Source organism: Microbacterium sp. zg-YB36, assembly GCF_024623575.2.
In the GTDB taxonomy this organism is placed as follows: Bacteria; Actinomycetota; Actinomycetes; order Actinomycetales; family Microbacteriaceae; genus Microbacterium.
The window spans coordinates 113,338-160,856 of record NZ_JANJFD020000012.1 but is presented as its reverse complement, the minus strand read 5'-3'; the positions used below and the strand labels follow the sequence as shown (position 1 = coordinate 160,856).

The 47,519-nt window shown below is 69.8% G+C and carries 42 protein-coding genes and 1 pseudogene (1 of these 43 running past the window's edge); 27 read left to right on the top strand and 16 right to left on the bottom strand.

Annotated elements, in window-relative coordinates; all coding sequences use genetic code 11:
* Positions 1-190 (top strand): annotated as a pseudogene (locus NQ151_RS15750) (HNH endonuclease signature motif containing protein); the annotation flags it as partial.
* 34 nt (positions 191-224) lie between these two features.
* On the opposite strand, the gene epsC reads toward NQ151_RS15750, so the two are convergent.
* The 3 genes from epsC to cysK (NQ151_RS15735) form a co-directional block, all read right to left on the bottom strand.
* Positions 225-818, bottom strand: coding sequence for a serine O-acetyltransferase EpsC (epsC, locus tag NQ151_RS15745; RefSeq protein ID WP_257528667.1), 594 nt, complete (start codon positions 816-818; stop codon positions 225-227).
* Entirely contained in the window at positions 815-1,768 is a 954-nt protein-coding gene (gene cysK / locus NQ151_RS15740; RefSeq protein ID WP_257528666.1) for a cysteine synthase A, read from the bottom strand. The genes epsC and cysK (NQ151_RS15740) overlap by 4 nt, the downstream gene beginning before the upstream one ends.
* Positions 1,769-1,830: 62 nt before the next feature.
* Positions 1,831-2,769, bottom strand: a complete 939-nt coding sequence (gene cysK / locus NQ151_RS15735; protein ID WP_257509480.1) for a cysteine synthase A — start codon at positions 2,767-2,769, stop codon at positions 1,831-1,833.
* A 148-nt stretch (positions 2,770-2,917) separates the two neighbouring features.
* On the opposite strand from cysK (NQ151_RS15735), the gene prmC reads away from it, so the two are divergent.
* The 13 genes from prmC (at position 2,918) to NQ151_RS15670 (ending at position 13,960) form a co-directional block, all read left to right on the top strand.
* On the top strand, positions 2,918-3,805 hold the full coding sequence (prmC, locus tag NQ151_RS15730) for a peptide chain release factor N(5)-glutamine methyltransferase (RefSeq protein ID WP_257528665.1): 888 nt from the start codon (positions 2,918-2,920) through the stop codon (positions 3,803-3,805).
* 38 nt (positions 3,806-3,843) lie between these two features.
* Positions 3,844-4,554, top strand: coding sequence for an L-threonylcarbamoyladenylate synthase (locus tag NQ151_RS15725; RefSeq protein WP_257509482.1), 711 nt, complete (start codon positions 3,844-3,846; stop codon positions 4,552-4,554).
* Entirely contained in the window at positions 4,551-5,705 is a 1,155-nt protein-coding gene (locus NQ151_RS15720) for an MraY family glycosyltransferase (protein ID WP_257509483.1), read from the top strand. Before NQ151_RS15725 ends, NQ151_RS15720 begins: the two co-directional genes overlap by 4 nt.
* Positions 5,702-6,190 (top strand): Cg1360 family ATP-synthase-associated protein, encoded by a 489-nt coding sequence (locus tag NQ151_RS15715; protein WP_257509484.1) that lies wholly within the window; start codon positions 5,702-5,704, stop codon positions 6,188-6,190. Before NQ151_RS15720 ends, NQ151_RS15715 begins: the two co-directional genes overlap by 4 nt.
* Positions 6,191-6,315: 125 nt before the next feature.
* Positions 6,316-7,122 carry a F0F1 ATP synthase subunit A gene (atpB, locus tag NQ151_RS15710; RefSeq protein ID WP_257509539.1) on the top strand — a complete coding sequence of 269 codons (807 nt, stop codon included), beginning with the start codon at positions 6,316-6,318 and terminating at the stop codon, positions 7,120-7,122.
* 43 nt (positions 7,123-7,165) lie between these two features.
* A complete protein-coding gene (gene atpE, locus NQ151_RS15705; protein ID WP_019181238.1) occupies positions 7,166-7,402 on the top strand; it encodes an ATP synthase F0 subunit C in 237 nt (78 codons plus the stop codon).
* Positions 7,403-7,430: 28 nt separating this feature from the next.
* Complete coding sequence (locus tag NQ151_RS15700) at positions 7,431-7,982, top strand: F0F1 ATP synthase subunit B (RefSeq protein ID WP_257509485.1); 552 nt, start codon at positions 7,431-7,433, stop codon at positions 7,980-7,982.
* Positions 7,982-8,773 carry a F0F1 ATP synthase subunit delta gene (locus NQ151_RS15695; protein WP_257528664.1) on the top strand — a complete coding sequence of 264 codons (792 nt, stop codon included), beginning with the start codon at positions 7,982-7,984 and terminating at the stop codon, positions 8,771-8,773. Before NQ151_RS15700 ends, NQ151_RS15695 begins: the two co-directional genes overlap by 1 nt.
* 63 nt (positions 8,774-8,836) lie before the next feature.
* The gene (atpA, locus tag NQ151_RS15690; protein ID WP_257509487.1) at positions 8,837-10,477 is read left to right on the top strand and encodes a F0F1 ATP synthase subunit alpha; all 1,641 of its coding nucleotides are present in this window, start codon (positions 8,837-8,839) and stop codon (positions 10,475-10,477) included.
* A 20-nt stretch (positions 10,478-10,497) separates the two neighbouring features.
* Positions 10,498-11,400, top strand: a complete 903-nt coding sequence (locus tag NQ151_RS15685; RefSeq protein ID WP_257509488.1) for a F0F1 ATP synthase subunit gamma — start codon at positions 10,498-10,500, stop codon at positions 11,398-11,400.
* 20 nt (positions 11,401-11,420) lie between these two features.
* Complete coding sequence (atpD, locus tag NQ151_RS15680; protein WP_257509489.1) at positions 11,421-12,866, top strand: F0F1 ATP synthase subunit beta; 1,446 nt, start codon at positions 11,421-11,423, stop codon at positions 12,864-12,866.
* Between the two features lies 1 nt (position 12,867).
* Positions 12,868-13,128 carry a F0F1 ATP synthase subunit epsilon gene (locus NQ151_RS15675; RefSeq protein ID WP_257509490.1) on the top strand — a complete coding sequence of 87 codons (261 nt, stop codon included), beginning with the start codon at positions 12,868-12,870 and terminating at the stop codon, positions 13,126-13,128.
* A gap of 79 nt (positions 13,129-13,207) precedes the next feature.
* The gene (locus NQ151_RS15670; RefSeq protein WP_257528663.1) at positions 13,208-13,960 is read left to right on the top strand and encodes a YaaA family protein; all 753 of its coding nucleotides are present in this window, start codon (positions 13,208-13,210) and stop codon (positions 13,958-13,960) included.
* Here the strand turns inward: NQ151_RS15670 and NQ151_RS15665 are convergent.
* On the bottom strand, positions 13,957-14,454 hold the full coding sequence (locus NQ151_RS15665) for a DUF4282 domain-containing protein (RefSeq protein WP_257528662.1): 498 nt from the start codon (positions 14,452-14,454) through the stop codon (positions 13,957-13,959). The genes NQ151_RS15670 and NQ151_RS15665 overlap by 4 nt on opposite strands.
* A gap of 138 nt (positions 14,455-14,592) precedes the next feature.
* Between NQ151_RS15665 and NQ151_RS15660 the strand changes: the two genes are divergently transcribed.
* From NQ151_RS15660 to NQ151_RS15625, 8 genes are all read left to right on the top strand, one after another.
* Positions 14,593-15,414, top strand: a complete 822-nt coding sequence (locus NQ151_RS15660; protein ID WP_257528661.1) for a large exoprotein — start codon at positions 14,593-14,595, stop codon at positions 15,412-15,414.
* A gap of 64 nt (positions 15,415-15,478) precedes the next feature.
* Positions 15,479-16,468 (top strand): aldo/keto reductase, encoded by a 990-nt coding sequence (locus NQ151_RS15655; RefSeq protein WP_257528660.1) that lies wholly within the window; start codon positions 15,479-15,481, stop codon positions 16,466-16,468.
* A gap of 110 nt (positions 16,469-16,578) precedes the next feature.
* Positions 16,579-18,309: an ABC transporter ATP-binding protein gene (locus NQ151_RS15650; protein WP_257528659.1), complete on the top strand. Its 1,731-nt coding sequence runs from the start codon at positions 16,579-16,581 to the stop codon at positions 18,307-18,309.
* Positions 18,306-20,294 carry an ABC transporter ATP-binding protein gene (locus tag NQ151_RS15645; RefSeq protein WP_257528658.1) on the top strand — a complete coding sequence of 663 codons (1,989 nt, stop codon included), beginning with the start codon at positions 18,306-18,308 and terminating at the stop codon, positions 20,292-20,294. The genes NQ151_RS15650 and NQ151_RS15645 overlap by 4 nt, the downstream gene beginning before the upstream one ends.
* Positions 20,295-20,351: 57 nt before the next feature.
* A complete protein-coding gene (locus tag NQ151_RS15640; protein ID WP_257509497.1) occupies positions 20,352-21,236 on the top strand; it encodes a PP2C family protein-serine/threonine phosphatase in 885 nt (294 codons plus the stop codon).
* A gap of 66 nt (positions 21,237-21,302) precedes the next feature.
* Positions 21,303-24,074 (top strand): FtsK/SpoIIIE domain-containing protein, encoded by a 2,772-nt coding sequence (locus NQ151_RS15635; protein ID WP_257528657.1) that lies wholly within the window; start codon positions 21,303-21,305, stop codon positions 24,072-24,074.
* 48 nt (positions 24,075-24,122) lie between these two features.
* Positions 24,123-25,682, top strand: coding sequence for an APC family permease (locus NQ151_RS15630; protein ID WP_257528656.1), 1,560 nt, complete (start codon positions 24,123-24,125; stop codon positions 25,680-25,682).
* A gap of 7 nt (positions 25,683-25,689) precedes the next feature.
* A complete protein-coding gene (locus tag NQ151_RS15625) occupies positions 25,690-26,910 on the top strand; it encodes a saccharopine dehydrogenase family protein (protein ID WP_257528671.1) in 1,221 nt (406 codons plus the stop codon).
* 70 nt (positions 26,911-26,980) lie between these two features.
* Here NQ151_RS15625 and ald read toward each other — a convergent pair whose 3' ends face one another.
* Together ald and NQ151_RS15615 are read right to left on the bottom strand one after the other, a co-directional pair.
* A complete protein-coding gene (gene ald / locus NQ151_RS15620) occupies positions 26,981-28,096 on the bottom strand; it encodes an alanine dehydrogenase (RefSeq protein ID WP_257509500.1) in 1,116 nt (371 codons plus the stop codon).
* Between the two features lie 37 nt (positions 28,097-28,133).
* Positions 28,134-29,123, bottom strand: a complete 990-nt coding sequence (locus tag NQ151_RS15615; RefSeq protein WP_257509501.1) for an asparaginase — start codon at positions 29,121-29,123, stop codon at positions 28,134-28,136.
* A gap of 52 nt (positions 29,124-29,175) precedes the next feature.
* Here NQ151_RS15615 and NQ151_RS15610 point away from each other — a divergent pair, with 52 nt between their 5' ends.
* Positions 29,176-29,649 (top strand): OsmC family protein, encoded by a 474-nt coding sequence (locus NQ151_RS15610; protein ID WP_257509502.1) that lies wholly within the window; start codon positions 29,176-29,178, stop codon positions 29,647-29,649.
* A 14-nt stretch (positions 29,650-29,663) separates the two neighbouring features.
* On the opposite strand, the gene NQ151_RS15605 is transcribed toward NQ151_RS15610, so the two are convergent.
* Positions 29,664-30,335, bottom strand: a complete 672-nt coding sequence (locus tag NQ151_RS15605; protein ID WP_257509541.1) for a lysophospholipid acyltransferase family protein — start codon at positions 30,333-30,335, stop codon at positions 29,664-29,666.
* A 228-nt stretch (positions 30,336-30,563) separates the two neighbouring features.
* Between NQ151_RS15605 and NQ151_RS15600 the strand changes: the two genes are divergently transcribed.
* Positions 30,564-31,523: an FKBP-type peptidyl-prolyl cis-trans isomerase gene (locus NQ151_RS15600; protein WP_257528655.1), complete on the top strand. Its 960-nt coding sequence runs from the start codon at positions 30,564-30,566 to the stop codon at positions 31,521-31,523.
* 16 nt (positions 31,524-31,539) lie between these two features.
* Positions 31,540-32,625 (top strand): 1-deoxy-D-xylulose-5-phosphate reductoisomerase, encoded by a 1,086-nt coding sequence (gene dxr / locus NQ151_RS15595; RefSeq protein WP_257528654.1) that lies wholly within the window; start codon positions 31,540-31,542, stop codon positions 32,623-32,625.
* On the opposite strand, the gene pflA is transcribed toward dxr, so the two are convergent.
* The 7 genes from pflA to NQ151_RS15560 form a co-directional block, all read right to left on the bottom strand.
* Positions 32,615-33,418 (bottom strand): pyruvate formate-lyase-activating protein, encoded by an 804-nt coding sequence (pflA, locus tag NQ151_RS15590; RefSeq protein WP_257509542.1) that lies wholly within the window; start codon positions 33,416-33,418, stop codon positions 32,615-32,617. The two genes, dxr and pflA, sit on opposite strands and share 11 nt — an antisense overlap.
* A 14-nt stretch (positions 33,419-33,432) precedes the next feature.
* Positions 33,433-35,703: a formate C-acetyltransferase gene (gene pflB, locus NQ151_RS15585; protein WP_257528653.1), complete on the bottom strand. Its 2,271-nt coding sequence runs from the start codon at positions 35,701-35,703 to the stop codon at positions 33,433-33,435.
* A gap of 390 nt (positions 35,704-36,093) precedes the next feature.
* Positions 36,094-37,713, bottom strand: coding sequence for a Mur ligase family protein (locus tag NQ151_RS15580; RefSeq protein WP_257528652.1), 1,620 nt, complete (start codon positions 37,711-37,713; stop codon positions 36,094-36,096).
* 189 nt (positions 37,714-37,902) lie between these two features.
* The gene (gene gadC / locus NQ151_RS15575) at positions 37,903-39,474 is read right to left on the bottom strand and encodes a glutamate/gamma-aminobutyrate antiporter GadC (RefSeq protein ID WP_257509507.1); all 1,572 of its coding nucleotides are present in this window, start codon (positions 39,472-39,474) and stop codon (positions 37,903-37,905) included.
* 8 nt (positions 39,475-39,482) lie between these two features.
* Entirely contained in the window at positions 39,483-40,859 is a 1,377-nt protein-coding gene (gene gad / locus NQ151_RS15570; protein ID WP_257528651.1) for a glutamate decarboxylase, read from the bottom strand.
* Positions 40,860-41,075: 216 nt separating this feature from the next.
* Positions 41,076-41,762 carry a YcnI family copper-binding membrane protein gene (locus tag NQ151_RS15565; protein ID WP_257509509.1) on the bottom strand — a complete coding sequence of 229 codons (687 nt, stop codon included), beginning with the start codon at positions 41,760-41,762 and terminating at the stop codon, positions 41,076-41,078.
* 75 nt (positions 41,763-41,837) lie between these two features.
* On the bottom strand, positions 41,838-42,410 hold the full coding sequence (locus NQ151_RS15560; RefSeq protein WP_257528650.1) for a hypothetical protein: 573 nt from the start codon (positions 42,408-42,410) through the stop codon (positions 41,838-41,840).
* Between the two features lie 76 nt (positions 42,411-42,486).
* Between NQ151_RS15560 and NQ151_RS15555 the strand changes: the two genes are divergently transcribed.
* Entirely contained in the window at positions 42,487-43,791 is a 1,305-nt protein-coding gene (locus tag NQ151_RS15555) for a M50 family metallopeptidase (protein WP_257528649.1), read from the top strand.
* 31 nt (positions 43,792-43,822) lie between these two features.
* Here the strand turns inward: NQ151_RS15555 and NQ151_RS15550 are convergent, their stop codons facing one another.
* A complete protein-coding gene (locus NQ151_RS15550) occupies positions 43,823-45,784 on the bottom strand; it encodes an anthranilate synthase family protein (RefSeq protein WP_257528648.1) in 1,962 nt (653 codons plus the stop codon).
* Between the two features lie 200 nt (positions 45,785-45,984).
* Here NQ151_RS15550 and ispG point away from each other — a divergent pair, with 200 nt between their 5' ends.
* A complete protein-coding gene (gene ispG, locus NQ151_RS15545; protein ID WP_257528647.1) occupies positions 45,985-47,136 on the top strand; it encodes a flavodoxin-dependent (E)-4-hydroxy-3-methylbut-2-enyl-diphosphate synthase in 1,152 nt (383 codons plus the stop codon).
* A 94-nt stretch (positions 47,137-47,230) separates the two neighbouring features.
* Here ispG and NQ151_RS15540 read toward each other — a convergent pair whose 3' ends face one another.
* Positions 47,231-47,519, bottom strand: partial view of an acyltransferase family protein gene (locus tag NQ151_RS15540; protein WP_257528646.1) — the final stretch only. The gene runs 764 nt beyond the window's last position; the window shows 289 of its 1,053 coding nt (coding positions 765-1,053); the start codon falls outside the window, past its right edge — the gene reads right to left on this strand; the stop codon is at positions 47,231-47,233.

Sequence of the window (47,519 nt, the reverse complement as noted above, 5' to 3'; positions counted from 1 at the left end):
CACCAATCTGGCAAACCTGTGCCCGGGTCGACATCACCCGGTCAAGCACGGCACCGCGTGGAGCGTGGTGCAGAAAGCCGACGGCATCCTGGAGTGGACCAGCCCCACCGGCCGGGTCTACACCGACGTCCCCCGACGGGTGCTGGAATTCATGGCCCTCGCCGCCATCGAAGAACCCGCACCGTTCTGACAGGTGTCAGCCGGCGGCCCGCGCCGGGACGAAGCTAGATGATGTACTCCGGCGCGGTCAGCGACGCGCGGGTCTCCTCGCCGGTGGCACGCTGACGCGCCTTCGCGGGTACCCCCACCAGCACGCTGTCGCCCGGGGCGTCCTTCGTGACGACGGCATTCGCACCGATCGTCGTGCCGGCGCCGATGCGGATGGGGCCGAGCACCTGGGCGCCCGCGCCGACGACCACGCGGTCCTCGAGGGTAGGATGCCGCTTGCCGCCGCTGCGGGTTCGCCCGCCGAGGGTGACCCCGTGGTACAGCATGACGTCGTCGCCGACCTCGGCGGTCTCACCGATGACCACGCCCATGCCGTGGTCGATGAAGAAGCGGCGCCCGATGACGGCGCCGGGGTGGATCTCGACGCCGGTGAGCCAGCGCGAGACCTGCGAAATGGCGCGGGCGGGGAAGCGTGCCCCCCGCACCCAGAGGGCATGGGCGACGCGGTACGACCACACCGCGTGCAGGCCGGGGTAGAGCAGGGCGATCTCCACGCCGCCGCGCGCGGCGGGATCGCGCAGCTTCGCTGCCGCCACGTCCTCCCGGGCGCGCGAGAAGAGGGTTGCGGCACCACGCAGCACACCGCTCACGCGCGGGGCTCCTCGTCCTCGCGCAGGTGCGCGTACAGGGCCGTGGAAAGGTAGCGCTCACCGGCATCCGGCACGATCACCACGATGCGCTTCCCGGCCGCCTCGGGGCGGGCGGCGATCTGCAGTGCCGCCCATACCGCGGCGCCTGCCGACATGCCGCCGAGGATGCCCTCGTCGGTGGCGAGCGAGCGGGCGGTGCGGATGGCGTCGTCGAACTCGACGTCGAAGATCTCGTCGACCACCGAGCGGTCCAGCACGTCCGGCACGAAGTTCGGTCCGATGCCCTGAATGCGGTGGCCGCCTGCGCGACCCTCGCTGAGCACGGGGGAGTCCTTCGGCTCCACGAGCACCACCTGCACGTCGGGGTTGCGCTCCTTCAGCACCTGGCCGACACCGGTGATGGTGCCGCCGGTTCCCGAACCGGCGACGAACCAGTCGACCTGGCCGTCGGTGTCACGCCAGATCTCCTCCGCCGTCGTGCGACGGTGGATCGCCGGGTTCGCCTCGTGCTCGAACTGCCGGGCCAGGATCGCCCCCGGCGTCTCGGCCGCGATGCGCCGTGCGGTCTCGACCGCCTCGGTCATGCCCTTGTGCGGGTCGGTGAGCACGAGCTCGGCGCCGTATGCCTTCAGCAGCAGGCGCCGCTCCTTCGACATCGAGGCGGGCATCGTGAGGATCACCCGGTAACCGCGGGCGGCGCCGATGAGAGCCAGCGAGATGCCGGTGTTGCCGCTGGTGGACTCCACGATCGTGCCGCCCGGCTGCAGTTCACCCGACTCCTCGGCCGCCTCGACAAGGGCGTAGCCGAGCCGGTCCTTCACGCTCGAACCCGGGTTGTAGAACTCGAGCTTGGCGAGCACCTCCGCGGCGAGCCCCGCCGTGAGCGCGTTGAGACGCACGAGCGGGGTCTGGCCGAAGGCGGTGGTGATGTCGGGATGGATGCCGGGCACGCGTATCTGCTTTCTTGGGGGGTGAAAGGCGCGGGCGGCGTGGACCGCCCGCGCCTGGCCGGTCACTCTTCGCGCAGGTGCTCGTACAGCGGCGTCGAAAGGTACCGCTCGCCGAACGACGGGATGATCACGACGATGTTCTTGCCGGCCGCCTCGGGGCGCGCGGCGACCTGCAGGGCGGCCCACAGTGCCGCACCCGACGAGATGCCGGCGAGGATGCCGTCCTTCACGGCGACCTCGCGCGCCGTGGCGATGGCGTCGGGGAACTCCACATCGATGACCTCGTCGATGACGCCGCGGTCGAGGATCGCCGGGATGAAGTTGGGGCCGATGCCCTGGATCTTGTGCGGGCCGGGGGTGCCCTTGGTCAGCAGCGGCGAGTCGGCCGGCTCCACAGCGACGACCGTCGCCGTGGGCACTCGCTCCTTCAGCACCTGGCCGACGCCGGTGATGGTGCCGCCGGTACCGATGCCGGCGACGAAGTAGTCGACCTTGCCGTCGGTGTCGCGCAGGATCTCCTCCGCGGTGGTCTTGCGGTGGATCTCGACGTTCGCCTGGTTCTCGAACTGCCGGGCCAGGATTGCGCCGGGGGTCTGTGCGACCAGCTCCTCGGCCTTCGCGATCGCGCCCTTCATGCCGCCGGCGGGGTCGGTGAGGACCACCTCGGCGCCGTAGGCCTTCAGCAGCAGCCGGCGCTCGATCGACATCGACGACGGCATCGCCAGGACGACCTTGTAGCCGCGGGCAGCGCCGACCATCGCCAGTGCGATGCCGGTGTTGCCGCTGGTGGCCTCGACGATGGTGCCGCCGGGAGGCAGCTCACCGGAGGCCTCGGCGGCGTCGACGATGGCGACACCCAGGCGGTCCTTGACGCTGGAGGCGGGGTTGTAGAACTCGAGTTTGGCGAGCACCGTACCGGGGAGACCCTCGGTGATGCGGTTGAGCTTCACGAGGGGAGTGTTGCCGAATGCGCTCGTGATGTCGGGATGGATGCCGGACATGGTCTGCCTTTCGTGCGGGTCGGAGGACCTCCCGGCTACGCGGGAGATCGTCGCCCCAGCCTATGTCGCCACCGTTGCGGGGTGGCTTTTGTGACGACCTTTGCAGGCGTGCACCCAGCATGCCGGGCGTCTAGGCTGGAGCCCGCTCATGCCCGATTCCCGCCCTGCATCCCAAGCCCGCAGCGTCACCGAGACGCTGCGCGCCGCCACCGCCCTCCTCCAGCGCGCGGGGGTGGCCTCCGCCGACGTCGACGCGGAGCTGCTGCTGGCGCACGTGCTCGACCTCCGACGCGGCGAACTTCACGCCGCTGCGGTGCGCGGGGACGTCGTGACGGATGCCGCTGCATCCGTCTTCGCCGACCTGCTCGCCCGCCGCGCCGCGCGTGAGCCGCTGCAGCACCTGACCGGCCTCGCCCCCTTCCGTCACCTCGAACTGCGGGTCGGACCAGGCGTGTTCGTGCCTCGCCCGGAGACCGAGACCGTCGCGCAGATCGCAATCGACGCGCTCACTGCCGCGGCCGCGGCAGAACCGGTCGCCGTGGACCTCGGCACCGGCAGCGGGGCGCTCGCGCTGGCGATGGCGACCGAGGTGCCCCACGCGCGGGTGTACGCGGCGGAGAACTCCCTCGACGCATTCGTGTGGGCCAAGGAGAACTTCCGCGTCGTGGGCGCGGCGAACGCCCACATCGCGTTCGCCGACCTGGCCGACGCGTTCCCCGAACTCGACGGCACCGTGTCGGTCGTCGTCTCCAACCCGCCCTATGTGCCCGACGCGGCGATCCCGCGCGATCCGGAGGTGCGTGACTGGGATCCGCCGGCAGCGCTGTACGGGGGAGCGGACGGGCTGGATGTCGTACGCGTCATCAGCGGCGTCGCGGCTCGGCTGCTTCATCCGGGCGGAACCCTCGTGCTCGAGCACGGCGAGTGGCAGGGTGAACCCATCCGCGAACTGCTGACCGCAGACGGGTGGCGGGCGGCGGCGACCCATCGGGACCTGACGCTGCGCGACCGCGCGACCACCGCCGTGCGGGCGTAGCCGGGACCTTCCGCCGGCGCCGGTACACTGGTTCGGTCATGTCCCCTGTTTTCGACAGTCGCGACGATGCCCAGCTGCTGCCCGGACTGCGCCAGGCACGCCAGGCGATCGCTCGCGGTCAGCTCATCGTGCTGCCCACCGACACGGTGTACGGCGTCGCTGCCGACGCCTTCAGCCCGGCCGCCGTCGCGCGGCTGCTGGCGGCGAAGGGCCGCGGCCGCCAGTCGCCGCCACCCGTGCTGGTCCCGGGATTGTCCACCCTGCGTGCCCTCGCGGCGGAGGTCCCGGAGGCGGTGGAACGACTCGTCGAGGAGTTCTGGCCCGGCGGACTGACGATCGTGCTTCCCGCCCAGCCATCCCTGTCGTGGGACCTCGGCGACACATTCGGCACGGTGGCCGTTCGGATGCCGGCGGACCGCATTGCGCTGGAGATGCTCGAGGAGTGCGGCCCGCTTGCGGTGTCCAGCGCCAACCTGACCGGCAAGGCGGCCGCCGTCGCGATCGACGAGGCCATCGACATGCTCGGCGACAGCGTCGCGGTGTATCTGGATGCCGGCACGCGTGAGAACGGCATCCCCTCGACCATCGTCGATGCGACGGGGCTCGTAGGGGAGGGTGAGCCGGTCGTGCGGGTGCTGCGCGAAGGCGTCATCGACCGTGCGCGACTTCGCGCGGTGCTCGGCGACCTGCTGGAAGCGGACCCCGACGAGGCGAACGACCCCGGCGCGGCGGTCGGCGGCACGGCGTGAAGCAGTACATCTTCATCATCATCCTCACCGCGGCTCTCGCATTCGTCTTCACCTGGGCGGTGTGGCGGCTGAGTCTGCGGTTCAAGCTGTATCCCGGCATCCGCGAGCGTGATGTGCACAAGACGCCGACCCCGCGCTTGGGTGGCATCGCGATGTTCCTCGCGATCGTCGTGGCGTTCGCCGTCTCGTCGTTTCACCCGGACCCCCGATTCGCGAGCTTCTGGTCCGATCCCGCGCCGTGGGCGGTGCTCGCCGCGACGACGCTCATCGTGATCGTCGGTGTCGCCGACGACCTGTGGGACCTTGATTGGACCATCAAGCTCGGGGCGCAGTTCCTCGCCGCCGGCATCGTCGCCTGGTTCGGGGAGCTGCAGATCTACACGCTGCCGATCGGCGGCATCACCGGGTTCTCCTCCACCGTCAGCTTCGTGCTCACGATCTTCTCCATCGTGATCGTCATGAACGCGGTCAACTTCATCGACGGACTCGACGGGCTCGTCGCCGGCGTCGCCCTCATCGCCAACGCCGTCTTCTTCGCCTACGCCTACCTGCTCATGCGCGACACCGGCCAGGCGACCTACTTCACGATGGCATCCTTCATCGCGGCGGTGCTCATCGGCGCGTGCATCGGCTTCCTGCCGCTGAACTGGAGTCCGGCGAAGCTGTTCATGGGGGACTCGGGCGCCCTCATGATCGGTCTGCTCATGGCGTGCTCGGCCGTGTCGATCACCGGATCGCTGGACCCCGCGCTGCTGACCGACCCCGACCAGTTCGGCAGGTCGCAGCTGCTGGGTGCGTTCATCCCGATCCTGCTGCCGGTGGTGGTGGTCATGCTGCCGCTGCTCGATTTCGGCATGGCGGTGCTCCGCCGGATGCGCGCTGGAAAGTCCCCGTTCTCACCCGACCGCAAACACCTGCACCACCGCATGCTCGACATGGGCCATTCCGACCGTGACGCCGTCGTCATCTTCTATGCATGGACCGCGGTGGTGAGCCTTTCCGTGCTGCTGATGTACATCGGCACCACCGCGGATTGGCCCGGCCAGTACCTGCCCGGTGTCGTCTTCGGTCTCATCGGCGGCGCTGCCTGCCTCGTCGTCACCCTCACCCCCGCCCGCCGCGTCTCACGCGCGATTCAGGAGTCACCATGACCCCCAGCCCGGTATCCAGCACCCCGCTCCTGCGCACCACCCTGGTGTGGTCCGCGGCCGTCACGGGGGTTCTCGCCGTCATCGGTGCCTTCATCGGCTACGCCGTGGGTGGCGCCGAGGGACTGTGGAGCGCTCTGGGCGGTATCGTCCTGGCGTTCGTCTTCCTCGGCATCACCGGAGCGAGCATCCTCATCGCCAACCGCTGGTACGGCGACGCCCTCTACGTGCCGATCTTCTTCGCCATCGTGCTCGGCGGGTGGATCGTGAAGTTCGGCGTGTTCATCGTGGTGCTGCTGGTGCTGCGGGGCCAGCCGTGGCTGAATCCGACCGTCTTCTTCGTCGCGCTCATCGTCGGAATCATCGCGTCGCTGATCATCGACGTCATCGTGATGCTGCGCATGCGGATCCCGCACGCGAGCGACGTCAGGCTGCCGAATGCCGGTGAGATCGACGACCCGGCCGACGGACCCGCCGAGCGGATTTGAGTCCGCCCTAAGTTTGATAGTGTTGACAAGCGCCCGCCCCGCCCCTCACGGAGTTCTTGCGGAGTGACGCTCATCGACCATCGTCGCACCGGCCCTGTGCCGGCGCCCCGAAGCTGGAGCCCGCGCTGTTCATTCACGCTGCGACACTGATCGCCCCCACCGCTGACGAAGGCGGATTCCACGGACCCTCGATCGACGAGTTCTTCCCGGATGCCGTCTTCCAGTTCGGTGACCTCGTCATCAACCGGATCCACCTGATCCAGTTCCTCGCCACCATCGCGATCGTCCTGATCCTCTGGCTCGGCACCCGTCGCATGACAGTGGTCCCCGGACGGTTCCAGAGCATCGTCGAGATGGGCCTGGACTTCGTTCGCGTCAACATCGCCGAAGACCTGCTGGGCAAGAAGGACGGCCAGCGGTTCCTGCCGATCCTGACCACCATCTTCTTCATGGTGCTGTTCATGAACATCACGGGAATCATCCCGTTCCTGAACATCGCCGGCACCGCCATCGTCGCTGTCCCGATGCTGCTGGCCGTGGTCAGCTACGTGACCTTCATCTACGCCGGCATCAAGAAGAGCCCGAAGAACTTCTTCAAGAACGCCCTCTTCCCCTCCGGCGTGCCGTGGCCGATCTACATCATCGTCACGCCCATCGAGCTGATCTCGACCTTCATCATCCGGCCGGTCACGCTCACGCTCCGACTCCTCATGAACATGATGGTCGGGCACCTGCTGCTGGTGCTGTTCTTCGCAGCGACGCAGTTCTTCCTGCTCGACATGGGTGGCTGGTGGTCGGCACTGGCAGCGGGTTCGCTCGCCTTCGGCTTCGTCTTCACCCTGTTCGAGATCCTGGTGGCTGTCCTCCAGGCCTACGTCTTCGCCCTCCTGACCGCTGTCTACATTCAGCTTGCGGTCGCGGAAGAGCACTAAGCGGGTCGGCTGAGCGCCGCCCATAACCGAAAGGAAAACCCCCGTGGACGCAACTACGGTTCTCGCTGAGCTGAGCGGCAACGTCGCGACGATGGGCTACGGCCTCGCCGCTATCGGTCCCGCCATCGGCGTCGGCATCGTCGTCGGCAAGACGATCGAGGGTGTCGCCCGTCAGCCCGAGCTCGCAGGTCGCCTGCAGGTCCTGATGTGGATCGGTATCGCCTTCACCGAGGCGCTGGCCTTCATCGGCATCGCGACCTACTTCATCTTCACCTCCTGATCGCCCCCACCAGACCTAAGGAGACAGGATGCTGAATGCTCTTGTCGCGTACGCCGCGGAAGAGGGCGCTGCGCCCAACCCTCTCATTCCCGCGTGGTACGACATCATCTGGTCGGCCGTCTGCTTCGTCGTCATCCTCTTCGTCGTGTGGAAGGTCGCCCTTCCCAAGATGAAGACGCTGCTCGATGAGCGTGCTGCCGCGATCGAGGGAAACATCGCCCGTGCGGACGAGGCCCAGCGCAAGGCGGAGGCTGCTCTCGAGCAGTACACCGCTCAGCTGGCCGCGGCCCGCAAGGAAGCCGGCGAGATCCGCGACGCCGCCCGCGAGGACGGCAAGAAGATCGTCGCCGAAGCGAAGGATGCCGCCTCCTCGGAGGCAGCACGGCTGACCGCCGCCGCGCACTCGCAGATCGAGGCAGAGCGCCAGACGGCTCTGGTTTCGCTCCGCAACGAGGTGGGCACTCTCGCCCTCGACCTCGCTGGCGGTGTGATCGGCGAAACGCTGTCCGACGACGCGAAGGCTCAGGCTGTCGTTGACCGCTTCCTGGCCGACCTCGAATCCTCTGAGGCGTCCAAGTAATGGGCAGCGCGACCACTCAGGCCCTCGCGGCGACGACGTCGGCGCTCAGCGCCGCGTCGGCGGTCGACCTGGGCGTGGCCCGCGAGCTGTTCGTCGCGGCGCGCACGCTCGGCGACTCGTCGCAGCTGAGCGGCGCGCTGGCGGACTCCTCCGCGGCACCCGCCGCGCGGGCGAACGTCGTCTCGCACGTGTTCGGGTCGTCGTTCCAGCCCACCACGGTGTCGCTGCTGACCACGGCTGTCCAGCAGCGGTGGTCGTCGGCTTCGGATCTCGTCGACGGGATCGAGGAGCTCGGCATCCGAGCCGCCGCGATCGCGGAGCCGGGCACCGACATCGACGGTGAGCTGTTCGGGGTGTTGCGCACAGTCGCTGCGAACCCCGAACTGGAGCTCGCCCTGGGCAGTCGCCTCGGTGATGCATCGGCGAAGGGCGCGCTCATCGAGACCGTCCTCGCCGGGCACACCAGCGAAGCGACCACCCTCATCGTCTCCGCAGCTGCGCAGCAGCCGCGGGAACGTCGGGTGCGTCAGCTGCTCGGCCGGGCCATGCGCCTGGTGGCGCAGCAGCGGGGGCGCACGGTGGCCACGGTCATCGCGGCACGGCCGCTGGGCGCGGCCCAGACCGAACGACTTTCCGCTGCACTGGCGGGGCGCTACGGCACCGAGGTCTCGCTCAACGTCGTCATCGACCCTTCGGTCGTCGGCGGCGTGCGCATCGAGATCGCGGATGACGTCATCGACGCCAGCGTCGCCAGCCGACTGCACGACCTGCGCCAGAAGCTGGCCGGATAGAGCTTGCCGCTTTTCTAAGCGGAGATTTCGGGGCTGAACGGCCCCATGACACGAAGGAAGACCATGGCAGAACTCTCCATCAGCCCCGACGTCATCCGTGACGCGCTGAAGGACTTCGTCGCCGCGTACGAGCCCACCGGGGCCGCGGCGACCGAGGTCGGCACCGTCATCGACGCCGCCGACGGCATCGCCCACGTCGAGGGACTTCCCGGCGTCATGGCGAACGAGCTCGTCCGCTTCGGCGACGGCACGGCCGGCCTCGCGCTCAACCTCGACGAGCACGAGATCGGTGTCGTCGTCCTCGGCGACTTCTCCGGCATCGAGGCCGGTCAGCAGGTCACCCGTACCGGTGAGGTGCTCTCGGTGCCCGTCGGCGACGGCTACCTCGGCCGCGTCGTCGACCCGCTCGGCAACCCGATCGACGGCCTCGGCGCCGTCGCTGCGGAAGGCCGTCGCGCCCTCGAACTGCAGGCGCCCGGCGTCATGCAGCGCAAGAGCGTGCACGAGCCGATGCAGACGGGCATCAAGGCGATCGACGCCATGATCCCCGTCGGCCGCGGTCAGCGTCAGCTGATCATCGGTGACCGCCAGACCGGCAAGACGGCCATCGCGATCGACACGATCATCAACCAGAAGGCCAACTGGGAGTCCGGCGACGTCAACAAGCAGGTGCGCTGCATCTACGTCGCCATCGGCCAGAAGGGCTCCACGATCGCCTCTGTGAAGGGCGCGCTCGAGGATGCCGGAGCGATGGAGTACACCACCATCGTCGCCGCACCCGCGTCGGACCCCGCCGGCTTCAAGTACCTCGCCCCGTACACCGGCTCGGCCATCGGCCAGCACTGGATGTACGGCGGCAAGCACGTCCTGATCATCTTCGACGACCTGTCGAAGCAGGCTGAGGCCTACCGCGCCGTTTCGCTGCTGCTGCGCCGCCCGCCGGGCCGTGAGGCTTACCCGGGCGACGTGTTCTACCTGCACTCCCGTCTGCTCGAGCGTTGCGCGAAGCTCTCCGATGAGCTCGGTGCCGGCTCCATGACGGGCCTGCCGATCATCGAGACGAAGGCCAACGACGTGTCGGCCTACATCCCGACCAACGTGATCTCGATCACCGACGGCCAGATCTTCCTGCAGTCGGACCTGTTCAACGCGAACCAGCGTCCGGCCGTGGACGTGGGCATCTCGGTGTCCCGCGTCGGTGGTGATGCCCAGGTGAAGTCGATCAAGAAGGTCTCCGGCACGCTGAAGCTCGAGCTGGCGCAGTACCGCTCGCTCGAGGCGTTCGCGATGTTCGCGTCCGACCTCGACCCGGCTTCGCGTCGTCAGCTGGCCCGCGGTGCGCGCCTGACCGAGCTGCTCAAGCAGCCGCAGTACTCGCCCTACCCCGTCGAGGAGCAGGTCGTCTCGATCTGGGCCGGAACCAAGGGCAAGCTCGACTCCATCGAGGTCGAGGACGTGCTGCGGTTCGAGCGCGACCTGCTCGATTACCTCAAGCGCAACACGTCGATCCTCGACACCCTGCGCGAAACCAACGTCCTCGACGACGACACGGCGGCTGAGCTCGAAAAGCTCACCGACGCGTTCGTGCTCGAGTTCCAGTCCGGCAAGGGCCTGGCGATCGACCACCCGGGTCACGAGGAGTTCGCTGCTGCGGACGCCGAAGACGTGAACCAGGAGAAGATCGTCAAGGGTCGCCGGGGCTGACGACTCAGTAGGGATAGCCAATGGGCGCACAACTGCGGGTCTACAAGCAGAAGATCGGTTCTGCTCAGACGACCAAGAAGATCACGAAGGCGATGGAGCTCATCGCGGCTTCGCGCATCCAGAAGGCGATGGCGCGCGTGCGCGCGTCGGCGCCCTTCGCGCGAGCCGTCACGCGCGCCGTCTCCGCGGTCGCGACGCACTCCAACGTGCACCACCCCCTCACCACGGAGCGTCCGGTGATCCGCCGCTCGGCGGTGGTCATCTTCGCCTCCGACCGGGGCCTGGCCGGCGCCTTCAACTCCCAGATCCTGCGCGAAGGGCTCGAGCTCGCCGAGCTCCTGCGCTCGCAGGGCAAGGAAGTGTCGTACTTCCTCATCGGTCGCCGGGCGGTGGGCTACTTCCAGTTCCGCCGCATGGAGGCCGCAGGGGAGTGGACCGGTGACACCGACACTCCGCACTTCAACACCGCGGAACTGATCGCGGGCGCCCTGCTGGACGCCTACGACCGCGGCGGCGAAGACGGTGGCGTGGATGAGATCCACCTCGTATACAACCGTTTCGTCAGCATGATGACTCAGACCCCCGAGCGCGTGCGACTGCTCCCGCTCGAGGTCGTGGAGGCAGCCGAAGAAGCGGTGCCCTCCGGTCAGGTGTACCCCCTGTACGAATTCGAGCCGAGCCCGGAGGTCGTCCTGGACGCCCTCCTGCCGGTGTACGTCCAGAGCCGCGTCTTCAACGCCCTCCTGCAGTCGTCGGCGGCCAAGCACGCCGCGACGCAGAAGGCGATGAAGTCGGCCAGTGACAACGCCGACAAGCTCATCACCGACTACACCCGCCTGCGCAACAACGCGCGACAGGCAGAGATCACGCAGCAGATCGCCGAGATCGTCGGCGGCGCCGACGCTCTGGCGTCGGGCAAGTAATTCCACCGAAAGAGAAGACAATGACTCTCACCGCACCCGAGGCCACCACGGTCACCGGCCGCGTCGCGCGCGTCACCGGCCCGGTCGTGGACATCGAGTTCCCGCACGACTCGATTCCGCCGGTCTACAACATGCTGAAGACCACGATCACGATCGGCGACGAATCGAACGAGATCACGCTCGAGGTCGCTCAGCACCTCGGCGACGACCTGATTCGCGCCATCGCCCTCAAGCCCACCGACGGCCTCGTCCGCGGCCAGGAGGTGCGCGACACCGGCGGGCCCATCACGGTCCCCGTCGGCGACGTCACCAAGGGCAAGGTCTTCAACGTCACCGGTGACGTGCTCAACGGCGCACCCGGCGAGAAGATCGAGGTCACCGAGCGCTGGGGCATCCACCGCAAGGCGCCGAACTTCGACCAGCTCGAGTCGAAGACCACGATGTTCGAGACCGGCATCAAGGTCATCGACCTGCTCACCCCGTATGTGCTGGGTGGAAAGATCGGCCTGTTCGGCGGCGCCGGTGTCGGCAAGACCGTCCTCATCCAGGAGATGATCCAGCGCGTCGCGCAGGACCACGGCGGTGTGTCGGTGTTCGCCGGTGTCGGCGAGCGCACCCGTGAGGGCAACGACCTCATCCACGAGATGGAAGAAGCCGGCGTCTTCGAGAAGACCGCCCTCGTGTTCGGCCAGATGGACGAGCCGCCGGGGACGCGTCTGCGCGTGGCCCTGTCCGCGCTGACGATGGCGGAGTACTTCCGCGACGTGCAGAAGCAGGACGTGCTGTTGTTCATCGACAACATCTTCCGCTTCACGCAGGCAGGCTCCGAGGTGTCCACGCTGCTGGGCCGCATGCCCTCGGCCGTGGGCTACCAGCCGAACCTCGCCGACGAGATGGGTGTGCTCCAGGAGCGCATCACCTCCACGCGCGGTCACTCGATCACCTCGCTCCAGGCGATCTACGTCCCCGCCGACGACTACACCGACCCGGCCCCGGCGACGACCTTCGCCCACCTGGACGCGACGACCGAGCTGTCGCGTGAGATCGCGTCGAAGGGTCTGTACCCCGCCGTCGACCCGCTCACCTCGACCAGCCGCATCCTCGACCCCCGCTACATCGGGGACGAGCACTACCGCGTGGCCACGGCGGTCAAGCAGATCCTCCAGAAGAACAAGGAACTGCAGGAGATCATCGCGATCCTCGGTGTCGACGAGCTGTCGGAAGAGGACAAGGTGGTCGTCTCGCGCGCCCGCCGCATCCAGCAGTTCCTCTCGCAGAACACCTACATGGCCAAGAAGTTCACCGGCGTCGAGGGCTCCACGGTCCCGATCAAGGAGACCATCGAGTCGTTCGGCGCGATCGTCAAGGGCGACTTCGACCACGTGGCCGAGCAGGCCTTCTTCAACGTCGGCGGCATCTCCGACGTCGAAGAGAAGTGGGCGCAGATCCAGAAGGAGAACGGCTGACATGGCGCTGACCGTCAGTCTCGTCTCCGCTGAGGCGGAGGTCTGGGCAGGTGAGGCGAGCCTCGTCGTGGCCAAGACCGTCGAGGGTGAGATCGGCTTCATGACCGGCCACGAGCCTGTGCTCGCGATGCTGGCCGAAGGCCAGGTGCGCATCACGACCGTCGATGGCACCAAGATCGTCGTTGACGCGCGCGAGGGCTTCCTCTCGATGGAGGGCGACGACCTTTCCATCGTGGCCGGCCACGCCGCAATGGTCTCCTGACCGCTGTCACCGCACGAATGCACCGAATGAGCATGCTCTTCGGTGCATTCGTGCGTTCTCCCGCGGATCGGGCTGCCGCATGCTGATCCTGCTGCCACCCTCGGAGACCAAGCGGGCAGGCGGCGACGGTGCGCCGATGGAGGCCGCCACGCTCGCCCTGCCGCAGCTGGCATCCCAGCGCGCTGCGGTGGCCGATGCGCTCATCGCCCTGTCGGCCGACGAGGACACCGCGGCGCGCGTGCTCAAGCTCAGCGCGAGGCAGCGCGGCGAGGTGGCCGTCAACGCCGGCCTGTGCACCTCTGCGGCCATGCCCGCGATCGACCGTTACACCGGCGTGCTGTACGACGCGCTCGATGCGGCATCCCTCGACGGACCCGCCCGGCGCTGGCTGGGCGCACACGTGCTCATCCACTCGGCACCCTTCGGCCCGGTTTCCGCGCTGGACCCGATCCCCGCCTACCGGCTGGGTGCGCAGGCCTCGCTCCCCGGGCTGCCGGCGCTGCGGCGCGTGTGGGCGGTGCCGGTGTCGGCCGCGCTCGCGGATGCCGCGCCGTCGTTCGTGCTCGATCTGCGGTCCGAGGCCTACGTCGCGCTCGGTCCGGTGCCCGCCGGGGTCGACAGCGCGTACGTGCGTGTCGTGTCCGCCGGCGCCGACGGCACCGTGCGGGCGCTGAACCACTTCAACAAGCGTGCGAAGGGCGACCTCGTCCGCCGCCTCGCGCTGGACCGGCCGCGGATCGCCTCCCGCGCGGGTTTCCTGCGCTGGGCGCAGGACGCGGGACTTCGGACAGGAGCCGGCGGCGGCACCGGCGAGCTGGAGCTGTTCGCCTAACGCCCCAGGTGCTCCGCGGTGCGCTGGGTGTTCTCCGCGATCGCGATGAGTGCGACGACCGCCTCGATTGCGAACCGCAGCACGACGACGGCCAGGAACGCGGCGATCGGCACCACGATCAGCGTGGAGACGATCAGCGCCACGCCGCCGCCGACGTTGACGAACGGCGGCACGAGCATGCCGATGCCCAGGATCAGGCCGCTGAGGAAGTAGTACACGAAGCCGATCGCGATGGCGATCAGCCCCACCACGTAGAACGCGCTTGCGAGCCGGCGCGTGATGAACGTGCGGAACGAGATGTCGAACAGGGCGCGAAGGAAGCCGCGGCCCGCGTCGGCGGGGGCTGCGGCGGACGTCGGCACGCCGGTGTCGTCGGGGTCGGCTGCCGGGTCGTAGCCTGCCGTGCCGGTCGGCCTGGTGGATGCTTGAGCCGCCGCAGCGGCGGCGGGCTGGGTGGGGCGCGGGGGCACGGGTGGCAGTTCGGCGTCGCTCATCGGGCTCTCCTGGTTCGTCGGTGGCTGGCGCCAGGCTAGCGCGGCGTCGCATGGGGGGGCGCGCGCCTCGCTAGCATGTGACCGCAGGACACTTGTCCCGCTGGCGCCGTAGGCGCCACATCTCGACGGAGGTCGACCATGAGTCCCTACGACACAGACGGCGGTATGCTCGCGCTCATCGCCGTATTCGGCTTCATCTGGCTGCTGTTCGGCATCGCCGGCTACGTCCTGACGTCGCTGTTCATGATGAAGCTGTTCGACAAGGCAGGGGTTCAGGGCAAGTGGCGCGCCTGGGTGCCCGTCTACAACACCATGATCTTCGCCAAGCTGGGCGATCTGAACCCGTGGTGGCTGCTGATCGCCTGGGTCGCCGGTGGCGTGCTGTCCGGCGTCGGCATCGGCTGGCTGTTCCTGGTCGCCGCCAGCGTCTACACCGTGCTCGCGGCCTACCGCGTCGGTCTCAAGCTGCAGAAGGAGCCGGTCTGGCTCGTGCTGTACATCTTCCTGACGATCGTGTGGTTCGGCATCGTCGCCTTCGACAAGTCCCGTTGGAACCTCGCCGTCCCGCCGGCGCCCTGGGCGAACTCGTTCCTCAAGGACACCACCGTGTGGGCGGGGATCCCGGCGCAGACCGCGGTCGGCGGTTACCCGGCAGCCCCCGGCTACCCGGGCTACCCGCAGCAGCCGACCGGCTACCAGCCGCCGGCAGCTCCCGCCGGCTACCAGCCGCCGGCAGCTCCGGCCGGCTACCAGCCGCCGGCAGCTCCGGCCGGCTACCAGCCGCCGGCGGCTTACCAGGCGCCCGCCGGCTACCAGCCGCCCGCGGCCACTCAGCCGCCGCCCTACCAGCCGCCGGCAGCGCCCACCACGCCGCCCACGGAGCCGCCTGCCGCTCCCCAGCCGCCGACCGAGCCGCCGACGACCGAGCCGCCTGCTGCCACGGAGCCTCCGAAGCAGTAGTCACACCACCACAAGAGCCCTCCGCCCGCGCGGAGGGCTCTTGTGTGCGCGCTAGCGTGGGGGCATGACCGCTCTCGCATCGCGCCGCGTCGGCTCGTCCGGCCTCGTCGTCTCCGCTGCCGGCCTCGGCTGCAACAACTTCGGGCGGGCAGGCACCGCCACCGAGACCCTGGAGGGAACGCGTGCGGTGCTGGATGCCGCGATCGACGCGGGCATCACGTTCCTGGACACCGCGGACATGTACGGCAAGCAACCCGGCCTGTCCGAGACGCTGATGGGGCAGGCGCTGGGTTCCCGCCGCGACGAGGTGGTGCTGGCGACCAAGTTCGGCCATGCCGGCTTCGCGATGACGGGGCTGCCGGCAGACGCGAAGGGGTCCCGCTCCTACATCCGCCGGGCAGTTGAGGGGTCGCTGCGGCGGCTGCAGACCGACTGGATCGATCTGTACCAACTGCACACCCCCGATCCCGGCACGCCGATCGAGGAGACCCTCGATGCGCTCGGCGACCTTGTCCGCGAGGGCAAGGTGCGCTACATCGGGCACTCCAACCTGACCGGCTGGCAGATCGCCGAGGCCGACTTCGTCGCGCGCGGGCGCCACGGCGTGCCGTTCATCTCGGCGCAGAACCATTACAGCCTGCTGGCCCGCGCCGCCGAGCGCGACGTGCTGCCGGCGGTCGAGCGCTTCGGGCTGGGGTTCTTCCCGTACTTCCCGCTTCACAACGGGCTGCTCACCGGCAAGTTCTCCCGCGACGCTGCGCCCACCGACACCCGCATCATGCGGCAGCGCCGGCACGTGTACGACGACGCCCCGTGGGACGCGCTGGAGGAATACCGGGCGTTCTGCGACGCACGCGGCATCACGATGCTCGAGGCCACATACGGCTGGCTGCTGGCCCGGCCCGCGCTGTCCAGCGTCATCGCCGGCGCAACGACCCCCGAGCAGGTGCGCGCCAACGCAGCGGCAGCCAGCGCCTGGTCGCCGAGTGCCGACGACCTCGCCGCGATCGACGCGCTGTTCCCGCTGGTCGAGGACCCCGCTGCGCGCGTGTGAGGCGCGTTCGCCGAGGGCGCACCGGGCGCTCGTCGGCTCTCTGGCAGAGGATGTGACGCTGGCGTAGCGTCGGATCCCGTGCGTCGTGCTCGGCGCGGAAAGGAACGCCCGTGCTCGGGAAGCTTCTGGTGCGGTACGCCACGCCGATGTGGCCGCTCATCGTCGCCGTCGTGGTGTTCCAGCTGGCGCAGTCGGTGGCATCCCTCATGCTGCCCACCCTCAACGCCGACATCATCGACAAGGGCGTGGTCACCGGCGACATCGAGGTGATCTGGTCCACCGGCGGCATCATGCTCGTGGCCAGCGCCGTGCAGATCGTGTGCGCCATCATCGCCGTCTGGTTCGGGTCGCGCCTGGCCACCGCCGTCGGGCGCGACCTGCGCGCCGACCTGTTCCACCGCGTTGTGGCCTTCTCGCAGCGCGAAGTGGGGCAGTTCGGGGCGCCGTCGCTCATCACCCGCAACACCAACGACGTCCAGCAGGTGCAGATGCTGGTGCAGGTGTCGGCCACGCTGATGATCTCCGCCCCCATGCTCGCCATCGGCGGGGTGATCATGGCGGTCCGCCAGGATGCCGGGCTGTCCTGGCTGATGGCGGTATCGGTGCCGCTGCTGCTGGTGATCGTGGGACTCATCGTCGTGCGCATGGTGCCGGCGTTCACGCAGATGCAGCAGCGCATCGACCGCGTCAACCAGATCCTGCGCGAACAGCTCACCGGCATCCGCGTCATCCGCGCGTTCGTGCGCGAACGCCAGGAGCACGACCGGTTCTCCCGCGCCAGCGAAGACGTCATGGACACGGGGCTGCGAGCCGGAAACCTCATGGCGCTGATGTTCCCCGCCGTCATGCTGGTGATGAACCTGTCCAGCGTCGCGGTGATCTGGTTCGGCGCCGGGCAGGTGCAGGATGCCGGAGTGCAGGTCGGCACGCTGTTCGCGTTCTTGAACTACATGATGCAGATCCTCATGGGCGTCATGATGGCCACCTTCATGTTCGTGATGATCCCGCGAGCCGCCGTGTGCGCGACCCGCATCGGCGACGTGCTCGACGCGGAACCGTCGGTGAAGGCGCCCGCCGCCGCGGACCCGGTGCCGCCGGCGTCGGGGCGGATCGACTTCGACCACGTCGACTTCGCCTACCCGGGCGCGGATGAGGCGGTGCTGCACGACCTCACCTTCACCGTTGCCCCCGGTACGACGACGGCGATCATCGGATCGACCGGATCGGGCAAATCCACCCTCGTCGGCCTCGTCCCGCGGCTGTTCGATGCCACCGGCGGCGCAGTCAGGGTCGATGGGGTCGACGTGCGTGCGTACGATCCCGACGACCTGTGGAAACGGATCGGGCTCGTGCCGCAGCGGGCGTTCCTGTTCTCCGGGACCGTCGCGTCCAACCTGCGCTACGGCAACGCCGAGGCCACCGACGACGAACTGTGGCAGGCGCTGGAACTGGCGCAGGCGAGGGACTTCGTGCAGGCCATGCCCGAGCAGCTCGCCGCCCCCATCGCACAGGGCGGCACCAACGTCTCCGGCGGGCAGCGCCAGCGCTTGGCGATAGCGCGGGCACTGGTGAAGAACCCCAGCATCCAGATCTTCGACGACTCGTTCTCGGCGCTGGATCTGCGCACCGATGCGGCGCTGCGTCGGGCGCTGGACGAGCAGCTCCCCGACACGACCCGGCTGGTCGTCGCACAGCGGGTCTCCACGATCCAGGGCGCCGATCAGATCATCGTGCTCGAACACGGCCGCATCGTCGGCATCGGCAGGCATGACGAACTCCTCGAGACGTGCCAGACGTACCGCGAGATCGTCGGTTCCCAGCTCGCAGCGGAGGCGGCATGAGCGGCCCCGGTCCCCGCGGCCCCGGCGGCATGAGCGGCCCCGGCCCGCGCGGCCCCGGCGCACTCGCCCTGCCCGTGCAGAAGGCGCAGAACTTCGGCCCCAGCGCGAAGCGCCTGTCCGGGATGCTGCGGGTGGACATGCCGCAGCTGATCGCCGTGCTGCTGCTGGGAGTGCTGAGTGTCGCGCTGTCGGTGACCGGCCCGAAGATACTCGGCGAGGGCACGAACGTCGTCTTCGCGGGATTCATCTCACTGCAGGCACCCGCCGGTGCCACCCAGCAGCAGGTGGTTGACGGCCTCATCGCGGCCGGCGACCAGGAGCAGGCCGACATGCTCGCCGCGATGGACTTCGTGCCGGGGGCGGGAATCGATTTCGACCGTCTCGCGTGGATCCTGGCCGCAGTGCTGGCGGTGTACCTGTTCTCGGCTGTCTTCGGCTGGCTGCAGGCGCGGATCCTCAACGGCATCGTGCAGCGGGCGATGCATCGGCTGCGCATGCAGGTCGAGGACAAGATCCACCGCCTGCCGCTGTCGTACTTCGACCGGGTGCAACGAGGCGAACTGCTCAGCCGGGTGACCAACGACGTCGACAACATCGGCCAGACCATGCAGCAGACGCTGTCCCAGGTGATCGTGTCGCTGCTGACGGTCGTGGGCGTGCTGATCATGATGTTCGTCATCTCGCCGCTGCTCGCGCTGATCGCGCTGGTGACGATTCCGCTCACGATCGTCATCACGGTGCTCATCGCCCGTCGCTCGCAGCGGCTCTTCGTCGCGCAGTGGACGGCCACCGGCGTGCTCAACGCGCGCGTCGAGGAGACGTTCTCCGGCCACTCGATCGTGAAGGTGTTCGGTCACCAGCGAGAGGTGGAGGAGGACTTCCGAGCCGAGAACGAGGAGGTGTACCGAGCCACCTTCGGCGCACAGTTCCTCTCCGGCATCATCATGCCCGCGATGATGTTCGTCGGAAACCTCGTGTACGTCGGCATCGCCGTCGTCGGCGGACTGCAGGTGGCAGGGGGGCGGCTGTCCATCGGCGACGTGCAGGCCTTCATCCAGTACTCGCGCCAGTTCACCCAGCCGCTGAGTCAGCTGGGGTCGATGGCGAACCTGCTGCAATCGGGCGTCGCCAGCGCCGAGCGGGTGTTCGAGCTGCTCGACGAGCAGGAGCAGAGCCCCGACCCCGATCCGGCCCAGACCGTGGACGAGCAGGCCAGCGACCTCGACTTCGAGGCGGTGTCGTTCCGCTACACCGCCGACAAGCCGCTCATCGAGGGCCTCGACCTGTCGGCGCGGCCCGGGAGCACCGTCGCCATCGTCGGGCCGACCGGGGCGGGCAAGACGACGCTGGTGAACCTCATCATGCGCTTCTACGACATCGACGCCGGCCGGATCACGCTGGACGGGCTCGACATCCGGGCGATGACGCGCGACGATCTGCGGTCGCGCACCGGAATGGTGCTGCAGGACACGTGGCTGTTCGCCGGCACGGTCCGCGAGAACATCCTCTACGGCCGCCCCGACGCCAGCGAGCAGGAGATGGTGGATGCCGCCTCCGCGGCGTACGTGGACCGGTTCGTGCACGCCCTCCCGGACGGCTATGACACCCTGCTGGACGATGAGGCGACGAACCTCAGCGTGGGGGAGCGGCAGCTGGTGACGATCGCACGGGCATTCCTGGCCGACCCGCGACTGCTGATTCTCGACGAGGCCACGAGTTCGGTGGACACCCGCACCGAGTTGCTCATCCAGCGGGCCATGTCGCGGCTGCGCCAGGACCGCACCTCGTTCGTCATCGCGCACCGGCTCTCCACGATCCGCGACGCCGACCTCATCCTCGTCATGGAGCAGGGCGCGATCGTCGAACAGGGGACCCACGACGAGCTGCTGGCGGCCCAGAACGCCTACTGGCGGCTGTACAACGCGCAGTTCGAGGCGCCGCTGGACGATGACGGCGCACCGAGCGGTGTCGAGGCTGTCCACTAGGATGTGAAACGCGTTCCTTTTCCGGAGCGCATCCGCTGACACGGGAAGGCTGCAAGCGTGCCCGAGGCCACCACCCAGACGCGCGTCGTCGCGGTGCCCGGTGGGGAGCTGACGCTGTCGTGGGCCGCGGTCACCGACGTCGGCCGCCGCCGTGAGGTCAACCAGGACGCGCTGCTCGCCCACTACCCGCTGTTCATCGTCGCCGACGGCATGGGCGGTCACATCGGCGGCGAGATCGCCAGTGCGCGGACGATTGAGCGACTGACCACCGTGGCCGAGAAGGACACCGTCTCGACCAAGGCCATCGAGAAGGCCCTCTCCCGCGCCGTCGAGGACATCGCCAAGCATCCCGGAGCCACCGACGACGGCACCGGCACGACGGTGACCGGCGTGTTCCTGGACGTCTCCGGCGACGAGGCCACCTGGGTCACGCTCAACATCGGCGACTCGCGGGTGTATCTCATGCGCGACGAGAGCCTCATGCAGATCACGACGGACCACTCGGTCGTGCAGGAACTCGTCTCCGCGGGCCGGCTGAGCCCGGAAGAGGCCGAGAACCACCCCTACGGCAACGTCATCACCCGGGCCGTCGGCCCCACCGAGAGCGTCACGCCCGATTACGTGCGCCTGGACATCGTCGACGGCGACCGCTTCGTCATCTGCAGCGACGGGCTCACCAAGGAACTGACCGACTACGGCATCCTGCACTTCCTCCTGGAGCACGCCGACCCCGCCGAGGCGGTGGATGCCATGCTGCGCGCTGCCGTCGAGAACGGCGGTCGCGACAACATCTCGATCATCGTGCTCACCTCGGAGCTGTTCGTCGACGACATCGACGGCGATACCGCCGAACGGCCGCAGACCGCCGCGACCCACGTGATCCAGACGGTGCCGCCGCAGGACGACGCGAACGGCGCAGCGTCCTCCACAGCCTCCGACTGATTCGCAGCATCCGCACTGGGCCGATCCGGCGCTGCGGGCAGGCGCCGGGTGCGGTGTGCTGGGAGCATGGCCGCCACCGACCCCGTCGCCGACGAACCGCTGACGCTGCCGGTTGCCGCGGAGCCCGCGCCGCGGCCGGCACTGCCTGTGGTCTCGGCACTGCTGCCCGTCGCGGCAGCGGTCGGGTTGTGGGCGGTGACCGGGTCGGTGTTCTCGCTGTGGTTCGCCGCGCTCGGACCGCTGCTGGCGGGGGGTGCGGCGCTGGACGGCCTGCGCTCGGCCCGCCGCGACCGCCGCCGCGCACGGCAGCGCCATGAACGCGCCCGCGCCGAGACGATCGACGCCCTCGAGGCCCGTCACGCCGGAGAGCGGGCGCGGCTGCACGGCATCCACCCCGACGTGGCCGCCTACCTCGCGGCGCCGCAGGAGATCTGGCGCACCGTGCCGGGGCGGCCGGGCCACCTCGTGGTCGGCGTGGGGGAGCGGACCAGCGCGGTGCGTGTCGGCGGCGGCACCACCCGCGCCGATGCGGCGCTGCGGGCACGAGCGGCCGTGCTCGCCGACGCGCCGCTGACGGTGCCCGCCGCCGCGGGCATCGCCGTCGTGGGCCCGCCGGTCGCCGCGGCGGCCGTCGCGCGCGGGCTCGTGCTGCAGCTGTGTCTGACGTCCCCACCAGGCGATGTGCGCGTCGTGGGTGCCGCCGCCACCGACGGCGGCTGGAGCGCCGCTCTGCCGCAGCGGCAGGCGCTGACCGGCATGGCGGTGCAGCTGCACACTCCCGGAGAGGCAATCGAGCGCGGCGTCGACGCCCTCGTCGCCGTCGTGGCGCCGGGGACCCCGCCACCGCCGCGCTGCGCGGCCGTGCTCACCCTCACCGGCCTGACCACCGCGCGGCTGGACCACGGGGGTCTTGCCCGCGACGTGACGGTGGAGCCGGTGGGGAGGGCACAGGCGGCCGCGATCGCCGATGCGCTCGACACCCGCGCCGGCCAGGTGGCCGGCGGCGCCCCCACCCCGTCGGGGGACCTGGCCGACCTGCTCCCGCTGGTGCCCGCGGCCGCACCGGGCACCCTTCCGGCGATCATCGGGCGCGACGGCGGCGAACCGGTCGTGGTGGATCTCGTCGTGGACGGCCCGCATGCGGTGGTCACCGGCGTCACAGGAGCAGGGAAGAGCGAGCTGCTCGCCACGTGGATCGCGGGACTGTGCGCCACGCACACGACCGCGCAGGTGGCGTTCCTCCTCGCCGACTTCAAGGGCGGCCGTGCCTTTGACCGGCTGGCCGCGCTGCCGCACGTCACCGGTGTGCTCACGGACCTCGACGAGGCGACCGCGCACCGCGCGATCGAGAGCCTTCGGGCGGAGCTGCGCCATCGGGAGCGGGTGCTCGCCGACCGCGGCGCGCGCGACGTCGATGAGGCGGCGGGCGCGCTGCCCAGGCTCGTGATCGTCGTGGACGAATACGCCGCCCTGGTGGGGACGCAGCCGGGTCTGCACGACGTGTTCGCCGACATCGCCGCGCGCGGGCGCGCCCTGGGCATGCACCTGATCCTGGCCGGACAGCGCGCCGGCGGGGTGTTCCGTGACGCGTTGCTGGCGAACTGTCCGCTGCGCATCTGCCTGCGGGTGACGGATGCCGCCGACTCGCGATTGGTCATCGGCACCGACGACGCGGCGTCGCTACCAGGCGACCCGGCCGCCCGCGGGCTCGCGCTGGTGCGCCGGGCCGCCGACCGCGTCCCGCGCACCGTGCGCGTCGCGGTGTGCTCGCCGCCGACCCTCGCCGCTCTCGCCGCCGCCGCCGCCGGCCCGCCGCCGCGACGGCCCTGGTTGCCGGAACTGCCGGCCGTGCTGCCGCTGGCGTCGCTGACCGCGTCGGCGGACCCGGGCGGGGGCACGCTCCTGCTCGGCCTCGCGGATGAGCCGCAGCGGCAGCGGCAGCGGGCAGTCGCGCTGCTGCCCGCCGATCGCGGCCTGCTCGTGGTGGGAGGACCTGCGTCGGGCAAGACCGGCGTGCTGTGGGCGGCGGCCGCGCAGCACGACCCGGCACGCACCGTCACGGTGCCGCGTGACCCGGAAGCCGCCTGGGACACGATCGACGCATTCAGCGGCCTGCCGCCGGGAACGCTCGTGCTGCTGGACGACGTCGACGCCCTGGTGGCTCCGTTCGGACCCGACCACCAGGCGTTGATCGTCGACCGCGTCGAAGCCCTCGCACGTGACTGCGGCCGGCGCGGCATCCGCGTCATCGCCACCGCGCAACGCCCCACCGGCCTCGCCGGCCGCCTGGCGCCGCTGCTGCCCCGGCGGGCGCTGCTGGCACTGCCCACCCGCGCGGATCACGTCGCGGCGGGCGGGGAGGCATCGGCGCACCGCCGTGACCTGCCGCCGGGGCGCGGCACTCTGGACGGCGTCACGGTGCAGTTCGCGCTCGCCGCAGGCCCCGCCGAGCCCCCGCCGCCACCGGTGCCGCTGTTCGAACCGGCGGGGCTCACCGCTGTGGTGGCGCCCGCCTCGCCCGCCGCCCGTGCGGTGCGTGTGCGATGGGCCGCCGCGGGCATCTACGTGCGCGAGCTCGGACAGCATGCCGGCTCCGGATCCCCGGTGCCCGAAGCCGGGCCGGCGGTGCTGTGGGGCGAGGCGGAGATCTGGCTGCGCGAATGGCGCACCCTGCAGGCGATGCGCGGTTCGGGGACGCTCGTCATCGACGCCGCCTGCGCCGGGGAGGTGCGTGCGGTGACCGGGTCGCGCACGCTGCCGCCCTATGCGGCACCGGCCCGCGCGCGGGCGTGGGTGTGGGACGCCACATCGGCCGCCCGGCGCGTGCGTCTGGAATGAGCGGGCCGCGACTTGACGCGACCGGGCGGCGGGCATACTTTCGGCTCTGTGACGACGACGCCCATCGATCTCAGCCGACCCGACGGCAAGGGCCTCGCAGCAGGAACACTCGGTCTGTGGGGCTCAACGGTCATCGGACTGGCCTCCACCGCGCCCGTCTACTCGCTGGTGGCGACCCTCGGCTGGGTCGTGCTCGCGGTGGGCGGGCAAGCGCCGATCGCCTTCGTGCTCGCGTTCATCCCGATGCTGTTCATCGCCTTCGCCTACCGCGAGCTCAACAACGCCGTACCCGACTGCGGCACGACGTTCACGTGGGGGACGAAGGCCTTCGGCCCCTGGGTGGGGTGGCTGGGCGGGTGGGGTGTCGCCGTGGCCGGGATGGTCGTGCTCGCCAATCTCGCCCAGATCGCGTCGATCTACTTCTGGTCGCTGCTGGGTCTGGAGTTCGAGAACAACGACTGGCGCATCATGCTGGTGGCCGTGGCGTTCATCGCCGCGATGACCTGGGTCAGCTGGCGGGGTGTGGAGATCGGCGAACGCATCCAGAACGTGCTGCTGGGGCTGCAGTACCTCGTGCTGGCGATCTTCGTCGTCGCGGCGCTGTGGCACTACTTCGCCGGCACCGCGCCGGCGCCGACCGCGTTCGACTGGGCCTGGTTCAACCCGCTCGCGTTCGTCACCGACACCGGCGCGTTCAACGAATCCGGCTTCGCCGAGGCGGTGCTGCTGGCACTGTTCATCTACTGGGGCTGGGACACCTGCCTGGCGCTGAACGAGGAGACCAAGGACCCCAAGCACATCCCGGGCCGGGCCGCGCTGCTGACGACCGTCATCCTGCTGGTGACTTACGTCGGTGTCACCGTCGCCGCCATGATGTACGCCGGCATCGGGGAGGCCGGGTCGGGCCTGGGTAACGAGGCCAACGCCGACGACTTCTTCCTTGCGATCAAAGACGGCCTGCTCGGGCCCGTCGGTTGGCTGCTCGTCGTCGCCGTGCTGGTCTCGGCCGTCTCCTCCACCCAGACCACGATCCTGCCCACCGCCCGCGGCACCCTCGCGATGGCCGCCTACAAGGCGCTGCCGCGCCGGTTCGCTGCCGTGCACCCGACCTACAAGACGCCGTCCTTCTCCACCCTGGTGATGGGGGTCGTCGCGTCCGTCTACTACGTGTGCATGTCGCTGATCAGCGACAACATCCTGCAGGACTCGATCCTCTCCCTCGGGCTCGCGATCGCGTTCTATTACGCCATCACCGGGTACTCGTGCGTCTGGTACTTCCGCCGCGAGCTGTTCACGTCGGCGCGCTCGTTCTTCTACCGAGGCCTCCTGCCCCTGCTGGGTGCCGCCATGCTCACGTGGGCGTTCGTCCGCTCCGCAATCGACATGTGGGATGTCGACTACGGCTACACCGTGGTGTGGGGCATCGGCGGGACGTTCGTGATCGGCGTGGGCTCGCTGGCGTTCGGTATCGTGCTCATGCTGATCTGGTACGCCTTCCCCCGCGCCAAGCCCTTCTTCCGCGGTGAGAGCCTCAATCGCGACACGCCCGTCCTCGTCCCTGAGGATCCCGCCGACTATGGCCGCTCGGTCGACGGCGGACTGGCCTGATCGCATCATGCGCATCCTCATCATCGGCGCCGGCGGTGTCGGCTCCGCCGCCGCCCGCATCGCGGTGCGCCGGGACTTCTTCGACGCCCTCGTCATCGCCGATTACGACCCCGCCCGGCCGCAGGCGCTCGTGGACGACCTGGGCGACGGTCGCCTCGCGGCGGCGCAGGTCGACGCTTCGGATGCCGACTCGGTGGCATCCCTCATCCGCACCCACGGCGCGACCCACGTGCTCAACGCGGTTGATCCGCGGTTCGTCATGCCGATCTTCGACGGCTGCTTTGCGGCGGGGGCCACCTACCTCGACATGGCCATGAGCCTGTCGCGGCCCCACGCCGATAAGCCCCACGAGCTGCCGGGGGTCAAGCTCGGCGACGAGCAGTTCGCGCAGGAGCAGCGCTGGGCCGACGCCGGGCTGCTGGCGCTGGTGGGCATCGGCGTGGAGCCGGGGCTGTCCGATGTCTTCGCCCGTTACGCCGAGGACGAGCTGTTCGACGAGATCGACGAGTTGGGCGTGCGGGATGGCGCGAACCTCGTCGTGGCGGGGTACGACTTCGCGCCGTCGTTCTCGATCTGGACCACGATCGAGGAATGCCTGAACCCGCCGGTGATCTTCGAGCGCGACCGCGGCTGGTACACCACGGCACCGTTCAGCGAGCCGGAGGTGTTCGACTTTCCCGAGGGCATCGGCCCGGTGGAGTGCGTCAACGTCGAGCACGAGGAAGTGCTGCTGATGCCGCGGTGGACCAAGGCGAAGCGGGTGACGTTCAAGTACGGACTGGGGGACGGGTTCATCCAGGTGCTGCAGGTACTGCACAAGGTGGGACTGGACCGCACCGAGCCGATCGCGGTGAAGGGCGTGCAGGTGTCCCCGCGCGATGTCGTGGCCGCGGCCCTGCCTGACCCGGCGACCCTCGGCGACAGGATGACGGGAAAGACCTGCGCCGGGGTGTGGGTCACCGGTACCGGCAAGGACGGGCAGCCGCGGTCGACGTATCTCTACCACGTAGCCGACAACGAGCAGACGATGCGGGAGTACAACTCGCAGGCCGTGGTGTGGCAGACCGCGCTGAACCCGGTGATCGCCCTGGAACTGCTCGCCGCGGGCGTGTGGTCCGGTGCCGGGGTGCGGGGGCCGGAGTCGTTCGACGCCCGCCCGTTCCTCGACCTGCTCGCCGCGCCCGCGCCCGGCGGCTACGGCTCGCCCTGGGGCATCAAGGAACTCTGAAGCCGGGCATCCGTCGGCGTCCGTCGTTCCCTGTCGCCAGGAGGCCGGCGCCCGCCGCCCGCCGGAGCGGTCAGGCCAGGGCGCCTGCCAGCGGTGCGAGTGGCAGGGCATGCGCGGTGGCCACCCCGGCGTTGACGACGGCGCCGGCGTGGGTGTTCAGCCCCTCCGCGAGCGCGGAATCGGCGCGCATGGCCTCCTGCCAGCCCAGTGCCACGATGCGGCGGATATAAGGCATGGTCGCGTTGGTCAGTGCCGACGTCGAGGTGTTCGGTACGGCTCCCGGCATGTTCGCGACGCAGTAGAAGACGCTGCCGTGCACCGTGAAAGTGGGGTCGGCGTGGGTCGTGGGACGGGTGTCCTCGAAGCAGCCGCCCTGGTCGACGGCGATGTCCACGAGCACCGACCCGGGCCGCATCCGCGCGACCATCGCATTGGTCACCAGCTTGGGCGCCTTCGCCCCCGGGATGAGCACCGACCCGATCACCAGATCGGACGACACCACGGCGGCATCGAGGTCGAGCGGGTTGGATGCCGCGGTCTTCACCCGTCCCTGGAAGTGGTCGTCGAGGAACCGCAGCCGTTGCACGTTGGTGTCGAAGATCGTGACGTCCGCGCCCATGCCGGCCGACAGGTACGCCGCGTTGGCGCCGGCGACCCCGCCGCCGATGATCGTGACCCGGGCGGGCCGGGTGCCGGGCACCCCGGACATCAGCAGCCCGAGACCACCCGCCGAGCGCATCAGCGTCGACGATCCCACCATCGGCGCCAGGCGCCCGGCGACCTCGCTCATGGGCGCCAGCAGCGGCAGCGTGCCGCTGGGCAGCTGCACCGTCTCATAGGCGATCGCCGTCACCCCGGCGGCGACGAGCCGCTCGGTCAGTGGCCGGTCCGCGGCCAGGTGCAGGTAGGTGAACAGCACCAGGTCCTCGCGGAAGTACCCGTATTCGCTGGCGATCGGCTCCTTCACCTTCAGCAGCAGCTCGGCCCGGGCCCACACCTCCGCCGGGTCGTCGAGAAGCGTCGCACCGGCGGCGAGGTATTCGGCATCCGTCATCGATGATCCGTTGCCGGCGCCGGTCTGCACGAACACCTCGTGTCCGGAGGCGACGAGGTCGTGCACCCCGGCGGGGGTCAACGCCACCCGGTACTCGTTGTTCTTGACCTCGGCTGGTACGCAGATCCTCACTGATCGCTCCTTTTCCGCGCCCGGGGTGTGGGCGCCGCTACACCGTCGGGCGGATGGCTCCGACGTCTTTGCCGCCGCCGCTGACTGTCAGCGGGAGCGCACCGAGCACCTGCGCGACCTGCCCCGCGGGCAGGGCGCCGGCACGCACCAGCAGTGTGAGGGCGACGACGGTCGCCGCCCGCGAGCTGCCGTCGAGCACTTTCAGCGCCACGGTCGTGCCGTCGGGGGCGGCCATGACCAGTACGCCTTCGGCGCCGGTCTTGGCGAACACGTCGAGTTTGTCGATGACGACGGAGTCGGGTCGCCCCTCGCCGTCGATCGTCCACGGGTTCTCCTTCACCGCGCGGACGAGCGTGGCCGCGTGGCGGTGCAGGGCGAAGGGGGAGCGTTCGGACGAGGTGACGATGCGCTGGATACCGCGCGCGAGCGCCGCCAGGGTCATGCCGTAGACGGGCGCCCCGCACCCGTCGACCGCGGTGATGGACACCTTCGTGCCGCTGAGGCGTTCGATGACCTCGCGGATGTGCATCTGCAGTGGGTGGTTCACGTCGAGATACGTCGCGGTGTCCCACCCGTTGACGGCGCACGCCAGCATCATCGCGGCGTGCTTGCCGGAGCAGTTCATGCGGATGCGCGAGGGTGCGCCCAGTTCCCGGACGAGCTCATCGCGCGTCGCGGTGTCGCCCGGCCACGCGGGCGGGCAGCCGAGGTCGTCCTCGCCGACACCGGCGCGGTGCAGGATGCCGCGGACGACGTCGACGTGGCGGTCGGTGCCGGCGTGGCTCGCGGTGGCAAGACCCAGGCTCTCGCCGTCGAGGTCGGCTCCGGCGGTGAGGCACGCAAGTGCCTGCAGCGGCTTCAGGGTGGAGCGGGGGAGGATCGCGGTGTCGATGTCTCCCAGCGCGGTGCGCACCGAGCCATCGGGGGCGAGCACCACGGCGCTGCCGGTGTGTCGCGACTCGACGAAGCCACTGCGCTCGACGACAGCGAGCTCCACGGCATCCTTGGCGGAGAACGTCTGCGGCACACCTCCAGCCTACCGGCGCTCAGCCCCGCAGCCCGCGTGCCAGACTGACGGCATGTTCGGCGAGCACACCTACCAGGTGCAGACGCAGTGGACCGGCGACCGCGGCACCGGCACCAGCGGGTACCGCGACTACGACCGGTCGGTCACGATCACGATCGACGGGAAACCGGCGTTGGCGGCATCCGCCGACAAGCCCTTCCGTGGCGACCGGGACAAGTGGAACCCGGAGGATCTGCTCGTTGCGGCGCTGTCGGAGTGCCATCTGCTTTCGTACCTGCACGCCTGCGTCCAGGCGGGGGTCATCGTCACCGGTTACCGCGACGCGGCGACCGGGGTCATGGTGGAGGACGGCCGTGGCGGGGGAGCGTTCCGCGAGGTCGTGCTGCGACCGCAGGTGACCGTCGCGGATGCGTCGATGGTGGATGCCGCGCGCGAGGCGCACACGCAGGCGCACCAGTGGTGCTTCATCGCGAACTCGGTGAACTTCCCGGTGCGGCACGAGCCGGTCATCGACGTCGCAGGCTGACGCGGCGGCCCGCTTCAGCGGCGCTCGTGCGGCAGGACCTGCTTGATGCGCTCGACGGGGTTCTGCGCCGGCGCCTCGTTGTAGGCGTTCGCGAGCTCCTGACCGGACAGCGCATGGATGGCCGCCATGATCTCGTCCGTGGCGAGCCGTCGCGCGCGGCCTGAGGTCGCCGGGCCGTGGTGGGACAGGTCGATCGGCTCGCCGAAGCGCACGGTCACGCGCGGGCGCAGCCGCGGGAACTTCGCGCCCACCGGCATGATCTCGTTCGTGCCGACCAGGCCCACCGGGACCACGGGGGCGCCGGTCTGCAGTGCGAGGAAGGCCACGCCGGTGCGTCCCTTGTACAGGCGTCCGTCCAGCGAACGGGTGCCTTCGGGGTACAGCGCCGTTGCCGCGCCGGCCTCGAGCATGCGCTTCTGCTGGTCCAGGGCGTCCAGTGCCGCCTGGCCGGCACCTCGCTGGACCGGGAAGGCGCCGAGGGCGTAGAAGAACTCGCGGGAGAACCAGCCCTTGATGCCCTTGCCGTCGAAGTAGCTGGCCTTGGCCAGGAATCGCACTGCGCGGGGGGATGCCATCGGGATCACGAACGAGTCGATGAACGACAGGTGATTGCTCGCGAGGATCACCGGGCCCTTGCGCGGCACATTCTTTCGTCCCTCGATCCGGGGGCGGTAGAACATGCGCATGAGCGGAGCGAGCACCCACCGCCCGATGACGTAGGCGGCTCCGATGCCCGGTACGGGTGCGGAGTCGCTCGTCTGCTCGTCGGGCGCAGGCTGCTGGACAGTCACTCAACGAGGTTACTCCCGTTCGCATGCGTGCCCGGGCATGGCGGTATGGGCCCGTTCCCAGGCGCCCGGGAGCGGAGTGCGACAAGATGGGGGAGTCCGTTGTCACCCGCCGTGAGGATCCCCGTGCGCTTCCGCCCACTCGTCGCCCTGTCCGCTGCCGCCGTTTCGGTGGTCCTGTTCGCCGGTTGCACCGGCTCGCCGCAGCCCACGGACACCACGGACACCGCCTCTCCCAGCGCCGGTGAACTCTGCGATGCGAAGCTGCCCTCGGGCGCGGCATCGGACGCGGTGACGGCCGATGGTGCAGTGGGCGAGGCGCCCAAGGTCACCTTCTCCGCCCCGCTGGAGATCGAAGGGATCCAGAGTTCGGTGCTGGTCGAAGGCGACGGCGACGAGGTCGCCGAGGGTGACTTCGCGCACGTTGCGTTCGTGGGCGTGGATGCCGAGACCGCCACAGAACTCGGTGCAGTCGGCTACGCCGAGGCGGAGATCCTGCCGCAGCAGATCGGTGCCGGCACAGGTCTCGGCCAGTTCCTCGGCTGCGCCACCGTCGGCACTCGCGTCGCCGTCACCCTGCCCGCCGACCAGGCAAGCGGCACCGGGGCGCAGGTGTACGTGCTCGACCTGCTCGACGTCGCGCCCGGCGCCGCATGGGGCGACGAGCAGGAACCCGTCGACGGGATGCCTGCCGTGGAGCTCGCCGACGACGGTGCCCCCACGGTGACGATCCCCGAAGCCACCGCGCCGACAGACCTGCAGATCTCGGTGTTGAAGAAGGGTGACGGCCCCGCCGTCGCCGCCGGTGACACCACGCTGCTGCACTACTACGGCGTCGACTGGGAGACCGGCGAGTCGTTCGACTCGTCGTGGAGCCGCGGCGCCCCCTACTCCACCCCCGGCAACCAGTTCGTCGAGGGGTTCGTGCAGGCGCTGGCGGGTCAGCCGGTCGGCTCACAGGTTCTCGTCGTGATCCCGCCGGCGCTCGGCTATGGCGAGGCCGGCAGCAGCGACCACGAACTGGCGGGGAAGACCCTCGTCTTCGTCATCGACATCCTGGCCACGCAGCACGCCCCCGCGGCGTGACCGTAGGCTGAGTCGCGTGCGTCGCGTCCTCATTCTCGGTTCCACCGGCTCCATCGGCACCCAGGCGCTGGACGTCATCCGCGCCAACCCCGGTCGGTTCGAGGTCGTCGGCCTGTCGGCCGGGTCCCAGCGCGATGCGCTGGACCGGCAGGCGGCGGAGTTCCACGTCGAGCACACCGCGCTGGGCGCGGTCGAAGCCGAGCAGCTCGTGCGCGACGTCGAAGCCGATGTGGTGGTCAACGGCATCACCGGATCGGTAGGCCTCGGCCCCACGATCGCCGCGCTGGAAGCGGGCCGCACGCTGGCGCTGGCCAACAAGGAATCGCTGATCGTCGGCGGCGACCTCGTCACCGCGCTGGCGGCTCCCGGTCAGATCGTCCCGGTGGACTCCGAGCACTCTGCGATCGCGCAGGCGCTGCGCTCGGGGGAGCCAGGGGAGGTGCGCCGGCTGGTCCTGACCGCGTCGGGCGGACCGTTCCGGGGTCGCACCCGCGACCAGCTGGCATCCGTCACCCCGGCCGAGGCGCTCGCCCACCCCACCTGGGACATGGGCCGGATGGTCACCACCAACTCCGCCACGCTCGTGAACAAGGGCCTGGAGGTCATCGAGGCGCACCTGCTGTTCGGTGTCGACTACGCCGACATCGACGTCGTGGTGCACCCGCAGTCGATCGTGCACTCGATGGTGGAGTTCGTCGATGGATCCACCATCGCGCAAGCATCGCCGCCGGACATGCGGCTTCCGATCTCACTGGGGCTCGATTGGCCGCATCGGATCTCCGGCGTCGGCCGTCCGCTGGATTGGACGACCGCGTCGACGTGGACGTTCGAGCCGCTGGACGAGCAGGCGTTCCCCGCGGTCGCGCTGGCCAAGCAGGTGGGCAGGGCGCGCGGGACCTACCCGGCGGTGTTCAATGCCGCCAACGAGCAGGCCGTCGACGCGTTCCACGACGGAGCGCTCGGGTTCACCGGCATCCTGGACACCGTGCAGCGCGTCGTGGACGCGCACGAGGCGCCGGACACCCTCACCCGCGAGAGCCTCGCGGACGCCGAAGAATGGGCGCGCCGCACGGCGGACCGGATGATCGCGCTCAGTAGGTGACCAGGCCCCGGGCGCGGAAGTGCTCGCGGGCCGCCTCGACGGCATCCGCCTCGGGCGGCTGGGTGTCCGCCAGCGGATAGGGGATGTCCAGGCGCTCCCACTTGGACGTGCCCATCTGGTGGAACGGCAGCACCTCGACGCGGGCGACGTTCGGCCAGCGCGAGACGATCTCGGCGACCGCCTCGATGTTTTCGGGGGAGTCGGTGAGCCCTGGTACCAGCACGAAGCGGATCCACACCGGCACCCCGTGGGCGGCCAGCCGGTCGCCGAAGTCGAGCGTCGGCTTGAGCTCCCGCCCGGTGACCTCGCGGTAGAGGTCGGGCAGGCCCGACTTCACGTCCAGCAGCACCAGGTCCAGATCCTTCAGCAGGGCGTCGGAGGCGTTGCGCCCGAGGTTGCCGGAGGTGTCGAGAGCGACATGGATGCCGAGCTTCGACGCCTCCGCGGCCAGTCGCGTCACGAATGCCGGCTGCTGCATGGGCTCGCCGCCGGAGATGGTGAGTCCACCTCCGGTGGCCTGGAACACCGGCAGGTACCGGCGCAGGCGCGCCAGGATGTCGTCGATGTCGGTCTTGGCGCCGTCGCGCTGCTGCCAGGTGTCGGGGTTGTGGCAGTACTGGCAGCGCAGCGGACAGCCGGCGAGGAAGAGCGTCATCCTGGTGCCGGGACCGTCCACGGAAGTGACGAGCTCCCAGGAATGCACGCTCGCGACGCGACCCGTCCGCATGGCTTCGAGGCGGGCGTGATGTCCGTCGGAGTCAGGGCGTGTGACGTTCGGTGCCGGCACCAGGATGTCGGACACGGGAGTCAGATTCCCGTGTGGAACGTGCGGCTGATCACGTCGAGCTGCTGCTCGCGGGTCAGGCGCACGAAGTTGACCGCGTATCCGGAGACACGGATGGTCAGCTGGGGGTAGTCCTCCGGGTGCGCCATGGCATCCTCGAGCGTCTCGCGCGTGAGCACGTTGACGTTGAGGTGGAAGCCGCCGGAGATCATCTGGGCATCGAGCAGACCGACCAGGCTCTGCACACGCTCGGACTCGGTGCGTCCGAGACCCGACGGCACGACCGTGGTGGTGAGCGAGATGCCGTCCTGCGCCTGCTCGAAGGGGAGCTTGGCGACGGACAGCGCCGCGGCCAGCATGCCGTGGGTGTCTCGTCCGTTCATCGGGTTGGCGCCCGGGGCGAACGGCTGACCGGCACGGCGGCCGTCGGGGGTGTTGCCCGTCTTCTTGCCGTACACGACGTTGGACGTGATCGTCAGCACCGACTGCGTGTGCACGGCGCCGCGGTACGTCTCGTGCCGGCGGAGCATCTCCATGAACTCGGTGACGAGCTCCCGGGCGATGTCGTCGACGCGGTCGTCGTCGTTGCCGAAGCAGGGGTACTCGCCTTCGACGGTGTAGTCGACCACGAGGCCGGTCTCGTCGCGCACGGGGTGGACCGTGGCGTACTTGATCGCCGACAGCGAGTCGGCCGCGACCGAGAGCCCGGCGATGCCGCAGGCCATGGTGCGCAGGACATCCCGGTCGTGCAGCGCCATCTCGAGACGCTCGTAGGCGTACTTGTCGTGCATGTAGTGGATGCAGTTGAGCGCATCGACGTACGTCTCGGCGAGCCACTCCATCATGACGCGGAACTTGGCCCGCACGTCGGCGTAGTCCAGCACGTCACCGGCCACGGCGGGCATGACCGGCGCGATCTGCTTGCCGCTCACCTCGTCGCGGCCACCGTTGACGGCGTACAGCAGGGTCTTGGCGAGGTTGACGCGGGCGCCGAAGAACTGCATCTGCTTGCCGACGGTCATGGGGGACACGCAGCACGCGATGGCCGCGTCGTCGCCGCAGAGCGAGCGGATGTGGGCGTCGGATTCGTACTGGATCGACGAGGTGTCGATCGACACGCGGGCGCAGAACTCCTTGAACCCCTGGGGCAGGTCGTTGCTCCACAGCACCGTCAGGTTCGGCTCCGGCGCGGGGCCGAGGTTGTAGAGGGTCTGCAGGAAGCGGAAGGCAGTCTTGGTGACCAGCGTGCGTCCGTCTTCGCCGGTGCCGCCGATCGACTCGGTGACCCAGGTGGGGTCGCCGGAGAACAGCGCGTCGTACTCGGGGGTACGCAGGAACCGAACGATCCGCAGCTTGATGACGAGGTCGTCGATGAGCTCCTGCACGTCCTCTTCGGCCAGGATGCCGCGGGCGAGGTCGCGCTCGATGAAGATGTCCAGGAACGCGGTGTTGCGCCCGAAGCTCATCGCCGCGCCGTTCTGCTCCTTCACCGCGCCGAGGTAGGCGAAGTAGAGCCACTGCACGGCCTCGCGGGCCGTCGAGGCGGGGCGGGTGATGTCGTAGCCGTAGCTCGCTGCCATCTGGGCGAGCTCCTGCAGCGCCCGGATCTGCTCGGCGTTCTCCTCGCGCTGGCGGATGATGTCCTCGGTCGAGAAGTGCATGTCCAGCTCGGCGCGCTCGGTCTTCTTCGCGGCGATGAGGCCGTCGGTGCCGTACAGCGCGACGCGGCGGTAGTCGCCGATGATGCGGCCGCGACCATAGGCATCCGGAAGCCCCGTGATGATGTGGCTACTGCGTGCGCGGCGGACCGCCGGCGGGTACACGTCGAAGACGCCGTCGTTGTGGGTCTTGCGGTACGTCGTGAAGATCTTCTCCAGGCCCGGGTCGACGTCGTACCCGTAGGTCTCCAGCGCGCCCTTGACCATGCGCCACCCGCCGTACGGCATGATCGCGCGCTTGAGGGGAGCGTCGGTCTGCAGGCCCACGATCAGCTCGTCGTCCTCGGCGATGTAGCCCGGGGCGTGGGCGGTGATGCCGGCGGGGGTGAGGGCGTCGACGTCGTAGACGCCGCGTTCGCGCTCGGCCGGGAACATGTCGACGATCCGCTGCCACACTCGCTTGGTGCGCTCGGTGGGGCCGGCGAGGAAGCCGGCGTCACCGGTGTAGGGCGTGTAGTTGGCCTGGATGAACCCGCGGACGTCGATGCCGTCCTGCCACGGGCCGGGGGTGAAACCGTCCCAGGCGTCGGGCATCGCGTCGGGGCCGGTGAGAGGGGAGGGGAACAGAACGGTCATGGTCGCTTCCTTACGTCGTCGCGATTGCGTCGCTGCCGGGGGAGGTCTCGTCCAGGCCTCTCGGGGCGTATTTGTTCGTGACGCTAGTCCCGTGCACGGCGCCCGCACGGATCGTGCACGGGAGGTCACAACAGGTGGTCGGACCACGGCACATCTTTGTGGTCTGACCACAAAAGGATACAACAACGGCAGACAGGAGGCGCGGTCCGTTGCGAGGGGATCTGCCGGGCTGCGGTCCTGTGGGGGGATCGGGGCCGCATGCGGGCAGATCTCCGCATTTCAGGCGACGAATGCCGGCGGGTGGGCCGCGCACGAGTGCGGGGCGGATGCCGGGTGCGGGTGCTCCGTCCGGGCGGATGCCGGGGAGAACGGACGCGGGAACCCGGCGGGTCAGTCCGGGTAGGGAACCGGCCAGCTGGGCTCGGGCACGGGCCAGCCCGCGTCGCGCAGCGCGCGGCGGGCGAGCTCGCGCGCCGAGTACGGCGTGCGCTGCCCGCGGATGTCGCGGTAGTCCTGGTGCCCCGGTCCCGCCCACAGGATCGCGTCGCCCTCGCCGACGAGCTTCACCGCTTCGACGATGGCCCGCTCCGGCGGCGAATACTCGTGGATCTCGGCATCCGGCCGCGCCCGCCGGGCGCCCTCGATGAGCGTCGCCCGGATCGAATCGGGGTCCTCGAAGCGTGGGTGGTGGTCGGTCACGACGAGGATGTCGCTGCCGAGCACGGCGGTACGCCCCATGTCGTGGCGCTTGGTGGCATCGCGGTCGCCGTCGGCGCCGAACAGCATGAGCACCTTGCCGGGGGTGACGCGCCGCACCGCGGCGAGGGTCTTCTCGAACGCGTCGGGGGAGTGCCCGAAGTCCACATACACGGCGGGGCCGCGGTCGCCGGAGACCAGCTGCGTGCGCCCGGGGAGGTGGGCGCGGATGCCGCCATCGCGCTCGAGCGCGGCGACGATCGTGTCCCACGCGTAGCCGCCCTCGAGCATCATGACGATCGCGAGGCCCGCGTTGGCGGCCATGTGCCGGCCGATGACGGGCACGACGGTCTGCAGCGACTGCCCGTCGGGTCCGGTGAGGCGGAACTCGGTGCCGGACTGTCGCTCGTCGACGATGTCGACGATCCAGTCCGCACCGGCGGCGACGGCGGGGTCGGCGGCGATGTCGGGTGTCCCGACCGTCGTGACGGGGACTTCGGAGCGCGCGACGACCTCCAGCCCCGGCCCGGAGTCCAGCGAGACGACCGCGCGACGCGACCGGTCGGCGCGGAACAGCGGCAGTTTCGCCTCGAAGTACTCGCGCATGTCGGCGTAGTCGTCGAGGTGATCGTGGGTGAGGTTCGTGAACGCGGCCACGTCGAACACGATGCCGTCGACGCGGTGCCGCGACAGCGCCTGCGCGGACACCTCCACGGCGACCGCCTCGACGCCCCGCTCGCGCATCAGGGCGAGGAGCGCGTGGAACTCGGATGCCTCGGGCGTGGTCAGCCGCGACACGATCACGTGCCCGGCGATGTGCCGCTCGGCGGTCGAGGACAGCCCGGTGACGGCGCCGACCTGCTCGAGGATTCCCTCCAGCAGGTGCGAGACGCTCGTCTTGCCGTTGGTGCCGGTGGTGGCAAGCAGCAGTGGCAGGTCGTCGCCCGGCCCGGTGCCGTACACCCAGGCCGACAGGTCGCCCAGCCGTGCCCGGGGGTCGTCGACGACCACGATCGGCACGCCGGCGTCGGCGGCGATGTCGGCCCCGGCGGCATCGGTGATGACGGCGACGGCGCCCTTGTCCGCGGCGGCCCGGGCGAACTCGGCCCCGTGGCGCACGGCGCCGCGGATGGCGACGAACGCTTCGCCGGCGCGCAGGTCCGCGGTGGCCAGCGTGATGCCCGATAGCGTCACGCCGGCGACATCGCCGCGCACGTCGGTGCCGAACCGGCGGGCGAGTTCGTCCAGCGCGCGCACGGGCGGCCGCTCGGGTCGCAGGACGGGCGGGAGGTTGGTGGGGGCATCAGTGGGCATAGCGCTCCCATCCTCTCATCCAGCGTGGTCGAGACCTCCACCCCGCACACAGATCCGCGGTCGCGGCGCCGATGCGCCGCCCCCCCGGTAAACAGGCGGCCACCCCCCGCGGCCGCCCCCCCCCCCCCCCCCCCCCCCCCCCCGCCGGCGCCCCCCCGCCCCCCCCCCCCCCGCGGATCACTGCCGGACTCACGCCGGTGGCGGCGCCGATCCGCTCGCCGGCGGCGCCGATCGCCGCGGCGGTGCCGACCCGGCCGCGGGAGCCGCGGCCTCATCTTCGTCGTGCGTACCGTGCATGGCCTTCTCCGCCGCACTGCGGCGATCCCAGCCGGGTTTGCGCAGCGCATAGAAGATCAGGGGAGGCGCCCCGAGCACGACGATGACGAGGCCCACGATCCACGGATACGCCGCGACCGGGAACGCCGTGAACCCGTCAGGCGGGACGAAGGTCAGGACGAACGCCGCAAGGCAGGCGAGGAAGCCGATCCCGGCGACGAAGTTCAACGCCGGCACCCGGTAGGTGCGCTTGACGTTCGGCTCCTTGCGTCGCAGCATGATCGCCGCTGCGAACATCAGCATGTACATGATGAGGTACAGCGCCGCCGCCATGTCGATGAGCGCGACGAACGCCGCGCTCACGTTCGGCACGATCACGAAGATCGCCGCCAGGATCGTCACGATGGTGCCCTGCAGCATCAGAATCCCCGACTGCACGCCCGCCTTGTTCCGCTTCTGCAGGGCAGGCGGCAGCAGTCCGGTCTCGGCCGCGGCGAGCAGGCCCTTCGACGGGCCGGCGATCCAGGTGATCACCGACGCGAGCGCACCGGCGGCGATGAGCGCCGACACCACCGCCGTCGCCCACCCCAGACCCCACTTGTCGAAGTAGGCCTGGAAAGCGAGCATGATGCCGTTGGTGAGCCCGAGATCCTTCTCCGGCACGGCGAGCGCGATCGCGATCGTGGGCAGGATGAACACGAGCAGGATCAGGATCGACGCCAGCAGCACCGACCGCGGATACCCGCGCCCGGGGTCCTTCATCTGGTTCACGTGCACCGCGTTGACCTCCATGCCCGCGTAGGCGAGCACGTTCGAGACGATCAGCACGATGGAGGCGATACCGGTGAATGGCGGGATGACGGTGGACGGATCCAGGGAGGTCTCGCTCCTCTCCCCGGTGCCGAGCCAGATGAACCCGAACACGATGAGCAGCACCGCCGGCAGCAGGGTGCCGAGGATCCCTCCCCACGACCCGAGCTTGGCGAAGAGGTTGCCGCCGCGCAGCGTGATGAGCGTGGAGCCCCAGTAGAGCACCAGGATCACGATGGCCGTGTACAACCCGGAGTTGGACAGCGTGGGATCGAGGAAGACGAACGCGAGAGCCGCCGCGATGAAGGCCATCTGCAGCGGGTACCACACCACGTTCTGGATCCACTGCAGCCAGACCGCCGTGAACCCCCATCTGTTGCCGAACGCCTCACGCACCCAGACGTAGACGCCGCCCTTCCATCCCGTCGCCAGCTCCGCGGCGACCAGCGCCGTGGGGATGAGGAACAAGATGGCCGGGATGATGTAGAGCGTGATGCTGCCGAGGCCGTACACCGCCATGGCTGGCAGCGAGCGCAGGCTCGCGACCACCACGAGGGTCAGCATCGCGAGCTGGCCGACTCCGAGGAAGCTCGTCACGGCCTTGCGTGACGTCAGCGGATGATTGGACGCCGCCTTTGCGGCATCCGCCGCCTGATTCGATGTGTTGGTCGACATGTCTCCCCCTAGTGGTGGAACCCGGCGTGCTGGCCCTCGACCGGCATGGCCGATTCGAGCGCGTCGAGGTAGGCCGTCTCGGTCTCGATGTCGGCCAGGAGTTCAGCGGCGAGGTCCATGCTGAGGCCGTTGCGCACCACGATGCGCTGCACGGTGAGGTTCGCGAGGTCATCGGGCATGGGATACGCCGGGACGAGCCAGCCCTTCATGCGCAGCCGGTCCTGCAGGTGGTAGAGGTTCCAGTTCTTGGTATGCCCCTCCTTCAGGTACCACGCGAAGACCGGGATGTCGCTGCCGTCGTTCCACAGCTCGAACGCGTCGAGCTTCCCGATACCGGCCGACAGATACTTCGCGACATCCTGCGACGCCTGCTGCACAGCGCGGTATCCCTCGAACCCGAGCCTGAGGAACATGTAGTACTGCAGCAGCACCTGCGCGCCGGGGCGTGAGAAGTTCAGCGCGAACGTCGGCATCTCCCCGCCCAGGTAGCTCACCTTGAACACGAGGTCCTCGGGGAGCCACTGCGTGTTGCGCCAGACGACCCAGCCCAGGCCCGGGTAGACCAGGCCGTACTTGTGCCCCGAGGTGCTGATGGAGTGCACCCGTTCGAGCCGGAAATCCCACACCAGATCGGGTTGCAGGAACGGTGCGATCATGGCACCGGAGGCGCCGTCGACGTGGATCGGGATGTCCAGTCCCGTCTTGGCCTGGATCTCATCCAGTGCCTTCGCGATCTTCGCGACGGGTTCGTACATGCCGGTGTAGGTGACGCCCAGGATCGCGACGACCCCGATCGTGTTCTCGTCGACGTACTTCTCGAGGTCGTACCCGTCGAGCGTCTTGTGCTCGAGGCTGATGGGCACGAAGCGAGGCTCGACGTCGAAGTAGTTGCAGAACTTCTCCCAGCACACCTGGACCGCTGAGGACATCACGAGGTTCGGCTTGGACGTGTCCTTGCCCGCGACGCGACGGGACTGCTGCCAGCGCCGCTTGAAGGCGAGGCCGCCGAGCATGCAGGCCTCCGAGGACCCGATCGTCGACGTGCCGATGCTCTGCGAGGCCTCCGGCGCGTTCCACAGATTCGCCAGCATGTGCCAGCAGTTGTCCTCGATGGCAGCGGTCTGGGGGTATTCGTCCTTGTCGATCATGTTCTTGTCGAAGGAGGCCTCATAGACCTGCTTGGCGTCCTCGTCCATCCACGTCCCCACGAAGGTCGCCAGGTTCAACCGCGAGTTGCCATCGAGCATCGTCTCGTCGTCGACGATCTGCTTGGCGGTGTCGGGCAGGGACTCCTGCTGGGGGATGACATGTCGTGCGGCGACGGTCGCCTCGCCTCGCCGTGCGAATCGTGGCGTCAGTTCGTCGTCGGTGTTCGCTGCGTTCATCAGCTTCTCCCGGTCCTCGTTGAAATCTGGCGCCCGCCTTGCGCGAGGCGCCGATGCTCTGGCGCGACGCGCGAGGCGCGCCGGCATGCATCTGGGGGGAAGCTACGTCGGTACGCGAGGCACTCACAAGGGGTCTTGACGCAGACTGTCGCAGGTGCAACCGTCGCCGGGCACCACGGCGTGGGGGCGCCGCCGTCGTGACGGCGCCCCGTCGGCTCAACTGCGGCGCGTGCGGCGCAGGGCGACGAGACCTGCTGCCAGACCCGCGGCACCGAGGGCGAGACCACCGGCACCGAGCACGATCGGGAGCACCGTGCTGTCGGTGCTCCCGGTGGCGTCCTGCGCTGCACCATCGGCATCGTCGTGGTGATCGCCGCCGTGTGCGTCATCCGCCGGTTCGCCCACGGTCACCAGCGGCGCGGGGGAGTCGAGGTCGTGCGGGTCCTCACCCTCGTCGGCGATCTGGGACCAGTCGGTCGAGGCGTCGACGCACTCCTGCAGCACCGGGAAGGCGACCTGCTCGCCGGCGAGGTCGTCGGCGAAGGTGACCTGCATCGAGACGGTCGTCAGCAGCCCAGACTCAATCGGCTCGTCGGCGGAGAACACCACCTGCGTCGGCACGCCCGCGTCGGCGCCGACCCGCTCGATCGTCCAGCCTGCCTGCGCGTGCGGCGCGATGCCGGCGATGCCCTCGGGGATGTCGATCGTGAAGCCCGTGGTCGGCGACGCGTCGCAGCCGTGGCTGGAGGAGAAGGTCAGCACGGTCGTGCCGCCTGCGGCGGCATCGGACGGGTCGACATGGACGTGTGCCGATGCCATCGCCGGGACGGCGACGAGGGCGATGCCGGCGACGACGCCGGCGGTCAGACGCGCGCGGCGGCGCGCGGAAACAGTTGTGGTCATGGAAGCTCTCTCGATCGGTGGACGGCTCGTGCCGTCGGAGAAGGGCGCGGACGCGCCGGGTGACGAAGTGTCGTGTCAGCCGGCGCGCACCGGCGGACCCCGGCGGGAGAGAGCGCAGTCGAGGATGAGCGAGCGGCGCACCGGTGCCACACGCACGGTGAGCGACGGCCGGCGCACGAGCGGAGCGGGCGGCGCCGCGGCGGTGCGCGCGGCGAGGTGGCGGATGCCGCGCCCCAGCCGCTGCAGCAGCTGCTCGCCATGGCGGACGGCCAGGATCGTCACGAGCGCGGCGATGACGTGGCCGACGATCATCACCGGATCGATGTCCGTCGAGGCGGTGACGGTCCCCGCCGGCCGCTGAGGTGACAGGTGGGCGTGGCCCGCCGAGAGGGGGAGAGCGTCGCCGGCGAGGGCGAACGCGCCGTGGAACAGCGCCTGGGCGCCGGTCACCACGAGCGCGGTGCGCCACCACGCGGGCCTGCGCCCGGTCAGCCACACCGCCAGGGGGGCGGCCAGCGCGGCGACCGAGACCACCAGGAGCGGATGAGGGGCGCCGCCACCGGAGAGCGTGTGAGCGGTCGCTGCCACGAGCGTCGCGATCACCGCCGCCGCGGTGCCCCGCAGCGCGCGCACCTGCCGTGTGGCCACCGCGCACCTCCCCGATCTCAGCCTAGAGTGCCACGCCTCGGCGAATTCAAAGCCGATGACGGTAGCCTGACCCGCTGTGACCGTCATCGCCTTCATCGTCGGGGTGGTCGTCCTCGTCGTAGGACTGGCCGTCTCGATCGCACTGCACGAACTGGGGCACCTCCTGCCCGCGAAGAAGTTCGGCGTGCACGTAGGCCAGTACATGATCGGGTTCGGCCCGACGCTGTGGTCGCGCCGGCGCGGCGAGACGGAGTACGGCTTCAAGGCGATCCCGCTCGGGGGCTACATCTCGATGTCGGGCATGTACCCGCCCTCACCCACGCGCGGTGACCGCAGCGGTCGTGCCGGCGGCGGCTTCTTCGCCACGATGGTGCAGGACGCGCGCACCGCCAACGCCGAAACGATGGCTGACGTCGACGAGAACCGGCTGTTCTACAACCTGCCGGTGTTCAAGCGCATCATCATCATGCTCGGCGGTCCGGTGATGAACCTGCTGCTGGCGATCGTGCTGTTCACGATCATGCTCAGCGGCATCGGCGTGCAGACGGCGACGACGACGGTCGCCAGCGTCAGCGAGTGCATCGTCTCCGGCACCGCCGCGCAGACCGACTGCACCGAGGCTGACCCGGCCTCACCCGCCGCCGCCGGCGGCATCCGGCCCGGTGACGTACTGATCTCCGTCGACGGCACCGAGGTGGCCACCTTCGCCGAGGCATCCGAGATCATCCAGGACTCTCCCGGGCAGCAGCTGCCCATCGTGGTCGAGCGCGACGGCGTGCAGCAGACCCTGCAGGTGACGCCCGTGCTCGCCGAACGCGAGATCGTGGATGCCGAGGGCGAGGTCACCACCGCCGAGGTCGGCATGGTCGGCATGACCGCGCAGTCCGAATACGTGCCGCAACCGCTGTGGGCGGGCCCCGAGATGACCTTCGAGAGCCTCGAGCGGGTCGTGGGCGTCGTGGTGCAGCTGCCGGTGCGGGTCTATGACACCGCGGTGAGCCTCTTCACCGGGACCGAACGCGATCCCAACGGACCGCTGTCGGTCGTCGGTGCCGGCCGGATCGCGGGTGAAGTGGCATCCGTCGACGCCCCCGTCCTCAACCGCGTCGCGGGGCTGGTGGGGCTGCTTGCCTCGCTGAACCTCGCGCTGTTCGTCTTCAACCTGATCCCGCTGCTGCCGCTGGACGGCGGACACGTGGCGGTGGCGCTGTGGGACGGGATCAAACGGGCATGGGCGAAGATCTTCCGCCGCCCGCCGCCGCGCCCGGTGGACACCGCGCGGCTCGTGCCGGCGACGTTCGTGGTCGTGGTGCTGCTGATCGGCATGGGCGGCATCCTGATCCTCGCGGACCTGTTCAACCCCATTTCCGTCTTCGGCTGACAGCCGGGCGCCGGACGCGCCGCACCCCGCGTCAGGACAGCGCGTGGGCGACCAGTCGCTCCAGGGTGCGCATGCCGTCGCGCGACAGGATCGACTCCAGGTGACCCTGCACCGAGGCGAACCCGGGGCCGCGGAGGGCGTACACATCGCCCGATTCCGGATCCGCGGCGACCTGCGCCTCGCCCACGCGGTCGGTGCCCGGTGCGACGCGTGCGGTGAAGGTGTTGTAGAAGCCGATCGAGGCGCGCTCGCCGAAGACGTCCACCGTCCGCTGCAGCCCCTGATGCGGGGACGCCAGTGGCGCCAGGTCGATGCCGAGCGCATCGGCGAGGATCTGGTGGCTGAGACACACCGCCAGCAGGGGTCGTCCGTCGGCCAGCCGGTGCTGCACGACGTCACGCATTCGCCGCAGGCGGGCACTGTCGGGGTCGCGGGGGTCGCCCGGTCCGGGGCCCGCCACGACCAGGTCGACGCCGTCCAGCTGCGCGTCCGACACCTCGGACCACGGCGCGATGGTGACGTCCAGGCCGAGGTGGCGCAGCTGGTGGGCGAGCATCGTGGTGAAGCGGTCCTCCGCGTCGACCACGAGCGCCGAGCGCCCGGCGAACGGGCCGGCGACGGCTTCGGTCGGCTGCGGGTTCAGCCAGAACTCCGCCAGCCGCCCGTTGCGCGAGGCCAGCAGCGCGGCGATCTGCGGATCGTCGGCGAGCGTGCGAGGAGCGGACGCCGGAGCGTCGGTGTCCTGCTCCCCGCCGACGGCCACGCCCACGTGCGCGTCCGCGGCGTCCGCCGCTTCCGCGGCGAGGTCACGGGGGATCGCCCCGATCGCGCCGAGCACGCCCGCAGCCTTGCCGTGGGTCTCGCCCACCTCGCCGGCGGGGTCGGAGTGGCGCACGAGGGTCGCGCCCACCGGGACGCGCAGCCGGCCGTCCACGAGATACGCGGTGCGGATGAGGATGGGTGCGTCCAGGTCGTGGGTCGTGCCGGCACCGGCATCCGCGTCCTTCGCGGCATCCGTGTCGCCGTTCGGGGTGAACAGCGCCGCCACGCCGGAGTAGTAGCCGCGGGGGGTGGTCTCGTGCCGGGCGATGACGGTGCACGCGTTCTGCATGGGGGAGCCGGTGACGGTGGGGGCGAACATCGTCTCGCGCAGGATGTCGCGCGGATCCAGCCGACTGCGACCGCGCAGCACGTACTCGGTGTGGGTCAGCCGCGACATCTCCTTCAGATGCGGGCCGGTGATGCGCCCGCCGTCGGAGCAGACGGCGCTCATCATCTTGAGCTCCTCGTCGACGACCATGAACAGTTCCTCGGTCTCCTTCGTCGACTCGAGGAACGCGCTGAGGGTCTCGGCGGTGGCACCGCCCGCGGGGTGGCGGAAGGTGCCGGAGATCGGGTTCATCGTGACGACCCCCCCCTGCGCGCTGACGTGGGCCTCGGGGCTCGCGCCGACGGCGATGTGGCCGGGAGTGACGATTGCGAACGTCCAGTAGGCGCCCCGTTCGTGCTCCAACAGGGCGCGAAACCAGGTCAGCGCCGCGACGCGGGGGTCCGCGTCGACACCGGCGGTGAAGTCCCGGCGGATGACGAAGTTGGCACCTTCGCCGCGGCCGATCTCCTCGGCAATGACGCGCCGCACGATGGCGGCGTAGTCGTCGTCGGCGATGTCGAACCCGGCATCCGTCAGTGCGATCGGGTCGACGGGCAGCTCGGCGAGGACCTGTGCACGCGGCAGGGCGGTGTGGGAATCCACCACCAGGCAGCGCAGCGGCGCGCCGTCGTCGTGGCAGGCGAAACCGCGTTCCCGCACCTGGCGGTACGGCACCAGCGCGAGCACTTCGCGCGGTGTGCCGTCCGCGTCGGTCAGCGGGATGTCGGCGAGCAGGTCGACGTCGACGACGTCGCCGGTGAGCAGCTCGACGGTGTCGGCATCGCGCGCGATGAGGGCGAACGCCGGCAGGTCGGCCAGCGTGGCGGGAAGTGACGCGGTCATGGTCGGTCTTTCGTCAAGGGAGCGGCCAACCCAACAAAAAAGACCGCCCCGGGGGCGGCCTGTCGTCACACGAACACACCGCCTATGCGGTGAGCCACCAGGTGAGGTTCGCGGACATGGGCCGAAACTACCACACCGCACCGCCGGGCGCGGAGTCCGCGCTCAGCCCTCCCGCAGGCCCCCCGGCGTAGGCTGGGGGTGTGCCAGCAGTCAATATCGGGATGCCGCGTGTGCCGGAGGTTCTCGCCCCTCGTCGCAAGACCCGTCAGATCAAGGTCGGCAAGGTCCTCGTGGGCGGTGGCGCTCCTGTCAGCGTCCAGTCGATGACGACCACCAAGACCACCGACATCAATGCCACCCTTCAGCAGATCGCCGAGCTGACGGCATCCGGTTGCGAGATCGTACGCGTGGCGGTGCCGTCGCAGGACGACGCCGATGTGCTGCACATCATCGCCAAGAAGAGCCAGATCCCCGTCATCGCCGACATCCACTTCCAGCCGAAGTACGTCTTCCAGGCCATCGACGCCGGCTGCGCTGCGGTGCGTGTCAACCCGGGCAACATCCGCCAGTTCGACGACAAGGTCGGCGAGATCGCGAAGGCGGCCAAGGATGCCGGGGTGTCGCTGCGCATCGGCGTGAACGCGGGGTCGCTGGATCGCAGGCTCCTGGAGAAGTACGGCAAGGCGACCCCGGAGGCCCTCATGGAGAGCGCCGTCTGGGAAGCGAGCCTGTTCGAGGAGCACGATTTCCACGACTTCAAGATCTCGGTCAAGCACAACGACCCGATCGTGATGGTCAAGGCGTACCGGCTGTTGTCCGAGCGGGGTGATTGGCCGCTGCACCTGGGCGTCACCGAGGCAGGGCCCTCGTTCCAGGGGACCATCAAGAGCGCCACCGCGTTCGGCATCCTGCTGTCTGAGGGCATCGGCGACACCATCCGCGTCTCGCTGTCGGCGCCGCCGGCCGAAGAGGTCAAGGTCGGCCACCAGATCCTGCAGTCGCTGAACCTGCGGGAACGCAAGCTCGAGATCGTCTCCTGCCCGTCGTGCGGGCGCGCGCAGGTCGACGTCTACACCCTCGCCGACGACGTCACCGAGGGGCTCAAGGACATGACCGTGCCGCTGCGGGTGGCCGTGATGGGCTGTGTCGTCAACGGCCCGGGCGAGGCCCGCGAGGCCGACCTCGGCGTGGCATCCGGAAACGGCAAGGGGCAGATCTTCGTCAAGGGTGAGGTCGTCAAGACCGTGCCCGAGGCCGACATCGTCAAGACGCTGATCGAAGAGGCCAACCGCATCGCCGCCGAGATGGGCCCCGGCGCACCGCTGGGCACCGCGCAGGTCATCACCGCCTGACCCGCCTCCCCGACACAGGCGATCTCACTGGTACAGGACGTTTACCGGCGAATCGTCCTGTTCTCGGGAGTTCTCCTGTTTCCGGGAGTCGGCCTCAGCCGCGAGCGGCGTCGACCCGGGCGCGCGAGAACCACGCGGGGGCTTCATACAGCAGCCGCAGCACCGGCACCCGCGCGGCGCCCGCAGCGATCAGCAGGCTCAGCGGGATCGCGATCGCCGTCATGAGGATCGGCATCACCGGCCGCAGCCCCGCGAGGGCGGGCGCGTCGGCGAACGGCATCAGGATGCTGGTCATGGTCGACAGCAGCAGGATGTGCGTGACATACACCTGCAGGGTGCGCTGCCCGAGGTGCTCCAGCGGCCGCGACAGCGGGGTGCGCCCC

Bases quoted from the DNA above. Each gene is read 5' to 3' on its own strand.
- NQ151_RS15655 (WP_257528660.1), top strand. From the start codon at position 15,479: ATGACCGCTCTCGCATCGCGCCGCGTCGGCTCGTCCGGCCTCGTCGTC.
- NQ151_RS15675 (WP_257509490.1), top strand. From the start codon at position 12,868: ATGGCGCTGACCGTCAGTCTCGTCTCCGCTGAGGCGGAGGTCTGGGCA.
- NQ151_RS15685 (WP_257509488.1), top strand. From the start codon at position 10,498: ATGGGCGCACAACTGCGGGTCTACAAGCAGAAGATCGGTTCTGCTCAG.
- NQ151_RS15635 (WP_257528657.1), top strand. From the start codon at position 21,303: ATGGCCGCCACCGACCCCGTCGCCGACGAACCGCTGACGCTGCCGGTT.
- NQ151_RS15665 (WP_257528662.1), bottom strand. From the start codon at position 14,454: ATGAGCGACGCCGAACTGCCACCCGTGCCCCCGCGCCCCACCCAGCCC.
- NQ151_RS15610 (WP_257509502.1), top strand. From the start codon at position 29,176: ATGTTCGGCGAGCACACCTACCAGGTGCAGACGCAGTGGACCGGCGAC.
- NQ151_RS15700 (WP_257509485.1), top strand. From the start codon at position 7,431: ATGCTGAATGCTCTTGTCGCGTACGCCGCGGAAGAGGGCGCTGCGCCC.
- NQ151_RS15645 (WP_257528658.1), top strand. From the start codon at position 18,306: ATGAGCGGCCCCGGTCCCCGCGGCCCCGGCGGCATGAGCGGCCCCGGC.
- gad (WP_257528651.1), bottom strand. From the start codon at position 40,859: ATGAACGCAGCGAACACCGACGACGAACTGACGCCACGATTCGCACGG.
- NQ151_RS15565 (WP_257509509.1), bottom strand. From the start codon at position 41,762: ATGACCACAACTGTTTCCGCGCGCCGCCGCGCGCGTCTGACCGCCGGC.
- NQ151_RS15660 (WP_257528661.1), top strand. From the start codon at position 14,593: ATGAGTCCCTACGACACAGACGGCGGTATGCTCGCGCTCATCGCCGTA.
- atpA (WP_257509487.1), top strand. From the start codon at position 8,837: ATGGCAGAACTCTCCATCAGCCCCGACGTCATCCGTGACGCGCTGAAG.
- NQ151_RS15715 (WP_257509484.1), top strand. From the start codon at position 5,702: ATGACCCCCAGCCCGGTATCCAGCACCCCGCTCCTGCGCACCACCCTG.
- NQ151_RS15725 (WP_257509482.1), top strand. From the start codon at position 3,844: ATGTCCCCTGTTTTCGACAGTCGCGACGATGCCCAGCTGCTGCCCGGA.
- NQ151_RS15695 (WP_257528664.1), top strand. From the start codon at position 7,982: ATGGGCAGCGCGACCACTCAGGCCCTCGCGGCGACGACGTCGGCGCTC.
- atpD (WP_257509489.1), top strand. From the start codon at position 11,421: ATGACTCTCACCGCACCCGAGGCCACCACGGTCACCGGCCGCGTCGCG.
- NQ151_RS15580 (WP_257528652.1), bottom strand. From the start codon at position 37,713: ATGCCCACTGATGCCCCCACCAACCTCCCGCCCGTCCTGCGACCCGAG.
- gadC (WP_257509507.1), bottom strand. From the start codon at position 39,474: ATGTCGACCAACACATCGAATCAGGCGGCGGATGCCGCAAAGGCGGCG.
- NQ151_RS15550 (WP_257528648.1), bottom strand. From the start codon at position 45,784: ATGACCGCGTCACTTCCCGCCACGCTGGCCGACCTGCCGGCGTTCGCC.
- prmC (WP_257528665.1), top strand. From the start codon at position 2,918: ATGCCCGATTCCCGCCCTGCATCCCAAGCCCGCAGCGTCACCGAGACG.
- cysK (WP_257509480.1), bottom strand. From the start codon at position 2,769: ATGTCCGGCATCCATCCCGACATCACGAGCGCATTCGGCAACACTCCC.
- NQ151_RS15625 (WP_257528671.1), top strand. From the start codon at position 25,690: ATGCGCATCCTCATCATCGGCGCCGGCGGTGTCGGCTCCGCCGCCGCC.
- NQ151_RS15670 (WP_257528663.1), top strand. From the start codon at position 13,208: ATGCTGATCCTGCTGCCACCCTCGGAGACCAAGCGGGCAGGCGGCGAC.
- NQ151_RS15605 (WP_257509541.1), bottom strand. From the start codon at position 30,335: ATGCGCATGTTCTACCGCCCCCGGATCGAGGGACGAAAGAATGTGCCG.
- pflB (WP_257528653.1), bottom strand. From the start codon at position 35,703: ATGACCGTTCTGTTCCCCTCCCCTCTCACCGGCCCCGACGCGATGCCC.